At 68.2% G+C, this 57,656-nt stretch carries 49 protein-coding genes; 30 read left to right on the top strand and 19 right to left on the bottom strand.

The window, feature by feature from the left end; translation table 11 throughout:
• Positions 1–15: 15 nt before the first annotated feature.
• From CSC76_RS04680 to CSC76_RS04660, 5 genes are read left to right on the top strand one after another with little or no spacing between them, the layout of a single operon-like run.
• Positions 16–2,094, top strand: a complete 2,079-nt coding sequence (locus CSC76_RS04680) for a hypothetical protein (protein WP_162108878.1) — start codon at positions 16–18, stop codon at positions 2,092–2,094.
• Entirely contained in the window at positions 2,091–4,628 is a 2,538-nt protein-coding gene (locus CSC76_RS04675) for a hypothetical protein (RefSeq protein ID WP_162108877.1), read from the top strand. Before CSC76_RS04680 ends, CSC76_RS04675 begins: the two co-directional genes overlap by 4 nt.
• On the top strand, positions 4,625–5,533 hold the full coding sequence (locus CSC76_RS04670) for a hypothetical protein (protein WP_162108876.1): 909 nt from the start codon (positions 4,625–4,627) through the stop codon (positions 5,531–5,533). Before CSC76_RS04675 ends, CSC76_RS04670 begins: the two co-directional genes overlap by 4 nt.
• The gene (locus CSC76_RS04665; RefSeq protein WP_162108875.1) at positions 5,533–7,245 is read left to right on the top strand and encodes a hypothetical protein; all 1,713 of its coding nucleotides are present in this window, start codon (positions 5,533–5,535) and stop codon (positions 7,243–7,245) included. The genes CSC76_RS04670 and CSC76_RS04665 overlap by 1 nt, the downstream gene beginning before the upstream one ends.
• A gap of 51 nt (positions 7,246–7,296) precedes the next feature.
• Complete coding sequence (locus CSC76_RS04660) at positions 7,297–8,103, top strand: Rap1a/Tai family immunity protein (protein ID WP_162108874.1); 807 nt, start codon at positions 7,297–7,299, stop codon at positions 8,101–8,103.
• A gap of 366 nt (positions 8,104–8,469) precedes the next feature.
• Here CSC76_RS04660 and CSC76_RS04655 read toward each other — a convergent pair whose 3' ends face one another.
• Positions 8,470–9,024: a hypothetical protein gene (locus CSC76_RS04655; protein WP_162108873.1), complete on the bottom strand. Its 555-nt coding sequence runs from the start codon at positions 9,022–9,024 to the stop codon at positions 8,470–8,472.
• Positions 9,025–9,502: 478 nt separating this feature from the next.
• Between CSC76_RS04655 and CSC76_RS04650 the strand changes: the two genes are divergently transcribed.
• On the top strand, positions 9,503–9,703 hold the full coding sequence (locus CSC76_RS04650; protein ID WP_162108872.1) for a hypothetical protein: 201 nt from the start codon (positions 9,503–9,505) through the stop codon (positions 9,701–9,703).
• Between the two features lies 1 nt (position 9,704).
• Positions 9,705–10,652 carry an SOS response-associated peptidase family protein gene (locus CSC76_RS04645; protein WP_162108871.1) on the top strand — a complete coding sequence of 316 codons (948 nt, stop codon included), beginning with the start codon at positions 9,705–9,707 and terminating at the stop codon, positions 10,650–10,652.
• Between the two features lie 247 nt (positions 10,653–10,899).
• On the opposite strand, the gene CSC76_RS04640 is transcribed toward CSC76_RS04645, so the two are convergent.
• Positions 10,900–11,292 (bottom strand): hypothetical protein, encoded by a 393-nt coding sequence (locus CSC76_RS04640; protein ID WP_162108870.1) that lies wholly within the window; start codon positions 11,290–11,292, stop codon positions 10,900–10,902.
• A 387-nt stretch (positions 11,293–11,679) separates the two neighbouring features.
• Between CSC76_RS04640 and CSC76_RS04635 the strand changes: the two genes are divergently transcribed.
• The 5 genes from CSC76_RS04635 (at position 11,680) to CSC76_RS04615 (ending at position 16,535) form a co-directional block, all read left to right on the top strand.
• Complete coding sequence (locus CSC76_RS04635) at positions 11,680–12,378, top strand: hypothetical protein (RefSeq protein ID WP_162108869.1); 699 nt, start codon at positions 11,680–11,682, stop codon at positions 12,376–12,378.
• A 166-nt stretch (positions 12,379–12,544) separates the two neighbouring features.
• On the top strand, positions 12,545–13,195 hold the full coding sequence (locus CSC76_RS04630; RefSeq protein ID WP_162108868.1) for a DUF3348 family protein: 651 nt from the start codon (positions 12,545–12,547) through the stop codon (positions 13,193–13,195).
• Positions 13,196–13,211: 16 nt separating this feature from the next.
• Entirely contained in the window at positions 13,212–15,287 is a 2,076-nt protein-coding gene (locus CSC76_RS04625) for a DUF802 domain-containing protein (RefSeq protein ID WP_162108867.1), read from the top strand.
• A complete protein-coding gene (locus CSC76_RS04620; protein ID WP_162108866.1) occupies positions 15,284–15,931 on the top strand; it encodes an OmpA family protein in 648 nt (215 codons plus the stop codon). The genes CSC76_RS04625 and CSC76_RS04620 overlap by 4 nt, the downstream gene beginning before the upstream one ends.
• The gene (locus CSC76_RS04615; RefSeq protein ID WP_162108865.1) at positions 15,921–16,535 is read left to right on the top strand and encodes a DUF2894 domain-containing protein; all 615 of its coding nucleotides are present in this window, start codon (positions 15,921–15,923) and stop codon (positions 16,533–16,535) included. Before CSC76_RS04620 ends, CSC76_RS04615 begins: the two co-directional genes overlap by 11 nt.
• Positions 16,536–16,852: 317 nt before the next feature.
• On the opposite strand, the gene CSC76_RS04610 is transcribed toward CSC76_RS04615, so the two are convergent.
• Positions 16,853–18,127 carry an exo-beta-N-acetylmuramidase NamZ family protein gene (locus CSC76_RS04610; protein ID WP_162108864.1) on the bottom strand — a complete coding sequence of 425 codons (1,275 nt, stop codon included), beginning with the start codon at positions 18,125–18,127 and terminating at the stop codon, positions 16,853–16,855.
• A 138-nt stretch (positions 18,128–18,265) separates the two neighbouring features.
• On the opposite strand from CSC76_RS04610, the gene CSC76_RS04605 reads away from it, so the two are divergent.
• On the top strand, positions 18,266–20,335 hold the full coding sequence (locus CSC76_RS04605; RefSeq protein ID WP_162108863.1) for a hypothetical protein: 2,070 nt from the start codon (positions 18,266–18,268) through the stop codon (positions 20,333–20,335).
• A gap of 145 nt (positions 20,336–20,480) precedes the next feature.
• Here CSC76_RS04605 and CSC76_RS04600 read toward each other — a convergent pair whose 3' ends face one another.
• The 11 genes from CSC76_RS04600 to CSC76_RS04550 form a co-directional block, all read right to left on the bottom strand.
• Positions 20,481–22,844 (bottom strand): Tex family protein, encoded by a 2,364-nt coding sequence (locus CSC76_RS04600; RefSeq protein ID WP_162108862.1) that lies wholly within the window; start codon positions 22,842–22,844, stop codon positions 20,481–20,483.
• Positions 22,845–23,064: 220 nt separating this feature from the next.
• Positions 23,065–23,739, bottom strand: coding sequence for a YiaD family glycine zipper/OmpA-like lipoprotein (locus tag CSC76_RS04595; protein ID WP_162108861.1), 675 nt, complete (start codon positions 23,737–23,739; stop codon positions 23,065–23,067).
• A gap of 108 nt (positions 23,740–23,847) precedes the next feature.
• Positions 23,848–25,308, bottom strand: coding sequence for a WS/DGAT/MGAT family O-acyltransferase (locus CSC76_RS04590; protein WP_162108860.1), 1,461 nt, complete (start codon positions 25,306–25,308; stop codon positions 23,848–23,850).
• A gap of 59 nt (positions 25,309–25,367) precedes the next feature.
• Positions 25,368–26,786, bottom strand: coding sequence for a cryptochrome/photolyase family protein (locus CSC76_RS04585; RefSeq protein ID WP_162108859.1), 1,419 nt, complete (start codon positions 26,784–26,786; stop codon positions 25,368–25,370).
• Positions 26,787–26,814: 28 nt separating this feature from the next.
• Positions 26,815–28,002 (bottom strand): alanine racemase, encoded by a 1,188-nt coding sequence (gene alr / locus CSC76_RS04580; RefSeq protein WP_162108858.1) that lies wholly within the window; start codon positions 28,000–28,002, stop codon positions 26,815–26,817.
• 84 nt (positions 28,003–28,086) lie between these two features.
• On the bottom strand, positions 28,087–31,140 hold the full coding sequence (locus CSC76_RS04575; RefSeq protein ID WP_162108857.1) for a sensor histidine kinase: 3,054 nt from the start codon (positions 31,138–31,140) through the stop codon (positions 28,087–28,089).
• A 168-nt stretch (positions 31,141–31,308) separates the two neighbouring features.
• A complete protein-coding gene (locus CSC76_RS04570) occupies positions 31,309–32,709 on the bottom strand; it encodes a replicative DNA helicase (protein WP_162108856.1) in 1,401 nt (466 codons plus the stop codon).
• 202 nt (positions 32,710–32,911) lie between these two features.
• The gene (gene rplI, locus CSC76_RS04565) at positions 32,912–33,361 is read right to left on the bottom strand and encodes a 50S ribosomal protein L9 (RefSeq protein ID WP_162108855.1); all 450 of its coding nucleotides are present in this window, start codon (positions 33,359–33,361) and stop codon (positions 32,912–32,914) included.
• A gap of 99 nt (positions 33,362–33,460) precedes the next feature.
• Complete coding sequence (rpsR, locus tag CSC76_RS04560) at positions 33,461–33,691, bottom strand: 30S ribosomal protein S18 (protein ID WP_055942998.1); 231 nt, start codon at positions 33,689–33,691, stop codon at positions 33,461–33,463.
• A gap of 11 nt (positions 33,692–33,702) precedes the next feature.
• Complete coding sequence (rpsF, locus tag CSC76_RS04555; RefSeq protein WP_162108854.1) at positions 33,703–34,131, bottom strand: 30S ribosomal protein S6; 429 nt, start codon at positions 34,129–34,131, stop codon at positions 33,703–33,705.
• A 171-nt stretch (positions 34,132–34,302) separates the two neighbouring features.
• Positions 34,303–34,641, bottom strand: a complete 339-nt coding sequence (locus CSC76_RS04550) for a HesB/IscA family protein (protein ID WP_162108853.1) — start codon at positions 34,639–34,641, stop codon at positions 34,303–34,305.
• 112 nt (positions 34,642–34,753) lie between these two features.
• Between CSC76_RS04550 and asnS the strand changes: the two genes are divergently transcribed.
• The 17 genes from asnS (at position 34,754) to CSC76_RS04465 (ending at position 49,237) form a co-directional block, all read left to right on the top strand.
• On the top strand, positions 34,754–36,154 hold the full coding sequence (gene asnS, locus CSC76_RS04545) for an asparagine--tRNA ligase (RefSeq protein WP_162108852.1): 1,401 nt from the start codon (positions 34,754–34,756) through the stop codon (positions 36,152–36,154).
• The gene (locus tag CSC76_RS04540; protein WP_162108851.1) at positions 36,154–36,459 is read left to right on the top strand and encodes a hypothetical protein; all 306 of its coding nucleotides are present in this window, start codon (positions 36,154–36,156) and stop codon (positions 36,457–36,459) included. The genes asnS and CSC76_RS04540 overlap by 1 nt, the downstream gene beginning before the upstream one ends.
• The gene (locus CSC76_RS04535; RefSeq protein WP_162108850.1) at positions 36,456–36,764 is read left to right on the top strand and encodes a hypothetical protein; all 309 of its coding nucleotides are present in this window, start codon (positions 36,456–36,458) and stop codon (positions 36,762–36,764) included. The genes CSC76_RS04540 and CSC76_RS04535 overlap by 4 nt, the downstream gene beginning before the upstream one ends.
• 7 nt (positions 36,765–36,771) lie before the next feature.
• A complete protein-coding gene (locus CSC76_RS04530) occupies positions 36,772–37,416 on the top strand; it encodes an FMN-binding negative transcriptional regulator (RefSeq protein ID WP_162108849.1) in 645 nt (214 codons plus the stop codon).
• 107 nt (positions 37,417–37,523) lie between these two features.
• Entirely contained in the window at positions 37,524–38,312 is a 789-nt protein-coding gene (locus CSC76_RS04525; protein ID WP_162108848.1) for an SDR family oxidoreductase, read from the top strand.
• A 43-nt stretch (positions 38,313–38,355) separates the two neighbouring features.
• Complete coding sequence (locus CSC76_RS04520) at positions 38,356–39,777, top strand: aldehyde dehydrogenase (protein ID WP_162108847.1); 1,422 nt, start codon at positions 38,356–38,358, stop codon at positions 39,775–39,777.
• A gap of 15 nt (positions 39,778–39,792) precedes the next feature.
• Complete coding sequence (gene can, locus CSC76_RS04515) at positions 39,793–40,467, top strand: carbonate dehydratase (RefSeq protein WP_162108846.1); 675 nt, start codon at positions 39,793–39,795, stop codon at positions 40,465–40,467.
• Entirely contained in the window at positions 40,460–40,855 is a 396-nt protein-coding gene (locus tag CSC76_RS04510) for a RidA family protein (RefSeq protein ID WP_162108845.1), read from the top strand. Before can ends, CSC76_RS04510 begins: the two co-directional genes overlap by 8 nt.
• A gap of 1 nt (position 40,856) precedes the next feature.
• Positions 40,857–41,405, top strand: coding sequence for a 3-hydroxyanthranilate 3,4-dioxygenase (locus tag CSC76_RS04505; protein ID WP_162108844.1), 549 nt, complete (start codon positions 40,857–40,859; stop codon positions 41,403–41,405).
• A 44-nt stretch (positions 41,406–41,449) separates the two neighbouring features.
• Entirely contained in the window at positions 41,450–42,091 is a 642-nt protein-coding gene (locus tag CSC76_RS04500; RefSeq protein WP_162108843.1) for a nucleotidyltransferase domain-containing protein, read from the top strand.
• Positions 42,075–42,482, top strand: coding sequence for a hypothetical protein (locus CSC76_RS04495; protein WP_162108842.1), 408 nt, complete (start codon positions 42,075–42,077; stop codon positions 42,480–42,482). Before CSC76_RS04500 ends, CSC76_RS04495 begins: the two co-directional genes overlap by 17 nt.
• Positions 42,483–42,560: 78 nt before the next feature.
• The gene (locus CSC76_RS04490; protein WP_162108841.1) at positions 42,561–43,571 is read left to right on the top strand and encodes an amidohydrolase family protein; all 1,011 of its coding nucleotides are present in this window, start codon (positions 42,561–42,563) and stop codon (positions 43,569–43,571) included.
• Between the two features lie 163 nt (positions 43,572–43,734).
• Positions 43,735–45,009, top strand: coding sequence for a kynureninase (gene kynU, locus CSC76_RS04485; RefSeq protein ID WP_162108840.1), 1,275 nt, complete (start codon positions 43,735–43,737; stop codon positions 45,007–45,009).
• A 15-nt stretch (positions 45,010–45,024) separates the two neighbouring features.
• On the top strand, positions 45,025–46,395 hold the full coding sequence (locus CSC76_RS04480; RefSeq protein WP_162108839.1) for an FAD-dependent oxidoreductase: 1,371 nt from the start codon (positions 45,025–45,027) through the stop codon (positions 46,393–46,395).
• A gap of 99 nt (positions 46,396–46,494) precedes the next feature.
• The gene (sbcB, locus tag CSC76_RS04475; RefSeq protein ID WP_162108838.1) at positions 46,495–47,934 is read left to right on the top strand and encodes an exodeoxyribonuclease I; all 1,440 of its coding nucleotides are present in this window, start codon (positions 46,495–46,497) and stop codon (positions 47,932–47,934) included.
• A 57-nt stretch (positions 47,935–47,991) separates the two neighbouring features.
• A complete protein-coding gene (locus CSC76_RS04470) occupies positions 47,992–48,678 on the top strand; it encodes a DUF2461 domain-containing protein (protein WP_162108837.1) in 687 nt (228 codons plus the stop codon).
• Positions 48,679–48,694: 16 nt separating this feature from the next.
• The gene (locus CSC76_RS04465) at positions 48,695–49,237 is read left to right on the top strand and encodes a DUF2939 domain-containing protein (RefSeq protein WP_162108836.1); all 543 of its coding nucleotides are present in this window, start codon (positions 48,695–48,697) and stop codon (positions 49,235–49,237) included.
• Here CSC76_RS04465 and CSC76_RS04460 read toward each other — a convergent pair.
• The 5 genes from CSC76_RS04460 to CSC76_RS04440 form a co-directional block, all read right to left on the bottom strand.
• Positions 49,130–49,984: a hypothetical protein gene (locus CSC76_RS04460; RefSeq protein WP_162108835.1), complete on the bottom strand. Its 855-nt coding sequence runs from the start codon at positions 49,982–49,984 to the stop codon at positions 49,130–49,132. The genes CSC76_RS04465 and CSC76_RS04460 overlap by 108 nt on opposite strands.
• Positions 49,985–50,083: 99 nt before the next feature.
• Positions 50,084–50,995, bottom strand: a complete 912-nt coding sequence (locus CSC76_RS04455; RefSeq protein WP_162108834.1) for a 5'-nucleotidase — start codon at positions 50,993–50,995, stop codon at positions 50,084–50,086.
• Between the two features lie 39 nt (positions 50,996–51,034).
• On the bottom strand, positions 51,035–51,526 hold the full coding sequence (locus tag CSC76_RS04450; RefSeq protein ID WP_162108833.1) for a hypothetical protein: 492 nt from the start codon (positions 51,524–51,526) through the stop codon (positions 51,035–51,037).
• A 119-nt stretch (positions 51,527–51,645) separates the two neighbouring features.
• The gene (locus tag CSC76_RS04445; protein WP_162108832.1) at positions 51,646–52,413 is read right to left on the bottom strand and encodes an NAD kinase; all 768 of its coding nucleotides are present in this window, start codon (positions 52,411–52,413) and stop codon (positions 51,646–51,648) included.
• 156 nt (positions 52,414–52,569) lie between these two features.
• Entirely contained in the window at positions 52,570–57,639 is a 5,070-nt protein-coding gene (locus tag CSC76_RS04440; RefSeq protein WP_162108831.1) for an NAD-glutamate dehydrogenase, read from the bottom strand.
• Between the last annotated feature and the right edge of the window lie 17 nt (positions 57,640–57,656).

Here is a 57,656-nt window from a genome sequence, read left to right as displayed (position 1 = left end):
CGTAGGACCTGATCCATGCCCCGAATCTCGATGGGTGATTTCGCCCAAGCCACCGTAGTACCCCGCCCCGAGCGCTCTTCCGTCCAGTTCGGCGACGGCGGCAGCGGCCGCGCGCTCGACAACCTTGCCGGTTCGCTCGGACAGGTGGCCAACGACATTGCCAGGGTTGGCCAGCAGCAGCGCGAGCAGGAGGAAGGGCTCGCACGCGCGAAGGCCAGCAATGCGCTGCTCGACTACGAGCTGCAGGTCTCCACCAAGGTCGACGACATCCGGCAGCGGCTGCTCACCGGCGACCTGCAGCCCGGGGACTCGGAGTTCACCGCCACGCAGGAGATCGGCCAGATCGAACGGCCCAACGTGCGAGGCCTGGGCGAGATCGGCGCCGTGCAATTCGACGGCGCGTTCCAGCAGGCACAGCGGAAGGGCATTCTCCAGGTCCAGACCGCCGCGCGCACGGCAGAGCGTCAGCTCCGCAAGACTGAGGTGATCGGCGCGTTCGACCGAATGGACAAGCTGGCAGGCCTGCCCGATGCCGACATCGATCGGCTGACGACGCTCGCCGGAGCCATGTCCGAGCAGTGGCGCGAGGCTGGGCTGGACCCGAGCGAGTTCGAGAACAAGCGCCAGTCCTATGCCGACCGCTGGTGGGTACAGCACGCCTCCCGGCGCGAGATGCTGGCGCGCGATGACAGTGCGGCGCTGGATGCGTTGGCCGACGACCTGACCAAGGACGATGGCTACTACGCCACTCGGCTGGACGCCACGCAACGGAACATGCTGCTCAACCGGGTCCTGGTAGGCCGCGAACGACTCGACGCTCGCAGCGCCGTCGAGTCCAACAAGCGCGAGGCGGCCGCCAGTCGGGTGATCGAGCAGTACGAAAAGCAGGTGGCCACCGGCGTGCCGGCGCCGGCGGACGTCATGATCGGCTGGGCCAGCGCCGTCGCCGGAACGTCGCTCGAGGGTGAGTTCCAGCTGATCCAGCGCGGTGAGGTCGAGCTGCAGCAGGTGATGAAGCTGCCGCCGGTCGAGCAACGGTCGTACCTCCAGAAGCTGAAGGCCCAGCAGCAGACACAGGGCGCGACCGTCAGCGACCAGCTCCGCGCCGAGCGACTGGAGCGCGCGATCGAAACGCGCCTGAAGGCGCTGCGCGAATCACCGCTGGAGTTCCACGGCGCAACCACGGGTCAGGCCGTGCCGCCACTGAACCTCGGGCTCTTGGCGTCAGGCAACGCTGCCGGGCTCCGCGAACAGATCGAAGAGCGCCAGACGCTGCTGCGCGCGCAGCGTGCGCGCTACGGCGCCGAGGCCGGCATGTCTCCCTTCCTGCCGCAGGAGGCCTCCGCGCTGGCCGGCATGCTCGCCAAGGCGCCGCCCCAGCAGGCGGCCCAGGTCTTCGGCACGGAGCGCGACCTACTGGACGATCCGAAGGCCTACGAAGAAGCCATGCGCCAGATCGCGCCGGATGCGCCCCTGCGCGCCGAAGCGGGCCGGATCTATGCTCTGCAGCGGCCCGCAGGTTCACCGCCCGGCGGCATAACGGCAACGTCCCCCAACGGCCAGTACGGCGACGTCGCATTGACCATCCTGCGCGGCGAGACCCTGCTCAACCCGGGCAAGGACGACGGCAAGGCCAAGCCCGTGGCCATGCCGCCGCCGCAGGAGGTTCAACAGCACATCGCCAAGCAGCTGGGCACTGCATTCGCAGGACGTCCCGAGGAATACCGCCGCGCCGTCGACGCCGTGAATGCTTACTACGCGGCCAAGACGGCGGACGAAGGCGACGCGAACGGCAGGCTCAACACCGAGCGCATGAACACCGCGATCAAGGCCGGGATCGGCGAGCGCGTGGACATCGAAGGCCGTGGCGTAATTCCGCCATGGGGCATGCCGGCCGAGACCTTCCGCCAGCGCGCGGACCTGTACATCCAAGCCAGGCTGAAGGCCGCCGGCCGCAAAGACCCCGGCGACGTCTCGCTCGTGAACGTTCGTGGTGCGCCCGGGTCCTACGCGCTCGTGCGCGGGTTCGAGCCGCTCTACGACAACACCGACCCGCCGCAGCCGCTGGTGATCCGCGTGGGGGCCAAGCCGTGAAGCCGCTGCAGCCATACGATCCCGACGCGGCCGCGCTGCAGGCGGCGAGCGAGCAGTTCGACGAAATGGAGCTGGGGCCCTTCGACTACGCCGCCCCGCGGGGGCTGGCCGGCGTGGGCGAGTCGTTGAAGTCCCTGGCCCTGCCCTCCGCCCAAGGGGGACGCTTGGCGCTGTTCGTTGGCGCCCCTTTCGCTGGCGCGAGGGACGCGTACATGAACGACGCGGCGGCAGGATTCGCAGACCTGCGTCGACGGCAAGGCGAGCGCGATGTGCCGATTCCGGAGCGGCGCACCGACTCCCAGGACTGGTATTTCGAGAACGTCTACGAGGCGCTGGGCCAGCGGGCGGTCGACCACTGGACGCCGGACGTAAACGCCATGGGCAACACGGCCAAGGTCTTGAGTACCGTGAACGAGGTCGTCGGCTCGATCCCGACGATGGCAGGTCTACCCGGCCTGTTCCTGACGAACGCCGCCATTTCGCCCGCAGTCGACCTCACGCGGCAAGGGGTCGACACCAAGACCGCAGTCGCAGTGGGCGGCGTGAACTTCGCGGTCAATGCGGTCGGAATGAAAGTGCCGGCGGCCTGGGGCAACACGCTCACGCAACGCCTGGCCACCGGCGCGGGCTCGAACGTCGCCCTCGGCGCAGGCGCGGACGCCACCTCGTCCACGATTCTGGAGCAGCGCGGGTACGCCCAGGAAGCCGAGGGCTACGACGCAGCCGACCCTTACGCGCGGGGCCTGGACTTCCTCATGGGCGCAGCATTCGGGGCGAAGGCCCACGCGGACGCGCCGCGGCTGACGCCAGAGCAGCGCGATGCCGTGCTGGTCGCCAACAGCGCCGATCACATCCGTCGCGCCCCCCTGCCGGGGCAGCCGGTCGCCGCCGGCGCCGATGTTCGACATGAGACCGCATTCCGTACGGCGCTTGACCAGCTCAGCGCTGGCCAGCCGATCACGGTTGCCCAGTTGCTCCGGCCGGGAGACTTCGACCTGCGCGCCGACATTGCCGGCGGGCCGCAGAGCGCAACGAACTCGCCAGCCTCCTCGACTTCCCCCGGCGGCCAGGCATACGCGGAATTTCGCCGAGCGCTGGAATCCGGCGGACGCGCCGATGCTCGACCAGTCGATCCGAAGACCGGACGGCTGCTCTCGCAGGCATTCGGCATCGACCAGTTCACGCCGGCCACGTGGCGCAAGGTCGTCGCGGCAGCCAAGCCTGCGTGGGCGCAGGGCTTGTCCGATGCCGAGTTGCTGGCCGCGCGCGGCGATCAGGCGAAGTCCGGCGAGATGGTGGCGGCGCTGGATCGCCAGCATGCGGCAGCCCTGGAAGCCGCCGCCCTGCCCGTCGACCGTCACACCCTCTACGCGGCCCACCATTTCGGGATCAACAAGGCCAAGGCATTCGCGCGTGCCGCAGCCGATACGCCGATGGAGCTGATCGTCACGCGAGCCCAGCTGGAGGCGAACCCCTACCTGCGCGGCAAGACGAAGGCCCAGACCATCGCGAACTGGGATGCGCGCGCACGGAAGGCCGGCGTCGACCTGGACGCTCCGACGCCTCGCGAAAGTTCGCGGGTGGCTCGCGAGGATTCGCTAGACGCCATCGCGCCGCGCCCGACCTGGGCCGCAGGCGAAGCCGCAACGGTGATCGACACTCGGCTCAGCAACCTCGACGAGCTCTCGGCGAGCAATCGGCTATCCGACGCCGACCTGACCGCCCTACGCCGCGAGGATGCGCAGATCGTCGACACCCTGCGTACGTTCGAGCGGCGCCAGCGCGAGGGCATCATCCCGGCCGACCCGCGCGACCGGCTGAGCCCGGAACAGATGCAGACGCTGAGTGCACGCCGGGCGGAAATCCGCCAGGGCATCGAGGCGCACCGTGCAGCAGTCGGCTACGAGAACCAAGCGGCTCAGCTCCGCCAGCGACTGGACAAGATCGATCGCGATGCGGACCTGATCCGGCTGGCCGAAAAGCTCCAACAGTCGGCCGCAGCGGCACAGCGCCCTGTCCGACTCGACAGCGACTCGACGCGCCGTGCGGAGCTCCCCAGCGCCCAACCGGGCGAACGCCAAGATGGCAGCGCAGTACCAGCGCGCAGCGACGTTGCCGAGCTGATCCCCGGCGTTCGTGCACGTCGCGAGGCCGACGGTTTCAGGATCGAGATCGACGACGCGGTCCTGTCGCGTGTCGACAGCGCCCGCGCGGCGGACCTGACCAGCAGGGTGTTGGGCCGCGACGATGCCGCACGGGCTGTGCTGGAACTCGCCAGGCAGTCGGGCGTGACGCTTCCGGAAGGCAATGCAGCTCCGCGTGCGCCAGCGTCGACCAGCGAAGCAGCCCGCGAGCTTGCCGTGCAGAAGCCCGCCCTGCTGATCCCCACCGGGGCCGTCGACGCCGATGGTCGCCCCATCACGATGCGCGTGGCGGATGCGCTGGCCGAAGCCGAGGCCGAGGCAGCCAGCGCCCGCATCGAGATCGACGCCGTACACGCGGCAGCCAACTGTTTCCTGAGGAGCGGCGCATGAAGCCACAATGCATCCAGGCGGTCAACGCCGTCTACGGCCGCGAGGCCACCGCGGCAGAAGTCACCGCGATCGAACAGCGGCTCAGCCGCGCCATGCAGCAGCTGGCACGCGCTGACCGCACGGGCTGGCTGGCCAAGACCCAGGAGCAACGGATTGAGGAAGGGGCTGCAGCTGCTGCGCGAGAAATCGCGGCCGAGGCGCAGAAGAAGCTCCAGCGCCAAGCCTTGCAGATCACTCGGATCGGTGAGCTGCAGCAGACCATCGCCGACTTTCCCGGCTCCCCTCTGGACGCGCTCTCCCGGATCGTGGCGTTCCATGCCGACGCGCAAGGATCCATCCAGTCCGTGGAATCCCGCGCCAGCGCCATCCGCGACGACGCGCTGCGCCAGATGGTCGACACCCTGGAGGCGACGAACCCGCGCTTCTGGGGTCTGTTTGAAAACCCCGAGGGCGTGCGCGATCTGGTGATGGAGCTACACGGCGAGGCCAGCGGCAATCCGGTGGCCGCCAAGGGCGCCGAGCAGTTCAAGCAGATCGCCGAGGCCCTGCGTCAGCGCTACAACCGGGCCGGCGGCGACGTCGGCCAGCTCGATGACTGGGGCATGCCGCACCACCACTCGCAGGTGCGCGTCGCACGTGCAGGCCGTGAGGAATGGCTGAAAACCCTGACGCCCGTCGAGCGCGCGAAGGCGATCGCGCTGGATCGGCCACCGCCGAAAGAGTTCGCCCGCGACTACTGGGTCGGCAGCATCCTGCCGGCCGTCGACCGCTCGCGCTACCTGCGGCCTGACGGCGCGATGATGGACGACAACGAGGTCACCGAGCTGTTCCGCGGGATCTGGCTGACGATCGCCACCGGCGGTGTGAACAAGCTGGACCCGGCGCGTTCCGCGGGAACGGGATGATGGCCAACCGTGGCAGCGAGAGCCGCCAGGTTCACTTCCGGTCCGCGAAGGACTATCTGGACTACCAGAGCAACTTCGGCGAGCACACGCCTTACGAGACGCTCACCGGGCACATCGCCGGCATCGCGCGCGACATCGCCGCGGTGGAGACGTTCGGCCCGAACCCCGCGCACGCCTTCCGCCTGCTGCAGGATCAGGCTGTCGGCCGACTCGTGGATGCCGAGCCGGCGCGCAGCGGCGCGTACCTCAAGCAGGCACAGAAGGTTGAGGCGCTGTTCGACCACGTTACCGGACGGACGCTGCCGGTAGCCTCCGAGCGTCTGGCGCGCGCCTTCGACGCGATTCGGAACAACCTGGTGTCCACGAGGCTGGGCTCGGCCGTGCTCACGTCGATTACGGACGAGGGCACGATGATGCGGATGGCCTCCGTGAACAACCTGCCCCAGCTGCAGCTCTGGCGGAACGAGCTGGCCGCCATGAATCCGGCCAATGCGCAGGAGCGCCGTCTCGCGCAGCGAGCGGGCCTGGCGTTGAACACGCTGGTCAGTTCCCTCAACCGGTTCGGCAACGACGGGCTCGGGGCTGGGTTCTCATCCAAGATGGCAGGCGCCACGCTGCGCGCGTCGGGCCTGAACTACCTCACCGATGCGAGGCGCCGCGCGTGGGGCGTCACGATGATGGACGGCATCGGCTCGATCACCAGCCAGCACGCACGCCTGGCGGACCTGGACCCGGGCGATCACCGGATCCTGCTGTCCAAGGGCATCACCGAGACCGACTTCGCGGTGTGGAAGCGTGCGGAGCTGGAGGACTGGACCGGCGGGAACGACACCGTGCTCACGCCCGACGCGATCTATCGCATCCCGGACGAGAAGCTGTCCGATCTGGGCGACCCGGCAGCGCTGCGCGAGGAGGCGGTGACCAAGCTGCTCGGCGCCGTGCTCGAGGAAACGAACATGGCCGTCATCGAACCCGGCGCCCGGGAGCGTGCGCTCATGATGAGCGGCCTGCAGCGCGGCACATGGAAGGGTGAGCTGACGCGCTCGGGGTTCCTCTTCAAGTCCTTCCCTATCGCCATGATCCCCAAGCACTGGGCACGCGCGCTGAGCGAACCCACGCCGAACCGTCGCCTGTCGGCGATGCTGGCGCTGACCACGTCCACGACCCTGCTCGGCATGGTGGCGATGCAGGCCGCCCAGCTGCGCGACGGCAAGGATCCGCGCAACGTGCGCGAGTGGAAGACTTGGATGGGCGCCCTGCTCAAGGGTGGTGCCCTCTCGATCTACGGCGACTTCTTGTTCGCGGACGAAACCGAACACGGCCGCGGCGCCTTCGCCACGCTCCTGGGCCCGGTTGCGGGCCTGGCCGAGGAAACGGTCGCGCTCACCTGGGGCAACGCGCTGCAGGCCGCCAAGGGAGAAGAGACCGACTTCGGCGCGGAACTGGTCCGGTTCGCCAAGGGAAACACGCCCGGCCTGTCTGCCGCGATCAACCTCTGGTACACCCGGGCGGCGGTCGACCACCTGCTTATCCATGACCTGCAGGAGGCGGCCAGCCCAGGCTACCTGCGCCGCATGGAGAACCGGGCGCGCAACGAGTTCGGCACGGAATACTGGTGGGCCCCGGGCGGCAGCCCCTTGATGGACTCCGGCGAGACTTTCGGGCCGGAGCGCGCGCCGGATTTCGAGGCCGCGGTGACAGAACGGAATTGAATCGGCGCAGCGTTCGCAGGCCCTACACTCGTCGCGTCAGGAGGACCACCCATGCACCGGAAAGCCCTACTCGCACTAGCTCTCGCGATCGCCAGCCCCGCAGCCTTGGCCGAGATCCCGAAGCAGTTGCAGGTTTGCAAGGCCGATGACCACCGAGTGCGCGTCACTGAGTGGACGCCTAGGTTCAACGGAGCCGCGCTGCTCACCAAGCCAGTCGCCGAGGATGGCGACGTCGTCTACATGGAGTTCCTGTTGGACAGCGCTGACGCCGGTTGCGCCGGTGCGAAGCCCGATCACCTCTATTCCTTCGGCCATTCCTACGGAGAGGATGGGGGCGGGATCTCCATGAACCTGCGCGGGAACGTCCAATTCGCGAACGGCATGTGCTACTTCGCCGGCTTCTTCATGAACGAGACCGTCATGGGCTTGCACCAAGGTTGGACGGAGACCTACTTTCGGCCGCTGGACAAGGTGGATGTGCTGACGTCTGGTCGCTATTGCGCCTCGACAAGGGACAGCTCCGACGTGCAATCCGGTGCCCGCAAGGATGGAAGCTCGGAGGTGGCGGCCGGATTCACATCCAAAACATTGAGGGATCTGTGCGAGGGGATCAGCGACGGGGGCAAGCTACCACCGCAGCATCTGGCTTGCCTTGCGTATGTGCGCGGATTCACGGAAGGCTCAGAGCTGCAGGCAACACTGTCGAAGTCTGTTACCCCGAGTTGCAGCGGTCGCGCAACGACACCTGAAGTCGCCCGGGCGTACGTGCGATGGTATGACGAGTCCGATGCGGATCGACCTGTCTTTGCGGCCACAGCTCTGGCAACCGCGATGCTTGCGGCCTATCCCTGCCTGTAGCCTGGAGCGCGACCGTAGGATGCTGGCCTCGGGCATGCTGCTCGATCGCAACCTGTAACCTTTGCCCACAAATCGATCAGCGCCTCGCCGTCCGAATGCCGCGGCTGCGCCCCCTCGTTCTTCCACCCGCCGATCGTGCGTGGCGGCACATCGATCGCCTTCGACACTGCGAGGTCGGAGACGCCGTGCCTGGTCAGGTCAGCGAGTACGCGAAACCAGTCCACGGCGTGCGCGTTCCCAATGTTTCGGATCCTGAGCATCTTGTCCCTATGGCGACTTTTTGCGGTCCATGTTGAGGGTCAAATCCCACTCATGAGTGGGACTGAAAAAAATCCCACGTAAAGTAGAGAGGTGGGACGCGAGACGCTAAGGCTGAGCACAGATCTTGGTCAACACCGCAACCACGGGAGTGGCAGCTGCAAGCACCAACGGCAGCGCGTGCTCGGTGAAGTGCGGTGTGTGCACCACCACGTGCCACCACGACTTCAGCCTCCATGACAGTACGACAGGCCAAGAAACATCACGCTGATCGGTCACGACGGGAGCGTTTCGCACGTACTGCGTTTCCTCAAATCGCCACCCTCCTAGCCAGCCCTTCCGCACCAGTGAGACGGACCCCGATAGATCGTCCTTTGCCATGCCAATGTTGATTGCGTGGCGGCGTCCGTAAGTTTCAACCAGGTCGAAGATGGCCCGCGACAGATGTGGAGAGTCCGCTCGCCAGAACTGGTAGTAGCGGAGGAGGAAGTAGGCCCACACCACCCACATGCTGATCGCCAGCACACGAACATCTCCGATGATCAGGTCGGTGCCCAGAACGCCCACCTTCGCGACCTCGACCTTGGCCAGGTCGAAGATGATCAGCAGGCAGCTCATCGCCACCAGGTTGCGGCGCTGCCTAAGGATGTCGCCCTCTTCCATGTTCCCCTCGCTGCTCCCCAGGACGCCGCAAGCGTAGCGCGAACGTCAGTATGCCTTGGGGCTTTGGTCTTGCCGCTCAGAGGCGCGAGCTTCGTCGGCTCCTGCCGCGAGGATGTCGACTCGGTTCAGTCGGCGGCCGCACCTGGCCGTAAGGGTGGCCAGTGCCAACGTCGACCATCGCCTTCCGGATCCGCCGTTCCCACTTTCTCGCCCAGGCCGCCATGTAGCGACGGCAGGCGTTCTCGTCCCTGAGGAACTCGTATCGCGGCATCCCGCTCGGCGAAATGCACAGGCGCCACCGTGCCCCGGGCTCGCCGGTCGCTGCGGACGCATGGGCGATCAGCCGCCCGTCAAGGTAAAGGCCTGGCCCCCCAACGTATGGGCGAAACTCAAAGCCGGGCGGGATGGTGTGCATTTCGATAGGGTGCACAGCCGTACGTCACAGGGGCTGAGACGGGGGCACGGGTATAGTCGCCCCATGGACATCAAGTCGATCGCACAAGAGCGCCTGGGCGGACCCGAGTGGCAGAGATTCCTTGCCGCAGTCGAGGCCCTCCAGGAGGCAGACGCAGCCCTGTTCGAGGGGATCGCGGACCACGACGCCGAGGAGATTGAGCGGGCCGTCGTCGACGAACTGGCGCGCCGCGGCTACCTGGCCCACACCCGGGAGATCGGCTGACGTGTGCTACTCCGCCCAGATCAAGGCCGACTACAACAAGTTCGTCCGCCACCAGGGACCGGTCATGGACCTGGCCGCGTTCGCCCGGCTCTGGCTGCGCGAGAACGGGCTGGAGCGGAAGAAGATCCCCAAGGGTGTGATCGACACGATTGGCCCGCTCCTGCCGCCGGACGCGCGCGCGGCGATGGATGCGAGGTTCGCGGAAGACGAGGCCGCCTGGCAGGCCGAGATGTTCAAGCAGGCCAAGCGCAAGGCGGACAACGAGCGAAAGCTGCAGACGAAGGTCACGAAGGCAGCCAGCGAACACGTCCGCATCGCCACCAACAAGAGCGAGCAGCTCAAGGGCTGGATCACCGACCTCCGTCGGACGGAGCTGAAGGGGCGCGACTGGCAGTTCTTCCCGCAGTGGTGGGTGCCGGTCATCGTTCGTGACGGCGACGGCGACGGCTACGTGGTGCGGCCGATGCGCTACCAGCTGCGGCAACCCGGCACGCCGGCGTCGAGCGACTTCACCCGGACGGGCGAGATGAGTGGCACGTACAACGCCCGCCGGGACAACCTCGAGCGCTACTGGCGCCGGCAGTTCGGCTACACGCACGGCCTCATGGTGATCGAGGAGTTCTGGGAGAACGTCGACAAGCCTGGCGGCGGCAGCCAGCGCATCAAGTTCCGCCCCAAGACGGGCGAACCAATGCTGGTGGCCTGCCTGTGGGCCAACTGGACCGACCCCGCTGGCATCGAGCCGGACCTGCCCTGCTTCGCCGCCATCACCGACGAGCCGGAGCCCGAGGTCGCAGCCGCTGGCCACGACCGCACGATCATCAACATCAAGCCCGAGCACGTCGAAGCCTGGCTCAATCCGGATCCGGGCAACCTCGACGCGCTCTACGCCATCTTCGACGACAAGCAGCACCCGTACTACGAGCACCAGGTGGCGGTCGCCGCATGATCGTCGGACCGCGCCGAGCTCTCGCATTCCGTGTTCCGGGCGGCTCCTAGCGACAGGCGCGTGGCGGTAGTTCTGACGGTAACCCGCAACCTCGATACGCCAGAGTTTGCGCAGTTTCGACGTTTCGGGGCATTTTTCAGGGGAGCCCACCCCACCATTCAGCGAAAAGGCCGGGCCCGAAAGGGTCCGGCTTTTTCGTTTGGTTGATCGAACACGGACGGGGTCCGTCGGCATTGCGCTACAGGAATCAGCGTGTTTGCGGCGGACGGTACTGCATCTGGCTCTGCTGCTGTGGCTGAGCCTGCTGACTAGATGGCTGGTCGAGGTACTTCACAGCTTCAGCTTCGACAACAGTGTGGCGGTCGTTGTTCGAGCGACTACTGCGCACCACCACCGCGTCAGCACCGAGCTTCATACCGGCCTCGCGCAGCTGGGGGATGGCATCGCCGACGGTCGGATCGGTCCAGCCTGGCTTGTAGCGCTTGGCGGAAACCACACCTATGACCTCGTATGGTCTTGTCGGATAGCTGTAGAGAACTTGGACCACGCCGTTGGCTGGCGCCGTCGTCGCCACGCCAACCGGCCGGTTGTCATAGATCTGTGTGGTGCTGCAAGCCGCTAGCCCGGTCAAAGCAAGCATGATCACGAGTATCCGCATGAGAATCCCTCCCAAGTGTCGCCATGCTCAGTATGCCTTTGTAGGTGCAGCTGCTCACTTTCGGCCGACGGACGGAGATTTCCCCCTTAGCTAGCGTCCGTAATGCCCCCATTTATGGGTTCGCGCTCATATCCACGATGACAAGGTCGGGGGATTGGTTCTCGCAATCCGGGCCTGGGTAGGAAAGACAGCTGAGTGAGTGGCCATCTATACATTCAGCGATAGAGATCTTTCTGCATCATTAATACTCTCGGGTCGTTATGCCACCGGGTCAGAGTGGCTGGAGAATGCACACTATTGCCACCACATTGGGAACGTGAGGGTTTACCTTTCCCATGATTTCGACGCCGCCCGCACAAGGAATCAGGCATGTCACTGCTGGATGCACGCTTTTCCCGATCCGCACAACTAAACCAGGTCTGTGTCCGCATACTGGGAAAGAGGCCCTTAGAGTCGTTCTCTGACGCCCGGGATAGGCTGACAATCAAGGCCACTGACTATGTTGCCGAGTTGCACCGCAGTCAGCTTCTCCTGCTGACCGACAAGCATTATGGGTCCGCCGCGGCAATGATGCGGTTAGTCATGGAGGGAGCTCTGTCAGCCCTCTACATCCTGCACCTCAAGGATGAGGCCCACGCCATTCGACTCGAAGACGGCAAGACGTTCCTTCCGGGCGCCGGCAAGATGTTCGCTCGCTGCTCCAGGCTCCCAGTCATAGGGGCGAACATCGAAGTGATCGGTAAATCTCAGGGCCCATTCCACAAGTTCACGCATGGGGACATGCCGCAAATCAACCGGCGTCATTCGCCGGGCGACTGGACTAGCACGTTTGACGAGCGCGCGATCGCCACCTTTTCGATCATCGCGGACTTCGTGTTGCTGGGCGCGATGGACACCTACTCCCATGCGGTTGCTGACCCCGTGCTTCAGAAGGCCATCCGGGCAGTCCGCGATGAGAACGGTGCTGAGGCGCGAGCGTTCGGCATGCCTATTCCAGAGGACGACACTTTCAGCCCTCCACCCGTTCGCACAACTACAGGGAGCACGCCTCCGCCGCTTGCTGAGTAGATTCCGCGCAAACAGGACCTCTCGGGACCGAATTTCGATACTACCCACCCTAACGTTCAGCAAAAACGCCGAGCCCGAAAGCCTCTGGCCTTTCCGTTCGTCGGTTTCGTGAGACGGGTCATCCCGCAGCCCTTCCTGTAAAATCCCCGCTCTTTTGAGCCTCTGTGTGACCACTGTGCAGTACCGGACGCCCACGGCGGCCCCCGCCTTCGTCCGTCTCCTCGCCCGCCTGGGCGGGGCCGACCTGCCCGATGCCGGCCTGGTGCTGTCCGAGCGGCTGGGCCAATGGATCGACTGGAACCGTGCGGTCTCGCTGTCGCGTGCGCTCGATGGCGCCGTTGCGCCTGCGGCTGGCGCCGCGCCGGGTATCGACGCGCATGCCCAAGCCGTCGCCCGGGTCCGCACCTCGCTGACGGACGCGATCCAGCGTGGCGCCCCCGCCGACGCGGACGGCGACGACTTCGCGCCCTTCCGCCGCTACTGCCTGGAACGCCAGCGCGCCATGCTCACCGGCACCGGCCCCCTGCGCGGACGCCTGCGCGATGCCCTGGCTCAGCGCGGCGGCGACCTGGCCCGCCTGGCCGAGGTCGACGCCGTGATGGAAATGACCCTCAGCCCGCGCGAACAGACCCTGCTGGCCCACAGCCCCACCCTGCTCGGCCTGCACTTCGAACGCCTGCGCACCGCCGCGGACGGCAGCCCCGACAGCGCCTGGCGGGCGTTGTTTCGCCGCGACCTGCAGGACGCCCTGCTGGCCGAACTCGACCTGCGTTTCCACCCCATCGACGCGCTGCTCGCCGCGCTTCGTACCCCGTGATGCCTGGATGCCTTTGATGAAACAGCCCTTCTCCACCGCCCTCTTCCTCGCCGGCCTGGCCATCGTCGGCTGGATCGGCGTCGGCTACGTCGGCACGCACGCGCTGGGCGTGGTGGTCACCCTGGTGATCGGCGCGTGCTACGTGGCCGGTGCCGTGGAACTGCAGCGCTATCGCCAGGCCACCGCATCGCTCGCCTACGCGCTGGACGACACCGCGCCCGCGGGCAACGGCTTGCAGGCCTGGCTGGCACCGCTGCATCCCAGCCTGCGCCAAGCCGTGCGCCTGCGCGTGGAAGGCGAACGCGTCGCCCTGCCCGCCCCTTCGCTCACGTCGTACCTGGTCGGCCTGCTGGTGCTGCTGGGCATGCTGGGCACGCTGCTGGGCATGATGGTGACCCTGCGCGGCACCGGCCTGGCGCTGGAAGGCGCCACCGACATCGACGCGATCCGCGGCTCGCTGGCCGCGCCGGTCAAGGGGCTGGGCTTCGCTTTCGGCACCTCGATCGCGGGCGTGGCCGCGTCGGCCATCCTCGGCCTGTTGTCCGCCCTCAGCCGGCGCGAGCGCGTGCTGGTCGCGCAGCGGCTGGACGATGCGATCGCCACCTCGCTGCACGTGCATTCGCAGTCGTTCCAGCGTGAGGAATCCTTCCGCCTGCTGCAGCAGCAGGCCGCGCTGATGCCGGAACTGGTGGAACGCCTGCAGGCCATGGTCGCCGGCATCGAACGCCAGACCACCGACGCCGCCGCGCAACAAGCCGCGCGTCAGGAAAGCTTCCACGCCCGCACCGAAGCGGCCCAGGCCGAGCTCGCCTCCACGCTGGTCGCCACGATGCAGGCCGGCGTGGACAGCAGCGCACACGCGGTCGGCGCGGCGCTGCAACCCGTGGTGGAGGCCACGCTGGCAGGCGTGGCGCGCGAGGCCGGCGCCCTGCAGCAGACCGTCGGCACCGCCGTGCAGCAGCAGTTGGAGGCATTGACGGCCGGCTTCGGCACCGCAACCACGGCGGCGGCCGCGGCATGGCAGGCCGCCCTCGCCCGCCAGCAGGACGCCCACGACGCGCTGGTCGCGCGCCTGGAAGACCACGCCCAGCGCCAGGCGACCCAGTTCGACCAGCGCTCGCAGGCCTGGCTCGATGCGGCGGCCGGCCAGCTCGAACACACCGCGACCACGCTGGCGGAGGGCTGGACGCAGGCGCTCCGCCAGCAGGCCAGCACCGCCGACGGCATCGCCACGCGCCACGCGGACGCCCTGTCCGCGGCCGGCGCCGATTTCCGCACGCAGGCCACCGCCCTGGTCGACGCGGTCGACGCCTCGCATGCCTCGCTGCAGCGCACGCTGGCCGAACAGGACGATGCCCGCCTGGCCGCCTGGGCCGAGCAGTTGGCCACGATGAGCGCCACGCTGCGGGGCGACTGGGAGCGCACTGCCGCCGACGCCGCGCGCCTGCAGCAGGACATCTGCGACGCCCTGGCCCGCAGCGCGAACGACATCACCGCGCAGGCGCAGACGCATGCGCAGCAGACCATCGCCGAGATCTCGCAGCTGGTGCAGGTCGCCTCGGAAGCACCGCGCGCCGCGGCCGACGTGGTGGCCGAACTGCGCCAGAAGCTGTCCGACAGCATGGTGCGCGACACCGCCCTGCTGGAAGAACGCACCCAGATGATGGGCACGCTGCAGACGCTGCTGGATGCGGTGAACCACGCCTCCACCGAACAGCGGACCGCCATCGATGCGCTGGTGGCGACGTCCTCCGATCTGCTGGAGCGCGTGGGCACCCGCTTCACCGACCACGTGCAGGCCGAGACCGGCAAGCTGGAACACGTGGCCGCGCAGGTCGCCGCCGGCGCCACCGAGGTCGCCGGCCTGGGCGATGCGCTGGGCAGCGTGGTGGAACGCTTCGGCCAGACCAACGACGCGCTGCTGGAACGCCTGCAGGCTATCGAAGGCGCGCTGGAGCGCTCGCTGGTGCGCAGCGACGAACAATTGGCCTACTACGTGGCGCAGGCGCGCGAAGTCGTCGACCTCAGCCTCTCCGCACAGCGCCAGATCACCGTCGACCTGCAGCGCCTGGCCGGGGCCGACGCCGCATGAGCGTGGAGACCGGAGACGATGCCGACCTGGGCGCCCCCGTCTGGGCCAGCTTCGGCGACCTGATGTCGGTGCTGCTGGGCGCGTTCGTGCTGGTGCTGGTCGGCGTGATCGCCGTGCAGGCGCAGCTGGCCCAGCGCCTGGACGAGGAAACCCGCCGGCGCGAACAGGAAGCGCAGCAGCGCAAGGCACTGGAGGACGCGCTGGCCGCGCCGCTGGCCGAAGGCCGGGTGACGCTGGTGGACGGCCGCATCGGCATCCGCGGCAACGTGCTGTTCGCGCTGAACTCCGACCAGTTGCAGCCTGAGGGTCGCGACCTGCTGAAGAGCCTGGCCGCGCCGCTGGCGGGCTACCTGCGCTCGCGCGAGGAAATCCTGATGGTCAGCGGCTTCACCGACGACCGCCAGGTCAGCGGCAGCAACCGCCAGTTCGACGACAACTGGGACCTGTCCGCGCAGCGCGCCCTCACCGTCACCCGCACCCTGATCGCCGAAGGCGTGCCGTCCTCTTCGGTGTTCGCCGCCGCGTTCGGCGCCGAGCAGCCGGTGAGCGCCAACACCAGCGAGGAAGGCCGCGCGCGCAACCGGCGCGTCGAGATCGCGCCCATTCCCCGCCCCGCCAAGCGCCGCGGTGACGATGGACGGTGACGCGCTGCCGCCGCTGACGCAGTTGCAGGCGTGGCGCGCGCAGGGCCTGGACCGCGCGGCGCCGGCACGCTTCGACATCCTGCAGGCATTGGCCGCGCGGGTCGGCACGCACGAGGGCGAAGCCCGCCGCCTGCTGGAAGCGCGACTGGCTGGCCTGATGCGCGCCTATGCCGAAGGCCTGGCACGCAGCCCCACGCCCACCGCGCCCGCCCCGGCACGCGACAGCGGACTGCAGGGCCTGGTCGCCGCACTGCAGGCGCGCCACGGCGATGCCCCCGCGCCCGGTCCGTCGCCGGTGGCGCCGTCCGCGCTCACCGAGGCGCGAGAGGTCTGGGCGCAGGTGCGCACCGACAGCCAGTTGCGCGCGTCGCTGCACGATGTGCCTGCCGACGCCGGCCCGCTCAACTCCGGCATGCTGGTGCACCGCGCCCTGCACCTGATGCGCGCCGCGTCGCCGGGCTACCTGCAGCACTTCATCGCCTATGCCGACACGCTGTCGTCGCTGGAGCAGCTCCAGCAAGCGGTGGCGCCGCTGATCACGGCCACCGATACGCCGCGCCCCGCCAGGCGCGCACCGCGCAAACGGAAACCTGCCGCGACCTGACGCAAGAATTTCCGACCGTTGGCGTTGGCGTTGGCGTTGGTGTGGGAGCGACGTCAGTCGCAACAAGGCGTCACCGACAACCCGTCGCGACTGACGTCGCTCCCACGAGGCCTGTCGCGCCCCGATCCCACCGCGCAACCCGTTCCATGCGGACCACAACAGGCCATGCTGGCGCCTGTTTGAAGCTGTGGGAGCGACGTCAGTCGCGATAAGGCGTTACCGCGACCGCGCGGCACGTCTGTAGGAGCGGGCAATGGGCGAGAAGCTTTAACGCGTCATCACGACAGACGCCGCGCCCACGCCTTCGCCGGTCCAGCTCAGGGATACAGCAGATGCTGCCGGCGTAGTGCCTCGAACGCCGAAAGCCCCGGCTGCCAACGCGCTTCGATGGCCTCCAGCGTGTCACCGCGTTCGATGGCAGCACGCAGGTCGCCCACGCCCGCCAGCCGGTCGAAGAACGGCGGCTCACCGGGCAGGAAGGCGAAGTCCTCCGGGTGCTGGTCGTGCAAGGCCTTCAGCACGGCCAGGCCGGTGCGCACCGGGCGGAACGCATCGCGGTCGGTCACGTGCAGCTGCACGCCGGCGCAGGCCTGCCCGGCATGCTTGGAGAATGCCGGCGTGAACCACGTGGGCCGGAAGCGCACGCCCGGCAGGCCCATCGCGTTGAGTCGCGCGGCCAGGGCCGGCGCATCCACCCACGGCGCACCCACGGTCTCGAACGGGCGTGTGGTGCCGCGGCCCTCGGACACATTGGTGCCTTCCAGCAGCCCCATACCCGGATAGACCAGCGCGGTATCGGGTGTCGGCATGTTCGGCGACGGCGGCACCCACGGCAACGCGCCGCGCAATGGCTCGTCACCGCGGCGCAAGCCCTGCATCGTCACCACGTGCAGGTCGGCGCCGATGCCGAACGCCGTGTTGAACAGCGTGGCCAGTTCGCCCAGCGTCATGCCGTGGCGGATGGGAATGGGGAACTGGCCGACGAACGAGGCCAGCGCCGGGTCCAGCACCGGTCCTTCCACCCGCACGCCGCCCAGCGGATCGGGACGGTCGGCCACCACGACGGGAATGCCGGCGCGTTTCGCCGCGCGCATCACCCCGGCCAGCGTGTACGGATAGGTGTAGAAGCGCGTGCCCACGTCCTGGATGTCGAACACCAGCACGTCGATGCCATCGAGCATCGCGGGCGTGGGTTCGCGGTGTTCACCGTACAGGCTGTGCACGGGCAGGCCGGTGGCCGCATCGCGCGCGGAGGCGACGTGATCGCCGGCCTGCACGTCACCGCGCACGCCGTGTTCGGGACCGAACAGCGCGACCAGGGTGAAATCCGGATGCGCGGCGAAGCGGTCGACATCACTGCGCAGCTCGCTGTCCAGGCCGGTGGCATTGGTCACCAGCCCCACGCGCCTGCCGCGCAACAGGTCCAGACGCTGCTCCAGCAGCACCTCGATGCCCAGCTTCGGCGCCACGCCCGTGCAGTCGCAGCCCGGGGCAGCCACGCCGGAGGGCGCAAGGCCAAGACCCAGCAACAGCAGCAGTCCCAGACCCAGGGGGCGCAGTGCAGCATGCAGCGGACGGGGGAACCGGGGCATAGTGTCACGACCGTTTGCTATCGTTGTCATGACGATAGCAGCCTGCGTGCGGCGTCGGGCAGGCGAAAACGCTGCCGGACACGCCGCATTCTTCCGTTGTCAGTGGGGAACCCGATGTCCCGTATGGCGAAACGCATCATGCGCAGCATGTCCTTCCTTGTCATCGCCGGTGCCGCCCTGCCCCTCGGCGCGCAGCCCGTACCGAACCGCCTGGGCGTCACGCCGTCGGCGCAGTCCCGGGACTTCGTGGCGAACAAGCAGCAGTTCCAGCTGCACAGCCTGCTGACCGAGCAGCGTCATCCGCGCAGCTTCGACCTGAGCACGCGCATCGCCGCCGACACCGCCGACGGGCTGGCCGCGCTGCTGTCGGTGGATGAGGACATCTCGGCCGCGCTGCAGGGCGTCGCCGACGATCCCGCGCGGCTTGCAGCGCTGGAACACGCCAGCCGCGAGATCACCCGCGCCCTGCGCGACGGACACCGCCTGTATTTCTACGGCACCGGCTCCACCGGACGCCTGGCCGAGACGATCGAAAGCGGGCTGTGGCGCCCGTTCTGGCAGCGCACCGCGGCATCCCCCGCGATGGCGAAGATCGAGGCGCGCTTCCCCGGCCTGGGGGAACGCGTGCGCGGCGAGATCACCGGCGGCGACCGCGCGCTGATCGCCTCGCTGGAAGGCTTCGAGGACATTCCCGAGATCGGCCGCCTGCAACTGCAGGACAACGGCATCCGGCCGCAGGACCTGGTGTTCGCCGTCACCGAAGGCGGCGAGACCTCCGCGGTGATCGGCACGGCGCTGGCCGCGGCCGACCAGGCCGGCGCGGACGCACGCCGCACGTGGTTCGTCTACAACAACCCCGATGAGGTGCTGCGCCCGTTCGAACGCAGCCGCCGCGTGCTGGACGATGCGCGCATCACCAAGATCCCCTTGCCCACCGGGCCGCAGGCGATCACCGGCTCCACCCGCATGCAGGCCACCACCACCAGCCTGTACGTGCTGGGCGTGGTGCTGGAAGACGCGACGCGTGCGCTGCTGCGCGAGGTGCTGACCGGCGATGAACTGGCCGCGTTGGGCTTCAACGATGCCGGCATCGCCGAGCGCCTGCGCGGCTTCGCCGCGATCCAGCGCACGACCGCCGCGGCCGCGCAGAAACTGGCCGCGTGGACCGACCGCGAAGCCGCCAGTTATGCCGCCGGCCGCCACGCCACCTATCTGGCCACGCGGGCGCTGATGCCGGTGTTCGTCGACGTGACCGAGCGCGCGCCGACCTTCCGCCTCAGTCCTCTGGACCCCGTGGACGCGGCCGAGCGTCGCTCATGGATCCAGGTATGGACGCCGGCCGCCGATGGCGCACAGGCCTGGCAGGCCCTGCTGCACCGGCCTTTCCACGGCCTGGACAAGGCGCTGTACCTGCCGCCGTTCGAGAACGGCATCGACGACCCCTACCTGCGCGAAGCGGCGCTGCGTGGCCTGTCCAACGCTGGCGACGAACAGCAGGCGCTGTACGACCTGTCGTTCTCCGACGCCAACCTGCAGCGCAGCGGCCCGCAGGCCGGCGACACCGGCGCGCTGATCCTGCTGGGCGACGAAGCGCACGCCGATGCCAACCGCCGGTGGCTGCAGGCCTTCGCTGCCGCCGGTGCGGAGCCGGTGCTCGTGTCCGTCTCGGCGCGCCCCCTTGCCAGCGACGTGCTGGCCGACGTGGCCGCCCTGCCCCGGCCGGTGCCGGTGATCGCGGTGACGGTGCCGCAGCGTGATGCGTTCGAACTCAACCAGACGATCGCCCTGAAGATGCTGCTCAACGCGCATTCCACCGGCGTGATGGCCAAGCGCGGGCGCGTGGTCGGCAACACGATGACCAGCGTGCAGCCGGGCAACCTGAAACTGATCGGCCGCGCGACCTGGCTGATCCTCTCCCATGTGAATGCCGTCCTGGAGACGCCGGCGTGGCGCACGGCGCGCGGCAGCACCGCACCGCTGACCTACGCCGAGGCCAATGCGGTGCTGTTCGAGGCCATCGAGCAGCGCCGCAGCGCGCCGGGCGCGAGCGGCCTGCCGGAAGGGGAGCTGTCCGTGGTGGCCGTGCTGGACGCGCTCAAGGCCGACAGGTCCATCGACTGGAATGCCGCCGTCACGCAGCTGCGCGCTGGCGGACTGAGCCGCTACCTGGCACCCTACGCGACGGCGACCGGAGCTCCCGGCCGTTGATCCCCTGCGCCCCTGCGGGAGCGCGGCCCAAGTCGCGAACGCCCTGCCGAGGGCGGGCGTTCCCGAAGCAGCGCGCGAGCGCTTCTCTTGCAGTGCGATCGCGACTCACGTCGCTCCCACGTGTTCCCCTGAGCGCGGCGCCGGATCAGCCCTGGCCCTTCGCCCGGGCGAACGCCGCCGCCAGCGCATTGTCGGCCGGCGGCGCGCCGGTCTTCGCCGCTGCAGGACCACGGCGCTGATCGCGCGGGGTGCCGCGGTCGGGGCCGCGCGGCGGACGCGGATCGTTCGCCCGCGCGTCGCGCGGGGCCTGCGGCGCCGGCGCGTCGTCCAGGCGGCGCGTGAGGGCGATGCGCTTGCGGGCCACGTCCACTTCCAGCACCTTCACCTTGACGATGTCGCCGGCCTTCACCACCTCGCGCGGATCCTTCACGTAGCGGTCGGACAGCGCGGAGATGTGGATCAGGCCGTCCTGGTGCACGCCGATGTCGACGAAGGCGCCGAATGCGGCCACGTTGCTGACCACGCCCTCCAGGATCATGCCTTCGCGCAGGTCCTTGATGTCCTCCACGCCGTCGGCGAAGCGCGCGGCCTTGAACTCGGGGCGCGGATCGCGGCCGGGCTTCTCCAGTTCCTTCAGGATGTCGCGGATGGTCGGCACGCCGAACTTCTCGTCGGTGTACTGCTCGGCCTTCACGCTGCGCAGGAAGGCGGTGTCGCCGACGATCTGCTTCACCTGCCGGCCGCTGCCGGCCAGGATGCGCTCGACCACCGGATAGGCTTCCGGATGCACGGAGGAGGCATCCAGCGGTTCGTCGCCGTCGGCGATGCGCAGGAACCCGGCACACTGCTCGAAGGTCTTCTCGCCCAGGCGCGGCACGCCCAGCAGCGCCTTGCGCGTGCGGAACGCGCCGTGTTCGTCGCGGAAACGCACGATGTTCTCGGCCACCGTCGACGACAGGCCGGACACGCGCGTCAGCAGCGCGGCCGAGGCGGTATTCACGTCGACGCCGACGGCGTTCACGCAGTCCTCCACGCGTGCATCCAGCGCGCGCGCCAGGCGGAACTGGTCCACGTCGTGCTGGTACTGGCCCACGCCAATGGCCTTGGGTTCGATCTTCACCAGCTCCGCCAGCGGATCCTGCAGGCGGCGGGCGATGGAGACGGCGCCGCGGATGCTCACGTCGAGGTCGGGAAACTCCTTGGCCGCGAATTCCGAGGCCGAGTACACCGAGGCGCCGGCTTCGCTGACCACGATCTTCTGCATCTTCAGCTCGGGGGCGAGCTTGATCAGATCGCCGGCCAGCTTGTCGGTCTCGCGGCTGGCGGTGCCGTTGCCGATGGCGATCAGCTCCACGGCATGTTTCGCGCACAGCGCGCGCAGCACGTGCAGCGACGGGTCCCACTGGCGCTTGGGTTCGTGCGGATAGATGGTGGCGGTGTCGACCAGCTTGCCGGTGCGGTCGACCACGGCGACCTTCACCCCCGTGCGCAGGCCCGGGTCCAGGCCCAGCACGGCCTTCGGCCCGGCCGGTGCGGCCAGCAGCAGGTCCTTCAGGTTGTCGCCGAACACGGCGATGGCCTCGGCCTCGGCCTTCTCGCGGGCCTGGTTGAACAGGTCCAGCAGCAGGTGCATGTGCAGCTTGGCGCGCCAGGTCAGGCGGCAGGCATCCAGCAGCCACTTGTCGGCGGCGCGGCCCTGCGCTGAGACGCCGGCATGCTTGGCGACGCGGCCTTCGGCGGAAAGATGGCCGGCCTCGGCGTCCATGCCCGGGTCGAGGTCGAGCTGCAGGATCTCTTCGCGGCGCGCGCGGAACAGCGCGAGCAGGCGGTGCGAGGGAATCTTCGCCAGCGGTTCGGCGTGGTCGAAATAGTCGCGGTACTTGGCGCCTTCGTTCTCCTTGCCCTCGGCGACCTTGGCGCGGATCACGCCGACCTCGGTCATCCACTCGCGCAGTTCGCCGACCAGCGCGGCGTTCTCGCCCCAGCGTTCCATCAGGATGGCGCGTGCACCATCGAGCGCGGCCTTGGCATCGGCCACGCCCTTCTCGGCATCGACGTACGCGGCGGCGGCGGTTTCCGGTACCTGGGTGGGATCGGCCAGCAGGCCGTCGGCCAGCGGTTCGAGGCCGGCTTCGCGCGCGATCTGGGCGCGCGTGCGGCGCTTGGGCTTGTACGGCAGGTAAAGGTCTTCCAGGCGCGCCTTGCTGTCGGCGGCTTCGATCTCGGCCCGCAGTGCATCGGTCAGCTTGCCCTGCTCCTCGATGCTGGCGAGCACCGCGGCGCGGCGGTCCTCCAGTTCGCGCAGGTAGGTCAGGCGCGTTTCGAGGGTGCGCAGCTGGGTGTCGTCCAGGCCGCCGGTGACTTCCTTGCGGTAGCGAGCGATGAAGGGGACGGTGGCGCCTTCGTCGAGCAGCGCGATGGCGGCCTTGGCCTGCGCGGTCTGGGCGCCGATCTCGGCGGCGATGGTGGCGGCGATGTGCTGGGCGATCTGGGGATTGCGGTCTTGCATTGCGTCCGTACTGGAAAACCCGACGGATCGGGTGGGACCCGGATTGTGGCAACGGATGGCCGCGCGGGAAACGGGTTGACAGGAACGGGCAATGCGGGCTGAAGAACGCATACTTGCCGGCCATTGTTCCCGGGCCGGCAAGGCTCCAGGCATCGTTGGGGTCCCGGAACGAAGACGGGCCGCACAGGGCGGCCCGTCCGGACTGCAACGTGCGGCGTGCTTACGAACGCACCGGCAGCACGCGGATTTCGACGCGGCGGTTGAGGGCACGGCCGGCGTCGGTGTCATTGCTGGCGACCGGATAGCGCTTGCCCATGCCGACGATCTCGAAGCGCTCGCGCTGCAGGCCCTGGCCGATCAGGTAGTTGCCCACCGACGCGGCGCGCTGTTCGGACAGGCGCTGGTTCACCGCTTCGCTGCCGATGCTGTCGGTGTGACCGCTGACCTCCACGATGGTCTGGTTGTACTCGCGCAGGGTCGAGGCCACGTTGTTGAGGGCCGGATAGAACTGCGGCTTCAGTTCGGCCTTGCCGAAGTCGAAGGTGACGCCGTCCGGCAGGTTGAGCTTGATGACGTCGCCGTCGCGGCTGACATCGATGCCGGTGCCGGCGGTCTGGCGGCGCAGTTCGGCTTCCTGGCGATCCTGGTAGGCGCCGATGGAGCCGCCCGCCAGCCCGCCGATGCCCGCGCCCACGAGGGCGCGCTGGCGACGCTCGGTGGCGTCGCTGCCGCTGAGCAGGCCGGCCACGGCACCGATACCCGCGCCGATCAGGGCGCCGGTGCGGGTGCGGTTGGGATCATTGGGATCGTTGGTCTGGCCGGTATAGCTGGCGCAGCCGCCGAGCAGCGTCACGGTGAGCGCCGCGAGGGCGCCGGTCTTCAGCATCGCATTCATACATCCTCCTGGGCGGTGCGCGGAATGCACCGGAACGGGCGCAAGCCTACCCAGCAAAATGTTCACAACATGCGATTTGAGCCCTGTTCATTCAGGTAGCGTCGGGGATCACGCCATCAGCGCGACGGCCCCCGGCGCATCCAGCGTCCGCTCCCAATCGCCCATCAGCGCCAGGTACAGCAGCTTGTCGAACTCCGGACCGAAGCGCCGGATGACGGCATCCGGATCGGGGATCAGCTTGGCGTCGGCGATCAGGCCGAAATGCACGCGCCCGTTGTAGCTGAGGATGGACACGCCGATGCCGATGGAACCGGTCTGGGGCACCCAGAACATCATCTCGCGCACGCGGCTGCCGCCCATGTAGAGCGGCTGCTGCGGGCCCGGCACATTGGTCGCCACCGCAGTCGCCTTGCGCGAGAACAGCTCCAGTGCCACGCCCTGGACGGCCGCCGGCGCCATGCCAAGTGCGGCAAGAAGTCCAAATGCGACAATGGCTTGGCGAGAATTCTTCAGGTCACGCATGCAGTCGGCCACGCGCTCCAGGCGGCGGATCGGATTGTCCTCGCCCACCGGCAGGTCCAGGAACACCAGGCCGAAGTGGTTGCCCAGCTTGCGCGCGTGTTCCAGCGGGCGCAGGTTCACCGGCACCGTGGCGCGCAGGGTCACCCCTTCGAGCTGCTCGCCACGCTCCAGCATATAGCTGCGCAGTGCGCCGGCGGCCGCGGCCATCAGCACGTCGTTGACGGTGCAGTCGCAGGCGCGGCCGACCGCCTTCACGTCTTCCAGGTCCAGCGGCTCGGCCCAGGCCACGCGCTTGCTGACGCCCAGCTTGCCGCGCAGCAGCGTGGGTGGGTCGTCGGACAGGGACAGCGCGTGCAGCAGCTCGCGGCCGATCTCGCCGCCCTCCTTCGCCAGCATCGTGGCCAGCGTGGGGTCCTGCATCATCTCCATGCCCTTGCCCAGCATCTTTCCGCCGATCTGCACGTAGCGATCGATGGCGCCGACGCGGCGGACGACCTCGGCCCCGTCCTTTTTCAGCCACGCCGATCGGAGGTCCTTGCCGACCTCCGGCGTGCGACTGGTATCGGTCAGCGCCAGCAGCACCTGCACCAGCGCGATGCCATCGGCATAGCTGTGGTGGATGCGAGCCACCAGCGCGGAGCCGGCGCCGTAGCGTTCGATCAGGTGGAACTGCCACAGCGGCTTGGTCTTGTCCAAGGGCGTGGACGCCATCTGGCTGGTGAAGCGCTCCAGCGCCTTCTTCTCGGACTTCGGGTCGTGCCGTCCCGGCAGTGCGGACAGGCGCACGTGCCAGTCGAGGTCGAAGTCCGGATCGGTGACCCATGACGCGCCGGCCGGCGTATCCACCGCCTTCTGCAGGAAACGGGGATAGGCGAGGAAACGCTTCCTGATGACCTGCTTCAGCCGGTCGAGCGTCATCGGCTCGTCGAACATCAGCACGCCGGTGATCATCATCGGATTGGTCGGACGACACATCCGCAACCAGGCGGTATCCACCCGCGACATCGGCTCGCGACGCGGCCTTGCCTGCGCCTTCTTCGTGGCCATGCTTGCCCTCCTCTCCCGCGCCGAGTGAAGCATGCGGCGCGGAAAGGCGTCAACGCAGTTCAGTCGCCCGTCTTGCGATAGGCCGCCAGCGCACCCTCGCGCCCTTCTGCCAGGTCGACCAGCGGCCGACGCGGGTAGTCCGGGGCAATGCGTGACATCACATCGGGCTTCTCCCACGGCGCGAAACGCAGCGGGACCGGTACGGCCGCCAGTTCCGGCACCCAGTGCGCGATGTACGTACCTTTCGGGTCGAACTTCTCCGCCTGCGTCACCGGATTGAACACTCGGAAGTAGGGCGCGGCATCGGCACCGGTGCCGGCGGTCCACTGCCATCCCAACGTGTTGTTGGCCAGGTCGGCGTCCACCAGCGTGTCCCAGAACCAGCGCGCTCCCTGCAGCCAGTGGTAGCGCAGATGCTTGGTCAGGTAGCTGGCGACGATCATGCGCACCCGGTTGTGCATGTAGCCGGTGGCCCACAACTCGCGCAGGCCGGCGTCGACGATGGGGACGCCGGTGCGACCGCGCTGCCAGGCCTCGAGGGCCTTGGGGTCGACCTTCGCCCAGTCGAAATGCGCGAAGCGCGGGTTGAGGTTCTGCGTGGTGGTCTGCGGGAAGTGGTGCAGCAGGTGGTAGGCGAACTCGCGCCAGCCCAGCTCGCGGATGTAGCCGTCCATGTCGGCGCTGTTGGCGGCCGTGCGCGCGCGCTCCAGTTCGGCCGTGATCCGCCAGGGGGCGATTTCGCCGAAATGCAGGTGCGGCGACAGCCGCGAGGTGCCCGTGCGGTCGGGACGATCGCGGTCCGTGCGGTAGCCGTTGAGCGCGCCATCGATGAAGACCTCCAATGCCTCGCGCGCACCGGCCTCGCCCGGCGTCCAGACCTTCCAGAAGCCGGCATCCCAGCCCAGCGCCGGTGCCAGGCGCCAGGCATCGAGCGACTCGCCCGGCAACGCGCCTTCGAATGCGGGCAGCGCGCCGGGCGCATCCCACGTCGCCGGTGCGCGCCACTGCGCAAGCGCCGACCGCCAGAACGGCGTGAACACCTTGTACGGCCCACCTTGCTGCGTGGCGAGGTCCCAGGGTTCGAACAGCAGGCAGCCATTGCAACTTTCCACCTGCAGGCCCTGCTCACGAAGCCTCTTCTTCAGCGAGGCATCGCGCGGCTGGGTGGCAGGTTCGTACTTGCGGTTCCAGAACACCGCTACCGCACCGGTCTGCTCCACCAGCGCCTGCAGCGCAGGCGCACTGGGCCCCTCGCGCAGGAGCAGGCGCGACCCGCGTCCCCGCAGGTCCGCATCGAGCCCCGCCAGCGACCGGTGCAGCCACGCAAGGGAAGCGGCACCGGGGCTCCATTCGCCCTCTTCCTGCGGCGCATGCACGTAGACGGGAATGGGAGTGAATCCCTGGTCCAAGGCCGCGCGCAGGGCGGGATTGTCGTCCAGGCGCAGATCGTGGCGGAACCAGACAAGGGCGTTGGGCATGAGCGCAGCCTTCGGACGTCGTTGCCGATTACGCAGCCGGCCCGCCGCTGGATGCACCGCCGACGTATTCGCGGGGGATGCGCGCGTTGAGACCGGTCAAGATCTCGTAGGGAATCGTGCCCGCCGCATGCGCGACCGCTTCGCAGGAAATCGCGTCGTCGCCTTGCGCGCCGATCAGCACCACCTCGTCCTCGTTGTACGCGGTTCCGCCAGGGCCCAGATCGACCATGAACTGGTCCATGCACACCCGGCCGATGATGGGACGGCGCTGGCCGCGTACCAGCACTTCGCCGCGCGACGAAAGCGAACGCGGGTAACCGTCGCCGTATCCGATCGGCACGGTGACCACGCGCGTGTCCGCCGGCGCTGTCCAGGTAGCCCCGTAGCTGACCGTCCGACCGGCCTTCACCACCTTGAAGTAGACCACCTGCGACACCAGCGACAATGCCGGCTTCAGGGCCACCGTGGCGCGCGAGGCGGGGTCCGGCATCACGCCATACAGCGCGATGCCCGGACGGACCATGTCCAGGCAGGTGTCGGGGAAATGCAGCACGCCGCCGGAATTGGCCAGGTGACGCAGCGGCATGGGGGCGCCGATGCGGTCGAAGTGCCGACATGCATCGAGGAAGCGGTGTAGTTGTTCGTGCGTCATCGGCGAGGCCGGATCGTCCGAACAGGCGAGGTGCGAGTAGATGCCTTTCACGGTGCACCAGCGGGAGGCAACGGCCGCTTCGATCAAGGGCTCCGCATTCTCGCTGTGTACGCCGATCCGTTCCATGCCAGTGTCGACCTTCAGGTGGATCACCGCTTGGCGTCCCAGCGAGGCCGCCGCCTGTTCCACCTGGCGCAGCTTGGCGATCGAGGAGACGGTCACTTCGAGATCGCAGGCCAGGAACTGGCCGACCTGCGGCGCGTGGATGCCGCCCATCACCAGGATCGGCACCGTCACGCCCGCGCGCCGCAGCGCGATGCCCTCCTCCACCAGCGCCACGCCCAGCTGTCCGATGCCCTGCGCCTGCAGGTGGCGCGCGACCGGTACCAGCCCATGTCCGTAGGCATTGGCCTTGACGATGCCCATGACGGGCACACCGGCGTGCGCCTGCAGTGCGTGGAAATTGTGGCTCAGTGCGTCCAGGTCGACGCGGATGCGCGTGGGCCGGTCATTGGCTTCAGGGCGGAACGAAGCGGCGGCGTCGAAAGCATCGGATCCGTGCATGGCGCGATTGTAGCGGCGCGCGTGTGCTCTGCCGCGCCGGAAGGGGGGCGGAATGCTAGGTGAGCGGACTTCCGTCGCGCTGGCCTAAGCGCGGTGCCGCCCCATCCGGCGCCGCCACCAGGCGGTCCGCGGGCGATACGCCACGGCAGCCGGTACCTGCACCTCCACGCGGGTGCCCTCGCCGGGACCGGATGTGATGTCCAGGCGGGCGCCAATGCGGGCCGCGCGTTCGCGCATGCCCGCCAGACCCCAATGCCCCTCACGGCCTCCCCGGTCCAGCACGTCGGGATCGATGCCCCGGCCGTCGTCATGCACGCTGACCGCCAGGTAGGCGGCGTTCTGCTCGATGGCGATGCCGATATACCGGGCCCCTGCGTGGCGGCAGGCGTTGAGCATCGCCTCGCGTCCGATCTGCAGCAGTTCGTCCTGCACGATGGGGTCGATCGGCATCCGGTTTCCTTCCTCCGACACACGGATGGACAGCTCGGGACCGGCCTCCAGTTCGGCGGCCATCCTCGCGAACATGTCGGCGAGGCAGCCGCCGCGCGCGGTGGCGCGCAGATCGAGCACCCGGTCGCGCGCCTCCACCATCACGTCGTCGGCACGCTCCAGCACCGCGTCCAGCGCATCGCGCGCGGGGGCGCCCGGTCCCAGCGAACGGGCGACGGCGTGGAAGCGGAGGATCAGCCCCTGCACGCTCTGCAGCAGCGTATCGTGAAGCTCGCGGGCGATGCGCTCGCGTTCACGGTGGCGTTCCTGCAGGCGGTCGTGGATCTGCCTCGATACCCGTCGGAGGCGCAGCAGGTAGGCGACCCACAGCAGCGCGGCCGCTGCCGTCACGCAGGCTGCCGCGAACCAGGTGGTCTGGTAGTAGCGCGGCGCGATCGAGAACGCGATGCGCGCACCCGTCTCGTTCCAGACGCCGTCGTTGTTGGCGGCCAGCACGCGGAACACGTAGTCCCCGGGCCCCGGGTTGGTGTAGTAGGCCACCCGGCGCGTTCCGGCCTCCTGCCATTCCTGATCGTAGCCCTCCAGCCGGTAGCGGAAGCGCACCCGCTCCGGGATGGCCAGGCTCAAGGCGGCGTAGCCGATCTGCAGGTTGCGCGCGCCGGCGGGCAGGCGCAGCGGACCGGATTCCAGGCGATAGGGACGGCCATCGACCGACAGCGAATGGATGCTGACGGGTGGCGGCAACGGATTGCGCTGGATACGGTCCGGATCGATCGTGACCACGCCGCTGGTGGTGGCGAACCAGAGCCGGCCGTCGCCGGCCTGGAGCGCGGTCGGTATGGGACGGAACTGCGCGGGAACGCCGGGCAGCCCATCGAGGAAATCGAACAGATCGTAGGCGGCGGCCGAGGTGCCGGCGAACATCGCTTCGATGGATGCTGCCGGAATCCTGACGATCCCGCGCGCACCGTTCAGCCACAGGTCGCCGTTCGCTGTCTCCACGATGCCGGAAATGCCACGGAAGGGGCTGTCGGCCTGCGCGCGCAGCGTCTGGATACGGTCGCCGCGCATGCGTGCCAGTCCGCGCTCGCCTCCGATCCACAGGCCTGCGCGCCCCTGCTGCAGCGCACTCACGTTGCCCACATCGAGGCCTTGCGGAAGTCCGAAGACCTGCAGCCTGCCCTCGCGCATGGACGCGATCTGGTTGTGCGCGAAGCCCATCCACACACGGCCGTCTGCTCCGGGAAGCAGGGTCAACGGCGACGCCCCCTCGCGCGTGCCGGGCAGGTCGCGCAGGTGGGTCCAGCGGCCGTCCTGCAGGCGGTGGAGACCGGGTGTGTTCAGTGATACCCACACGGAGCCGTCGGAAGTGCGGGTGATGGCCTGCACGCCCGAGTAGCGGCTCACCGGCAGGGGAACGCCGGGAGCGAGCGTTCCGTCGCGCAAGGTCCAGATTCCCTTCGGACCGCCCAGCCACACCATGCCGGTCGGGTCCCGGTAGGCTGCCGTCAATGGCGGGGCCAGCGGCAGGGTTTCCTGCCGGCCTCCCTTCAATCGCAGCAGGGGACGGTTGCGGCTGCCCACGAGCACGGCCGCGCCCTCTTCCGCCACGATGGCGAAATCGTGCGCACCGTCAGGCAGCGGGGCCAGCACCACGTTCGCATGGCGGAACCGGTCCAGGCCGCGGCTGCTGCCTATCCAGAGCGTGCCTTCCCTGTCCTCCAGCAGCGGCAACGCATAGTCGGACGTCAGTCCCTCGCGCTGACGGAAGCCTTCGAACGGTGAGGCCGCCTCGCCGGTCCATCGGTAGAGCCCATCGCCCAGCGTAGTGGCCCAGAGCGCGCCATCCCGATCGAACAGCAGCCCGGCGGAGGCCAGCGGCAACGTCCGTGCGGGCGTCGGCCGGCCTGGCACGGGCAGCGCACGCACCGCGCCATCGGCTTCTGCGATCCAGATGGCGCCATCCGGTCCCTGGGCGATCTGGCTGATCCTGCCCACGCGCGCCTGCACGCGCTGGAACTGCGTGCCGCCGCGCGGCAGGTAGGCGACGCCCTGCTCGCTGGCCACCCACAACGTGCCTTCGGCATCGCCGAACACGGTTCGCGCCTGTCGGCCGGGATACTGCCAGCGCGGGCCCAGCGCATGCCATCGCCCGCCCTGCAGATAGACCAGCCCGGTGAACGTGGCGGCCCAGAGACGACCGTCCGCATCGCGGGCGAAGCTGAAGACGGTGCCGCTGGGCAGGCCCTGCGCTTGGCCGTAGTGGCTCAACCGCGACCCGTCGATATGGCTGACCGCACCGTAGCGGAAGCCGACCCACAGTCCTCCGTCGGGCGATGCATGCAGGGCGGAGACGCTGGTGGCGGGCAGCGCCTCGCCCGCCGGAGGTTCATAGCGTTCGAACTGCACGCCGTCGAAGCGGTACAGCCCGATCTGCGTGGCCAGCCAGAGATATCCGTCCGTCGTCTGCGCAAGCGCGGTGATCTGGCCCGGCGCGCCATCCTGGACCCGCCAGGCGGTGTGGTGGAGTTGGGCCAGCGGGCGTTGGACATCGAGTGCGGCCGCCGCTTGCACCAGTGCAAGCCACAACAGCACGACGAGTACGACCCGCCCGCCATGCAAACGCCCCATGCCTTCGCCCGACCGACTGGCCACCCGATTACCTGCCTCAAGTTCGTTGGCGGTCATGTCCCGCCGTTGTCGCCCGACCACGGCGAGTCCACTGGCGTCCTTGGCCACCGCCTGCGCCACCCCGCTTCCGATACCGCCCCCATGCCTGTCGGCATCCCCTGGGTGGGCGCGGCGCGCGCGTCGCCCAGCGTACTACGCCCCGCGCCTCGCGTTGGGGGCTGCGGCCTACTCGAATGCGCCGATGCTGTCGTGGCTCAGGTTGTCGAAGCGCGTGTACTCGCCGAAGAACCGCAGCTTGCACGAGCCGGTGGGACCCGAGCGCTGCTTGCCGATGATGATCTCGGCCAGGCCTTTGTCGGGCGAGGTTTCCTTGTTGTAGTAGTCGTCGCGGTAGATGAAGACGATCATGTCCGCGTCCTGCTCGATGGCGCCCGATTCGCGCAGGTCGGCCATCACCGGGCGCTTGTCGGTGCGCGTTTCCAGCGATCGGTTGAGCTGCGACAGCGCGATCACCGGCACGTTGAGTTCCTTCGCCAAGCCTTTCAGCGAGCGCGAGATCTCGGAAATCTCGGTGGCGCGGTTCTCGTTGTTGCCCGGCACGGACATCAGCTGCAGGTAGTCGATGACGATCAGGCCCAGGTCGTGCTCGCGCTTCAGCCGGCGCGCCTTTGAACGCAGCACGTCGGGCGACAGGCCGGGCGTGTCGTCGATGAAGACCTTGGCCTGGTCCTTCAGGATGCGGATCGCGCTGGTCACGCGGCTCCAGTCCTCGTCCTCCAGTTGGCCGGTACGCAGGCGGGTGGCGTTGATGCGGCCGACCGAGGAGATCAGGCGCATGGCCAGCTGGCCTGCCGACATTTCCATGGAGAAGACCGCCACGGCCTTCTTCGACTTGATGGCGGCGTACTCGGCGATGTTCAGCGCGAACGTGGTCTTGCCCATGGCCGGACGTGCGGCCAGGATCACCAGGTCGGTGGGCTGCAGGCCAGCGGTCATCATGTCGAATTCGGTGTAGCCCGTCGGCAGGCCGGTCACGGTGCCGCCGCTCTCCGAACGCACGCGCAGCACCTCGAAGGCGTCCTTCAGCGCATCGTTCATCGCCACGAAGTCGGTGCGGCCGCGCGCGCCCTGTTCGGCGATGGCGAACACCTTCTGCTCGGCGATCGCCAGCATCTCGTCGCTTTCCTTGCCCTCGGGCTGGAATGCGTCGTTGACGATTTCGGTGCCCACCTCGATCAGCTGGCGCATCACCGCCTTGTCGCGGACGATCTCGGCGTAGGCGGCGATATTGGCGGCGGACGGCGTGGTGCTGGCCAGTTCGACCAGATAGGCGCCGCCGGCGACCAGGTCCATGTGGCCCTGCGATTCGAACCACTCGCCCAGCGTCACCGCGTCGAACGGGCGGTTCTTCTCGGCCAGTTCCGCGATGGCGCGGTAGATCAGCTGGTGGTCGCGGCGATAGAAATCATTGGCCGTGAGCTTGTCGTTGATGCGGTCGTAGGCTTCCGGGGCCAGCATCAGGCCGCCGAGCACCGCCTGTTCCGCCTCGATCGAGTGCGGCGGCACGCGGAGTTGCTCGATGCGGGCGTCGTGAGGATCCTGGCGGAAACCGGTGCGTGCGGACATGGGCGGTACTAGCTCCTGCGGCGCATGCGGGGCGACGGCCGCACGGCCGGACATGGTAGGCAGTCCATGCCCTTGGGTGTTGCAGATAAGTGTGTGGATAACCGGTGGGCATCTCAGCGTCTGCGACGCAGCGGACCCACCAAACAGAACGGGCGCCTTGCGGCGCCCGTCTGTCGGCATCATGCAGCGATGCGCGGATCGATCAGGCTTCGGCCTGCACCACGACCTTCACGGTCGTCTGCACGTCGGCGTGCAGCTTCACGACGATCTCGTACTCACCGACGTTGCGCAGCGCACCTTCGCCCATGATGACCTCGCTCTTCTCGAGCGGCAGGCCGGCGGCGGTGAAGGCATCGGCGATGTCGCGCGGACCGACCGAACCGAACAGCTTGCCTTCGGTGGCGGCATTGGCGGTGATCGTGACGCTGGCGCCTTCCAGCTTGGCGGCGCGGCCTTCGGCCTCGTCATGCACGGCCTTGGCCTTGGCTTCGTACTCGGCGCGCTTGGCTTCGAACTCGGCCACGTTGGCGGCGGTCGCCGGCACGGCCTTGCCCTGCGGCACCAGGTAGTTGCGGCCGTAGCCCGGCTTGACGTTGACCTTGTCGCCCAGGACGCCCAGGTTGGTCACTTTCTGCAGAAGAATCAGTTCCATCGTATTGCTCCGTATTCGTTAGCAGGCTGGAGGCCTGCAGCGATTGGCTGTCCGAATGACAGTAGGAAGAAGAACCTCCCCGTGCGGGGAGGCCCTGGATTACACGTCGTGGTTGTCCGTGTACGGGATCAGCGCCAGGAAACGGGCGCGCTTGACCGCGGTGGACAGCTGGCGCTGGTAACGGGACTTGGTGCCGGTGACGCGGCTCGGCACGATCTTGCCGTTCTCGGTCAGGTACTGGCGCAGGGTGTTGAGATCCTTGTAGTCGATCTCTTTCACGCCTTCGGCGGTGAACTTGCAGAACTTGCGGCGACGGAAGAACTTGGACATGGGTGGTCTCCTCAGGCGGCTTCGGCGTTGTCGGATTCGGTCGAAGCGGCATTGCCGACCTCGCCTTCCTCGTCGTCACGGCGACGACGCTCGCCACGCTCGGGCTTGTCGCCCTTCTCGTCCTTGTTCTTCATGATCAGGGACTGCTCGGTGTCCGGGCCATCGCGCTTGATGACCAGGTTGCGCAGCACCGCATCGTTGAAACGGAAGCTTTCGACCAGCTCGTTCAGCACGGCCTGGTCGGCCTCGATGTTGAGCAGCACGTAGTGGGCCTTCACCAGGTTCTGGATCGGGTACGCCAGCTGGCGGCGGCCCCAGTCTTCCAGACGGTGGATCTTGCCGTTGCCGCCTTCGATCAGCGCCTTGTAGCGCTCGATCATGGCCGGCACCTGCTCGCTCTGGTCCGGATGGACCAGGAACACGACTTCATAGTGACGCATCGTTTTTACCTTTCGGATGTGGGCCCGGCGGGATATCCCGCGGGCGGAACAGCCCCCCGGACGCCCGGAACGGACGCGGTGGGGCAAGGACCCGGCCGCCTGTCAGCGGTCGGAAGCAGGAAAGTATGGCAGGTCAGTCACTTAGGGGCAAGTCCTGCCCCTGGACATCGCTCAGGCGGCGTCCGCCGAGGTGGTGAAGCTCTCGCCGCAACCGCATTCGGCCGCCGCGTTGGGGTTGCGGAAGGTGAAGGTCTCGGACAGGCCCTGCTTGGCGAAATCGATCTCCGTGCCATCCACCAGCGGCAGGCTGGTCGCGTCCACGTAGATCTTCACTCCGTCGAACTCGAATACCGTGTCGCCCGCGCGCTCGTCGCGCGCCAGGTCGGCCACGTGTCCCCAACCGGAGCAGCCGGTACGGGTCACGCCGAACCGCAGGCCCAGGGCGCCCGGCGTCTGCGCGACGAAACGCTGCACACGTTCGAGGGCGACGGGGGTAAGGGTGATGGCCATGGGCTGCTCCTGTGCGACACCGGGAATTATAGCCGCGGGCGCACCGTCGGCCGTGCGGCTCTTGCTAAACTCCGCGTTCCATAAATATGTCTGTTACCGAAGGATTCAAGCCATGACGGTGGTGAGCGTCGAACATGCGCTGGCGGGCAAGCTCCCGGCCGGCGGCGAGGTCACGGTGCGCGGCTGGGTGCGCACGCGGCGCGATTCCAAGGCGGGCCTGTCCTTCGTCAACGTCAGCGACGGCTCGTGCTTCGCGCCGATCCAGGTGGTGGCCCCCGATTCGCTGCCCAACTACGAATCCGAGATCAAGCACCTGACCACCGGGTGTTCGGTCATCGCCACCGGCACGCTGGTGGCCTCCCAGGGCCAGGGCCAGAGTTTCGAGATCCAGGCGTCGTCGATCGAGGTGGTCGGCTGGGTCGAGGACCCGCTCACCTACCCCATGCAGCCCAAACAGCACTCGCTGGAGTACCTGCGCGAGTTCGCCCACCTGCGTCCGCGCACCAACCTGTTCGGCGCGGTCACCCGCATCCGCCACTGCCTGGCGCAGGCGGTGCACCGCTTCTTCCATGAGCGCGGCTTCTACTGGATCAGCACCCCGATCATCACGACCTCCGACGCCGAGGGCGCCGGGCAGATGTTCCGCGTCTCCACGCTGGACCTGGCCAACCTGCCGCGCAACGGCAAGGGCGAGGTCGACTTCTCGCGCGACTTCTTCGGCAAGGAGACCTTCCTGACCGTGTCCGGCCAGCTGAACGTCGAGGCCTACTGCCTCAGCCTCAGCAAGGTCTATACCTTCGGCCCGACCTTCCGCGCGGAGAACAGCAACACCACGCGCCACCTGGCCGAGTTCTGGATGATCGAACCCGAGATCGCATTCGCCGACCTGCCAGCCGACGCCGACCTGGCCGAGGACTTCCTGAAATACCTGTTCCGCACGGTGCTGTCGGAGCGCGCGGACGCCATGGCCTTCATCGCCGAGCGCGTGCAGAAGGACGCGATCACCCGGCTGGAGTCGTTCATCAACGCGCCGTTCGAGCGGATCGACTACACCGACGCGATCGACCTGCTGCAGAAGTCGGGCAAGAAGTTCGACTTCCCGGTCGAATGGGGCCTGGACCTGCAGACCGAGCACGAGCGCTGGCTGACCGAAGAGCACGTCGGCCGCCCGGTGGTGGTGATGAACTACCCCGAGCACATCAAGGCCTTCTACATGCGCCTGAACGATGACGGCCGCACCGTTGCCGCGATGGACGTGCTGGCACCGGGCATCGGCGAGATCATCGGCGGCAGCCAGCGCGAGGAGCGTCTGGACGTGCTGGATGCGCGTATGGCCCAGTTCGGCCTGGATCCGGCGCACTACCAGTGGTACCGCGACTTCCGCCGCTACGGCGGCGTGCCGCACGCCGGCTTCGGCCTGGGCTTCGAACGGCTGGTGGTCTACGTCTGCGGACTGTCCAACATCCGCGACGCGATCGCCTACCCGCGCGCACCCGGCAACGCGGAGTTCTGATGCTCCTGTTCTTCGCGCTCTGCTTCGTCGGCGTGGCCATCGCGGGCTTCTGCGCCTTCGTCATCTTCTGGCCATTGACGCTGGTGCACGTCCGCGACCGCCATGCCGCCCTGGGCGCGCAATGGGGCGAAGGCGCATTCCTCAAGCCTGTCGCCCTGCGCTGGCTGCTGTCGGGCGATTACCGCCGCATCCCGGACACCTCGTTGTCAGGGCTGGCGACACCGGCACGCATCTCGCTGTGCGTGATCTTCTTCGGGCTGGCGATGGCGGGCCTGTTGGCGCTGTGGGCGGAGGCCTTCGCATGACCCCGTTTCTCCGTGAGGACTGGTACCTGGCTTCGCTCGGCCGCACGCTGATCTGGGCGCGCCTGCGCGTACTGGAAGCCGGTACCGCCGAAGTACTGGACAGCGACGGTAATACCCTGCCCTACGACAGCGAGGACAGCGCCCGCGCAGCGTTGTTCGATGCCGAGTTCGTCGCCTTCGACGGCCTGGACGAGGACGACGCCATGGCACGCGGCTTCTCGCTGGCCGGCGTGCAGCCGCCGCAGGGCGACGACGATGCCGCGCTGGTGCCGCTGATGGTGCAGTCGCTCGGCGCCCGCGCCTGACCCGACGATGTACACGCCGCGCGCGTTTGCAGAAACCGACCTGACCGGACTCGACCGGCTCATCGAGCGCGACGCCTTTGTCACCCTAGTCACCGTGGCCGATGGACTGCCTTTTGTCAGCCATCTGCCCGTGCTGTATGCGCGCGACGGCGACCGGATCGTGATCGAAGGGCATTGGGCCCGGCCGAATCCGCAGGCGCGCCACGCGGGGCCCGCAATGGTGATCGTGCATGGTCCGCACGCTTACCTGTCGCCGGGCTGGTACGCGGACAAGGAAGAGGCGGCCCGTGTGCCGACCTGGAACTACGCCGTCGCCCATCTGCACGGCACGCTGGAGAGTCCCGAGGACACCGATCGACTGGCTTCGATCGTGGATCGCCTGAGCCAGGCGAACGAGGCCCGCGTCGGCAACGACTGGCGCTTCGAACACGACCGCGACGATCATGTCCGTCAGCTGCGCGGGATCATCGGCTTCCGCTTCACCGTCGACCGCGTCGAGCTGAAGTTCAAGCTCAGCCAGAACCATCCGGTCGCCAATGTCGAGGGGGCCGCCGCCGCGCTGTACCGGCTCGGCGGCGAAGACAACGTGGCGGTCGCCGACCTCATGCGCGAGCGCCTGGCCCCTCGGGCAGACGACATGGGCGCGGCGTAAGTCGCGAAGCGGTATCCCGGCCCCGCGCCTGGAGGGAGGGAGATCATCGCGACTCACGTCGCTCCCACAAGGCTACACTCGCTTCAGTTCCGTCCTGGACCTTCCGCATGGACCTCAACCTCACCGGCCGGCATGCCCTCGTCTGCGGCGCCTCCGAAGGCATCGGCCGCGCCGCCGCCCATGAACTGGCGCTGCTGGGCGCCAGCGTCACGCTGCTGGCGCGTCGCGCCGATGTACTGGCGGAGGTGATGGCCGCCCTGCCCCGTACCCCCGGCGAACAGCACCATGACGGCATCGCCGTCGATGTCGCCGACGCCGCGCCACTGCAGGCCAAGGTGTCGGCACTCGCCGCAGACCGCCCGATTCACATCCTCGTCAACAATACCGGCGGCCCACCCGGCGGGCGCGCCCTCGACGCCGTTGCCGACGATTACCTGGCCGCCTTCCACCGCCACCTGCTCGCCAACCAGTTGCTTGCGCAGTTGACGGTACCCGGCATGCGAGCCGCCGGCTGGGGCCGCATCATCAACGTGGTCTCCACTTCGGTGAAGGAACCCATCGCCAACCTCGGCGTCTCCAACACGATCCGTGGCGCCGTCGCCAGCTGGGCCAAGACGCTATCGAAGGAACTGGGGGCCTACGGCATCACCGTCAACAACGTGCTGCCCGGTTACACGCGTACCGGGCGCCTGGAGCAGATCCTGCGCGACCGCGTGCAGGCCACCGGCAAGGACGAAGCCGCCGTCAGCGCGGCGATGCTGGCCTCGGTGCCCGCAGGGCGCTTCGCGGAGGCCCATGAGGTGGCGGCGGCGATCGCCTTCCTCGCCACGCCCGCCGCAGGCTATGTCAACGGGGTCAGCCTGGCCGTCGACGGCGGCCGCATGCAGTCCATCTGACCCCACCCGGAAGGGGCTTGCCAGCCGGGTTAAGCTAGTGGGCATGGAACGCTACGGCCACTTCATCGATGGCGAACCGCGCCCCGCAGGCGCCTGGCGTCCCGTCTTCGAGCCGGCGTCGGCCGAGGTCTACGCCGAGGTCGCCGATGGCGGCGAGACCGAGGTGCTGGAGGCCGTCGAGGCCGCGGAAGCGGCCTTTCCGTCGTGGGCCGCACTGGCGCCCAGCGCCCGCGCCCGCTGGCTGGAACGGCTGGCCGACGCGCTGGAGGCCAGGCTGGCGCTTTTCGCGGCGGCGGAGTCGCGCGATGCCGGCAAGCCGCTGGCGCTGGCGCGCGACATCGAGATTCCCAGGGCGGTCGCCAACCTGCGCTTCTTCGCGCATGCGGCCACGCAGTTCGCCAGCGAATCGCACCACGGCGAGGCCGGGCTCAATTACACGCTGCGCGGACCGCTGGGCGTGGTGGCCGCGATATCGCCGTGGAACCTGCCGCTCTACCTGTTAACCTGGAAAATCGCGCCCGCGCTGGCCGCCGGCAACACCGTGGTGGCCAAACCGTCCGAGATCACACCCGCCACTGCGACGATGCTGGGCACGCTGGCGGCCGAGATCGGCCTGCCGCGTGGCGTACTGAACATCGTGCACGGCAGCGGGCCGGCCGTGGGCGAACCGCTGGTGCTGCATCCGGCCGTCAAGGCCGTGTCGTTCACCGGCAGCACCGCGGTGGGCCGGCGCATCGCCGGACTGGCCGGGCCGCAGCTGAAGAAGGTCTCGCTGGAACTGGGCGGCAAGAACGCCACGCTGGTGTTCGCCAACAGCGACTGGCGCGCCCACCTGGACACCCTGCTCCGCTCCGCCTTCCAGAACGCCGGCCAGATCTGCCTGTGTGGCTCGCGCCTGCTGGTGCAGCAGGCGATCCATGACGAATTCCGAGAAGCCCTGATCGATCGCGCCGGCGCGCTGCAGACCGGACCGCTGGACGGGCCGGCCACCCGGCTGGGCGCGATGGTGTCGCAGGCGCACTTCGAGAAGGTGCTCGGCTGCATCGCCCGTGCCCGCGTCGAAGGCGGGCGCGTGCTGACCGGCGGGCACGCGCTGGACCGGCCCGGCTGGTTCATCGCGCCCACGGTGATCGAAGGGTTGGGCCCGCAGGCCGCCACCAACCGCGAGGAGATCTTCGGTCCGGTGGTGACGCTGCAGTCCTTCGAGGACGAAGCGCACGCGCTGTCGCTGGCCAATGCCGGCGACTATGGACTGGCGGCGACCGTCTGGACGCGCGACCTGGACCGCGCCCACCGCCTGGCCGCGCAGCTGCGCGCCGGCGTCGTCTGGATCAACACCTGGATGACCCGCGACCTGCGCCCGCCGTTCGGCGGCACGGGCGCGTCCGGCCTGGGCCGCGAGGGCGGCCTGGAGGCCATGCGGTTCTTCACCGAACCCAAGAACGTCTGCATCGCATTGCGCTGAGGAAGAACCCAACGAATGAGCGAACTTTCCGAACTCGAGAAACTGCTGCAGAACAACCGCGACTGGGCCGACCGCATCAAGCAGGAAGACCCGGGCTTCTTCAAGCGGCTGTCGCAGCAGCAGTCCCCCCGCTACCTGTGGATCGGCTGCTCCGATTCGCGCGTACCGGCCAACCAGATCCTCGGGCTGGACCCCGGCGAGGTCTTCGTCCATCGCAACATCGCCAACGTGATGTCGCATGGCGACCTCAACGCGCTGTCGGTGATCCAGTTCGCCGTCGACATCCTGAAGGTCGAACACATCCTGCTGGTCGGTCACTACGGCTGCGGCGGCGTGCATGCGGCCATGACCGGCCTGCGCGTGGGCCTGGCCGACAACTGGCTGCGCCATGTGGCCGATGTGGCGATGAAGCACGCGGACCTGCTGGGGCAGGTCGATACCGAATCCCTGCGGCACGCGCGCCTGTGCGAGCTGAATGTGATCGAGCAGGTCTTCAACGTCTGCCAGACCACTGTCGTGCAGGATGCGTGGGCGCGTGGACAGCCGCTGGCGGTCCATGGCTGGGTCTACAGCCTGTTCGATGGGCGCGTGCGCGAGCTGGGCATGGACGTGGCCGCACAGGACGAACTGCAGCCGGCCTACCAGCGTGCCCTCGCCTCGGTGCCGCCCAAGGGCAAGCGCGATGAATGAAGGCGTGCAGGCCGCCGCCGCGCCCAGGCCGGTCGGCCGCTACCCGCATGCTCGGCGGGTAGGCGACCTGCTGTTCCTTTCGGGCATCGGCCCGCGCGATCCGGCCACCGACGCCATCCCTCCCGGCATCGAGGCGCAGGCGCGCGCGGTGTTCGCCAATGTCCGGTCCGTGCTGGAGGCCAGCGGCGCCCACTGGGATGACCTGGTGGACGTCACCGTGTACCTGACCGACATGGAGGGCGACTTCGGCGGTTACAACCGGGGGTGGGCCGAGTATTTTCCGGATGCCGCCAGTGCGCCCTGCCGCACGACCTTGGGCATCACGGCCCTGCCCACGCCCATCTCCATCGAACTCAAGTGCGTCGCGCACGTGCCGGAGCGCCGCTGACATGCTGCCGAACCCGCTCAACCTGCAGGCCTGGATCGAGGAACACCGCCATCTGCTGAAGCCGCCCGTCGGCAACAAGTGCATCTACGACGGGGATTTCATCGTGATGGTGGTGGGCGGCCCCAACCAGCGCACGGACTACCATTACGAAGAAGGCCCGGAGTGGTTCTACCAGCTGGAGGGCGAGATGGTGCTGCGCATCCAGGAGGATGGCGCCCCGCGCGACATCCCGCTCCGCGCCGGGGAAATCTTCCTGCTGCCCCCGCGCGTGCCGCATTCGCCGCAGCGGATGCCGGGCTCGGTCGGACTGGTGATCGAACGCAAACGCCTGCCGCACGAGGACGATGGCCTGCTCTGGTTCTGCGAGCGCTGCAACCACAAGGTGTACGAGGAATACTTCCACCTCAGCGACATCGAACAGGACTTCTTCCGCGTGTTCGAAGCCTTCTACCGCAACGACGACCTGCGCACCTGCAAGGCCTGCGGCCACCTGAACCCCCGGCCGAGCCGTTACGAGATGCAGGCGGACTCGCAGGCCGACATCACCTGAGCTTGCACTTACCCAATCTGGGCATTATCGTGCCCGATATGGGCATGAACGACTCCCTCCGTCCCGGGAAGGTCAGCGAGGCCGCGGCGCGTTATGCCGCGGCCAGCCTGTCCGGGGCGCTGTTCACCACCACCCAGCAACGCGTCCTGGCCTGCCTGTTCGGCGAGTCAGGGCGCAGCTATGCGGTCAATGAGCTCATCCAGGCCACGGGCGCCGGCAGCGGCGCCGTCCAGCGCGAGCTGGCCCGTCTGGCCGGCAGCGGCCTGCTGACCGTCGAGCATGTCGGTAACCAGAAGCGCTATCGCGCCAACCCCGACGCCCCGATCCACGATGAACTCGTCTCCATCGTCCGCAAGACCTTCGGCCTGGCCGAGCCGTTGCGCGAAGCGCTGGCACCGCTGTCCGACCGCATCCATGCCGCGTTCCTGTACGGTTCGATCGCCAAGGGCAGCGACACCGCCCGCAGCGACATCGATCTGATGGTGATTGCGGACGACCTGGCTTACGCCGAGATCATGCTGGCACTGCATCCCGTCGCGGAACGGCTGGGCCGGCCGATCAATCCCACCGTATACGCGCGCGACGGGTTGCGCAGCCGCCTGGATGCCGGCAACAGCTTCGTCGGCCGCGTACTGCAACAGCCGCGGCAATGGTTGACCGGAGGCGAAGATGCCCTCGCCGCTTGAGAAGCTGGCCGCCCACAGCGGCCCGCTCAGCCCGGAGCCACCCGACAAGAAGGAAACCGCCGGCCTGCTCCGCTCGGGACTCGCACGCCTGGCCGACGCCCACAACGAGGCGCTGTCGCTGGAGAGCCGCTTCGACCTGGCATACAACGCCGCGCACGCGATGAGCCTGGCGGCGCTACGCCGCGCGGGCTTCCGCGCCCGCCACCGCTACATCGTATTCCAGGTGCTGCCGCATACCCTGGGCTTGGGCCCAGAGGTGTGGCGCGTCCTAGCCAAGGCGCACGACCTGCGCAACCTGGCCGAGTACGAGGGCCACGTGGACGTCGACCGACGCCTGGTCAACGATCTGATCGCCGCCTGCGAGCGCGTGTCCGACGCGCTGGAACGATGACGGCGAACGCGATTTCAGTGATGGTCGCGTTCGGCACTGCAGCGCGAATTCCGGGCACGTCCCCCCTACAATCCCACGATGCTGAAGATCGACACTCATGCGCATTTCCTGCCCCGCGACTGGCCCGACCTGGCCGCCAAGTATGGGGACGTGCGCTTTCCGGTGATCCACCACGGCGACGACGGCCGCCACCGCATCTACAAGGACGGCAAGTTCTTCCGCGAAATCTGGCCCAAGACCTGGGACCCGGAAGAGCGCATCGCCGATTACGCCCGCTTCGGCGTGCAGGTGCAGGTCATCAGCACCGTGCCGGTGATGTTCAGCTATTGGGCCAAGCCGCATCACGCACTGGAACTGCACCAGGCGCTCAACGACCATACCGCCGCCGCCTGCCGCGACTACCCGCGCCACTATGCCGGCATCGGCACGGTGCCCCTGCAGTCGCCGCGCCTGGCCGTGCAGGAGCTGGAGCGCTGCATGGACCAGTTGGGCCTGCAGGGCGTGCAGATCGGCAGCCATGTCAACGACTGGAACCTGGATGCGCCCGAGCTGTTCGAGTTCTTCCAGGCGGCGAGCGAGCTGGGGGCGGCCATCCTGGTGCATCCCTGGGACATGATGGGCGCGACGTCGATGCCCAAGTACTGGCTGCCGTGGCTGGTCGGCATGCCGGCGGAGCAGTCGCGCGCGGCCTGCTGCCTGATCTTCGGCGGCGTACTGGAGCGCCTGCCCGAATTGAAGGTCTGCTTCGCCCACGGCGGCGGCAGCTTCCCGTACACCATTGGCCGCATCGAGCATGGCTTCAACATGCGCCCGGACCTGGTGGCCACCGACAACCCCCGCAACCCGCGCGACTACCTGGGCCGCGTGTACTTCGACTCCTGGGTCGCCGATCCGCGCGCACTGCGCTACCTGCTGGACACCGTCGGCCACGAGCGCGTGATGCTGGGCACCGACTATCCGTTCCCGCTGGGCGAACAGGAACCCGGGGCGGGCATCGCGGCTCTGGGCCTGGACGACACGCAGCAGGCACGCCTCTATCACGGTACGGCGCTGGAATGGCTGGGCCTGCCGGTGTCGAGGTTCCTATGATGGCGCTGTCTGTAGGAGCGACGTCAGTCGCGACCGTGTGGCAGGACATCGCGACGACTTTCACTTTTTCCGCGGGAAATCGGCCAATCCGATGCCATTGCTACCGACACACTCTGGTCGCGACTGACGTCGCTCCTACAACTTACCGACCCTATCCAACCCGATGACCGACCCGCTGTCCCGTACCCACATCATCGCGCTCGACGCCGCCGACCCGCTGCGGCCGCTCCGCAACGACTTCCTGATTCCGCGCCACAAGCACAATGACCAGATCTATTTCTGCGGCAACTCGCTGGGCCTGCAACCCAAGGGTGCCCGCGGCTACGTCAACGAAGTGCTGGACAAGTGGGCGAACGAGGCCGTCGAGGGCCACTTCACCGGCAGCGCGCAATGGATGACCTACCACGAACTGGTACGCGAGCCCCTGGCGCGACTGGTCGGCGCGCAGCCGTTGGAAGTGGTCGCGATGAACACGCTGACCGCCAACCTGCACCTGATGATGGTGAGCTTCTACCGGCCTACCACGGAGCGGCCGGCCATCCTGATGGAAGCCGGGGCGTTTCCCTCCGACCGGCATGCGATGGAGTCCCAGATCCGCTTCCACGGCTTCGATCCTGCGACGGACCTGATCGAAGTGGAGCCGGACCAACAGGACGGCACGTTCTCGATGGCCGCCATCGAGCGTGCCATCGCCGAACACGGCCCGCGCCTGGCGCTGGTGCTGTGGCCCGGCATCCAGTACCGCACCGGCCAGGCGTTCGACCTGGCGGAGATCGCGCGGCTCGGCCATGCGCAGGGTGCCGTGGTCGGCGTCGACCTGGCGCACGCGGTGGGCAACCTGCCGTTGCGGCTGCACGACAGCGGGGTGGATTTCGCGGTGTGGTGCCACTACAAGTACCTCAACTCCGGACCGGGCGCCGTCGCCGGCTGCTTCGTGCATGCGCGGCACGCGGAGACGGACCGTCCGCGTTTCGCGGGCTGGTGGGGTCATGAAAAGAACTCCCGTTTCCGCATGGGGCCCGAGTTCGTGCCCACGCCGGGCGCCGAAGGGTGGCAGCTGAGCAATCCGCCGATCCTGGGACTGGCCCCCCTGCGCGCTTCACTGGAGCTGTTCGACAAGGCCGGCGGCATGGAGGCGGTGCGCACCAAGTCGCTGAAGCTGACCGGCCTGCTGGAGGCCCTGATCCGGGCACGCCTAGCCGATGTGCTGCAGATCGTCACACCCGCCGATCCGGCACAGCGCGGCGCGCAGTTGTCGCTGCGCGTCGCGGGCGGGCGCGACCGCGGGCGCGAGCTGTTCGAGTACCTGATGTCCGTGGGCGTGGTCGGCGACTGGCGCGAGCCGGACGTGATCCGCATTTCCCCTGCCCCGCTGTACAACCGCTACATGGATGTCCACCGCTTCGTCGAGGAAGTCGAGACGTGGCGGGGGTTCTGACCCGGAGGAAACATCGTGGGCACTGACGCTCGGCGACACATCACTATCATCGGGGCTGGCCTGGCCGGCGCCCTGCTGGCCACGCTGATGGCGCGTGCGGGCTGGCGTGTCGACGTGCATGAGAAGCGCGGCGACCCGCGCGTGAAGGGCTACGAGGGCGGCCGCTCCATCAACCTGGCCCTGGCCGAACGTGGCCGCCATGCGCTGCGCATGGCCGATGCCGATACCGCCGTGATGCGCCAAGCCGTGATGATGCGCGGACGCATGGTCCACGCGCTGGACGGCCGCCAGCAGCTGCAACGCTACGGACGCGACGATTCCGAGGTGATCTGGTCCATCCATCGGGGCGACCTGAACATCACGCTGCTGGATCTGGCCGAACAGGCCGGCGCGCGCCTGCATTTCCACCACCGGCTGGAAGGCGTCGATTTCGATGCCCATGTCGCGCGCTTCGTCGATGACCGAGATGGCCGTCGCATCGAATGCACCTTCTCCGCGCTGGTCGGTGCCGATGGCGCCGGCTCCTCGCTGCGTGCGGCGATGCAGGCACGCGAGGACCTGGGCGAGCGGACCGAGTTCCTCGACCACGCCTACAAGGAACTGGAAATCCCGCCCGCCGCGGATGGCGGTTTCATCATGGAGCCCCATGCGCTGCACATCTGGCCGCGCGGCCACTACATGTGCATCGCCCTGCCCAACGACGAACGCACCTTCACCGTCACCCTGTTCCTGCCGAACGAGGGCGACCCCAGCTTCGCCAGCGTGCGCACCGGGGCGGAGGCGAAGGCGCTGTTCCTGCGCGACTTTCCCGACGCCGTGCCGCTGATCCCCGAGTTGGAACAGGATTGGGAAGCCAACCCGGTCGGACTGCTCGCCACGCTGTATCTGGACCGGTGGCATCTCAGCGGCCAGGCCGTGCTGCTGGGGGACGCGGCCCACGCGATGGTGCCGTTCCACGGCCAGGGCATGAACTGTGCGTTCGAGGACTGCGTGGCCCTGGCACGCCACCTTCAGGCCACCGACGACCTGGCCACCGCTTTCGCTGCGTTCGAAGCCGAGCGCAAGCCCGATGCGCTGGCCATCCAGCAGATGGCGCTGGAGAACTACGTCGAGATGCGCGACAAGGTGGACGACCAGGGCTTCCTGCTGCAGCGCGAACTGGAACTGGCCCTGCAGCAGCGCCACCCCGGCCGCTTCGTCCCCCATTACACGATGGTCAGTTTCATGCGCATTCCGTATTCCCTGGCCAGGCACCGCAGCGAGCTGCAGCGCGACCTGCTGGTTCGCCACACGCAAGGGCGCGCGACGCTGGAGGGGCTGGACTGGACCGCGGTGGACGCGGATGTCGTGGCCACCCTGCCCCCGCTGGAGGACATTCCGGGATGAGCACAGGCATCGCCCTCGGCAGGCATGCCGTTCTTGCAGCGATTTCCATGCGGGTCGCGCAGCACACCATGTCCACGAACCGCTGAAGGCAGGCCCGCGATGGCTGGAAGCTTCCTGTTCTACGACCTGGAGACCTTCGGCGCCGATCCGCGGCGCAGTCGCATCGCCCAGTTCGCCGCGGTGCGCACCACGCCGGCGCTGGACGTGATGGAGGAGCCGCTCAGCTTCTTCGTGCAGCCGGCGGACGACCTGCTGCCCTCGCCCATCGCCACCCTGATCACCGGCATCACGCCTCAGCGGGCGCTGCACGAAGGCGTGAACGAAGCCGAGGCCTTTGCGCGCATCGCCGACGAGATGGGGCGCCCCGAGACCTGCACCCTCGGCTACAACAGCCTGCGCTTCGACGACGAATTCATCCGCCACGGGCTGTTCCGCAACTTCCACGAACCCTACGAGCGCGAGTGGCGCGGCGGCAACTCGCGCTGGGACCTGCTGGACGTGATGCGGCTGATGCATGCGCTGCGGCCCGACGGGATCGTCTGGCCGCGGCGGGAGGACGGCGCCACCTCGTTCCGGCTCGAACACCTGGCGCTGGCCAACCGGGTCCGCGACGGCGATGCCCACGAAGCGCTGTCTGACGTGTTCGCCACCATCGGCCTGGCCCGGCTGATGCGTCAGGCGCAGCCGCGCCTGTGGGATTACGCGCTGCAGCTGCGCGACAAGCGCTTCGCCGCGCGCCTGCTGGATACCACCGCGATGCTGCCGGTCCTGCATGTTTCACAGCGCTACCCCGCCAGCCGGCTGTGCGCGGCGCCGGTGCTGCCGCTGGCGCGTCATCCGCGGATCGACAACCGCGTGGTGGTGTTCGACCTGGACAGCGACCCGGCACCGCTGCTGACGATGGCACCCGCCGACATCGCCGACCGGCTGTACACCCCGGCGGCCGATCTGCCGGAGGGTGAACAGCGCGTGCCGCTGAAGGAAGTGCACCTGAACCGGTCCCCCGCCCTGGCGGCGTGGTCGCACCTGCGGCCGGCCGACATGGACCGCCTGGGCATCGATCCGTCGCGCTGCGAGCGCCACGCCACGATGCTGCGCCAGGCCGGCCCCGCCCTGGCGGAGAAGGTGCGCCAGGTGTTCGCGGGCGAACGCATAAGCCCCCCCGGCGACGTGGACGCCTCGCTGTACGACGGCTTCCTGGGCGATGCGGACAAGCGGCGCTTCACCGACGTGCGCACCACGCCGCCTGCCCTGCTCGGCCAGCGCGATTTCGGGTTCCGCGATGCGCGCCTGCCGGAATTGCTGTTCCGCTACCGGGCACGCAACTGGCCCGGTACGCTCGCGCCGGAAGAGCGGGAACGTTGGGATGCCTACCGTCGCGACCGCCTTGCAGCGGGCAGCAACCTGTCGGAGTACAGCTTCGAGAGCTTCGATGCCGAACTGTCGGCCTTGCGCGCCAGCCACGGGGGCGATGCCGGGCGGCTGGCCCTGCTGGACAAGCTGCAGCAGTGGCGCCAGGAGCTGGAAGCGGGCCTCTAGCGCACATCGAGGACAATCCTGTCGGTCATTTGACGCCGGCCTGACTACAATCGGCACATGGCCACCTACTTCTCGGATGCCAGCTTCAAGTTCCTGCGCGGACTGGCCCGCCACAACGACAAGACCTGGTTCAACGCCCACAAGGCGCAGTACGAAGACCATGTACGCCAGCCGTTCCTTCGCCTGCTGACCGACCTGCAGCCCGACCTCGCCGCGGTCAGCCTGCACTTCCGCTCGGACCCGAAGACCGTCGGCGGCTCGCTGTTCCGCATCTATCGCGACGCCCGTTTCTCCAACGACAAATCGCCGTACAAGTCGTGGCAGGGCGCACGCCTGTTCCACGAGCGCCACAAACAGGTGCCCGCGCCGTCGTTCTACCTGCACCTGCAGCCGGGGGAGTGCTTCGTCGGTGCCGGCCTGTGGCATCCGGAACCCGACACGCAGCGCCGGGTCAGGCAGTTCATCCTGGACAATCCGGGAAGCTGGAAGAAGGCCGCGCACGATACATCCTTCCGTCGGCGCTTCGAGTTCGAGGAAAGCGAAAAGCTGGTGCGGCCGCCGCGCGGATTTCCCACCGACTTCGAGTTCATCGAGGATCTGAAACACCGCAACTTCGTGTTCTGGCGTTCGCTCGACGATGCCACGATGACCGGGCCGCGCCTGCGGCATACCGTGGCGGGTGACCTCAAGGCACTGGGGCCGTTCGTGGACTACCTGTGCGCCGCACTGGACCTGGAGTTCTGAACCGGAGGCCCTGCCCATGAAGAAGCCGCTCGTGATCGGCCTGCTGCTCGCCGCGATCGTCGCCCTGGCCAGCTACGTCGCGGCCGGTCCTTACCTGGCCCTCCACGGCATCCGCACCGCACTGGCCGAGCAGGACACCGCCAGGCTGGAGCGGCACGTGGATTTTCCCGCACTGCGCGTCAACCTGCGCGCACAGGTGGAGGACCATCTCGCGCGCCAGGCCGGGCCGTACGTCTCGTCCAGCCTGTTCGGCGCAGCCGCGCTATCCCTGGCCAACCAGGTCCTTGGTCGGGGGGTGGATACGCTGGTCACGCCGATGGGTATCGCCGCCCTGTTGCAGGGGCGGGCGACCTGGAAGCGCGCAGTCGGCGAGACGGTCGGCGGCGACACCTATGCGCCCGCCGTGCCGGCCGAGCCCCTGAAGCCCGCCGAGCACCACTACGAGTCCCTGTCACGCTTCACCGCCACGGTGCAGGACGGGGATGGCGACCCGATCGTCTTCGTGATCACGCGCCAGGGGCTGCGCTGGCGTCTGACCGATATCCGCCTGCCCCTCTGATCCGCCCCATGAAGGCCTGCCAGTCGCTCGCGGAGCCCGTGCCCACGCGGCTCGTGCATCCGGCAGCGCCAAGCGGAACAGATCGGCGATCGTGTGCACGTCGTCGAGCAAGGCATCACGTGCGAGTGCCTCGGCCTCGTCCCGGGGCTCGGTGTCGTGCCAAAGCACCGCCAGCAGACTGATCTTCTTTTCGTAGGCATCAACCGGCGTTGCACCGCTGACGCGCTCGATCCGGCGGGTCCAACTGCTTTGCCAGTAGAAGTCGCGCTGGTCGGCGAAATGCTCGCAGCGCGGCAGAAAGTACGGTGGCCCGTCGGCGACTTCCAGCACGTCCAGCCCTTCGGTGATCGTGAAGGCGTAGACGCGTTCGCCATCGTGGGCGAAGCGGGTTTCGGGTATCAGTTGGAACCGGTCCGCGTCGGCCTCAGGCACCCAGGCTCCCCTGCAGTAAAGCCGAGTGCCGACACGCGCGTAATGCGGCGACAGCACCTCGAACGCATCAAGTGCCTCACGCGGCACGCGCATCACCCGGATCTTGTTGGGCAGCCAGTAGCTGACGTAGTGCAGTCTTCGCCCATCGTCCACGTACGCCCAGAAATCCGGCCCTTCACCGCCCTGCTTCAACACGCGGCTGCGGGCGGCAGGCAGTTCCAGGTCGTAGACCTTCTCTTCCAGGATCCGTTGGCTGCCCCATTCCCTCCGCCGGTGCAGCAGATGCAGGCGGCCTTCGCGTTCTTCCAGGCACACGACGCATTCTCCCCGAGACTCCGCGCGGCTGCGGAGTGGCTTTCGCCTATACCTATCGAGGCACCCCCCCGCGCCCGGACAGGCGCATCGGGATAGGCATCACGGATTGGCAATCCCATGCGGTACGTGGCCAGCGGCGACGTGATGGCGCGCACTGTCTATGTTGTGCTGCGAGTCGTCGAAGAAGATATCCGCCCCGAAGGCTTCCAGGAACGGCCCCTTGTGGCGGCCGCCCAGGAACAGCGCTTCGTCCAGGCGCACACCCCACTCGCGCAGCGTGCGGATGACCCGCTCGTGCGCGGGCGCCGAGCGCGCGGTGACCAGCGCCGTGCGGATCGGCGAACGTTCATCGGCCGGGAACACCTGCTGCAGCTGGTGCAGCGCCGACAGGAAGTTGCGGAAGGGACCACCGGACAACGGCTCGCGCGCACGCGCCTGCTCGTGCTTGCCGAAAGCCTCCACGCCCTGTTCGCGCGAGATGCGTTCGCTCTCGTCGCCGAAGATCACCGCGTCGCCATCGAAGGCGATGCGCAGCTGGTGCTCGTGGCGTTGCTGCTGGGGCGCACTGGCTGGCAGGATCGTCGCCGCGGCGATGCCATGTTCCAGCGAGCGGCGTACGGATTCGGGGTTCGCCGACAGGAACAGATCGGTGCCGAACGGCTTCACGTAGGGCCAGGTGGGTTCGCCGGCCGTGAACGTGGCGCGCACGATGCCCAGGCCGTAGTGCTGGATGGAATTGAAGATGCGCAGCCCGGTATCGGCCGAGTTGCGCGACAGCAGGATCACCTCCACCCGCGGCGTATCGGGCGGCGCGCCGGCGTTCAGTGCCAGCAGTTTGCGCACCACCGGGAACGCGATGCCGGGCGCCAGCACGTCGTCCTCGTGCGTGCGCTGGTAGTCGCTGTAGGCCTGCACACCCTCGCGCTCGTACAGGGCGTGGCTCTCTTCCAGGTCGAACAGCGCACGCGAGGTGACCGCGACGGTAAGCAGGCGGGGAGGGGTGTCGGCCATGCGCACAGTATCCGTCATCCGCGCGCCCTGCGTGAGACGCTAGCTCCCCGGCGGCGCCGCAATGCGCAACTGGGCTGGCGGTCCGCGCCGGTTATCAGGCGTCACCGCACGCACTTCCACCACCAGGTCGATCGGCTGCTGCTGCGCCGGTGGCCCGTCCTGCCAGAGGAAGACGAACTCGCTGCGCCGCCCGTCCACGCGACCGGTCACCGGGGCCTTCGGGAAGATGGACAGCCTGTCCTCGCCCCCTACCACGCGGAACTCGAAGCCCAGCTCACGCAGTTTGTAGTCTGTGCCCCGCGGCCACTCCACGCTCATCGTCAGCAGGCCGCTGGCGTCACAGGACGCCCGGCCATTGATGCCGCGCGTCAGGCTGACCATCTCCAGCGCCGGCGCGCGCAGGGCATCGCCCGCCTCCGCTGACGGAACGGCGGCGACGGCGAACGGCGCCGTGCCGGTGGACAGGTTGCAGGCCGCTGCATCGGCCACGATCAGACAGGCGAAGATCGCCAACGTGCATGTCAACTGCATCTGAACCCCTCCCCGGGTGGATGCGAACCGGACCGCTACGCGGCGCTGGATAACACGCGCCGGCAAAGGGCGGCAAGCCGCAGTGCGGCGGAATCGCGCTGTCCCGGAGACATTGCGACTCAGGTCATGAATTGCTCGCTGAGAATGCGCTCTTCGAGGTTGTGTTCGCGATCGAACAGCAGGGTGACCATGCGGTCGCGGGATTCGCGGATGGTCACTTCCACCACATCACGCACCTCGTGCGAATCGGCGGTGGCACTGACCGGCCGCTTGTAGGGGTCGAGCACACGGAAGCGGACTTCGGTGTCGGCCTTGAGGATGGCGCCCCGCCAGCGGCGCGGACGGAACGGCGCGATCGGCGTCAGCGCGATGGTGTTCGACCCGAGTGGAAGGATCGGCCCATGGGCGGAGAAGTTGTATGCGGTACTGCCGGCCGGCGTGGCGGTCAGCACGCCATCGCAGATCAGTTCGTCCAGCCGCGTCTCACCGTTGAGGTCGATACGGATGTGCGCGGCCTGGCGGGTCTGGCGCAGCAGCGACACCTCGTTGTACGCGAGCGACGAGATCGATGTACCGGATTCAGTCATCGCCGTCATTTCCAGCGGGCGCAGCTTGGCAGGTTCCGCCGCGGCGATACGCTCGATCAGTCCGTCGGGCCGGTACTGGTTCATCAGGAAACCGACGGTACCCAGCTTCATCCCGAACACCGGCCTGCCCAGCGCGCCATGCCGGTGCAGCGTCTGCAGCATGAAACCATCGCCACCGAGCGCGCACAGGACATCGGCCTGGTCGGGCGCATGCGCGCCATGCTCGGCCTGCAGCACGGCCAATGCCTGCTGCGCCTCCGGCGTGGGGCTGGCGAGGAAGGCGATGCGGGGTGTGGTCATCCGTGGCTCCATCGTCGGGCCTGCACAGCGTACATAAAAAAACGTCGGGAGCGCTTTCTGACGACGCGTCGCGTGGGCCCACCGGGTGGCTGCCATGAAGGGCGGCCACAAAAAAGGCGGCCCGAAGGCCGCCTTGTCGACACATGCAGGCGATGCTCAGCCCTGCGAGGCCAGCTGCCCCAGGCGCTGCACCGCCACCGATGCGGTCGGGTAGTCCAGCGTCTTCTGCGCCGCCAGCTCGTCGAGCATGTTCAGCGTGAAGCGCAAGCCCGCATCGTCGCGGCCCAGCCAAGCCCTGACCTTCGCGTCGGCGTTGCCGCCCGGCAGCGACAGCACCTGGTTGGTCAGGGTGCGCTGGTGGGCGGCCAGTTCGTCGCGCAAGACGCCTCGCGCCACCGCATGCCAGCGGCCATCCACCTTCAGGGCCTCGATCTGGTCCTGCAGCCAGGGCAGGTGCAGCGCCTCGCCCAGGCGGTAGTGGACCTTCGATACCTCGACCGGCTTGAGCTTGCGCGCACGCGCCAGCTCGATGATGTCGCAGGACGGCTCCAGATACGGCAGCGCCGCGATCTGGCCGGCCAGCCCAGCAGGCAGGCCCTTGTCCTTCCACGCCTGCAGGCTGGCGTTGTACGCCGGGCGCAGCGAGTCGGGCAGCACGCCATCGGCCGCGCGGATCTCGTTGAAGCCATCGTGGTAGCGCTCCACCGCCGTGGCGATAGCGGGGATCGGACCCTGCCGGGTCAGCAGCCAGCGGGTGAAGTTGCGCTGCACCTGCCAGATGACCTGCAAAGCGTCGATCTGCACCGACTCCGGCACCTTGCCGTCCAGCGCGTCGATCTGGTTCCACAGCGCCCGCGCATCCAGCGTCTCGCGGGGGATGGTGAACGCCTGGGCCACTTCCGCCGGCGAACGGCCCGTGTCTTCCTGCATGCGCAGCAGGAACGTGGCGCCCATCCGGTTGATGGTGGTGTTGGTGACCGCCGTGGCGATGATCTCGCGCTTCAGGCGGTGCTTCTCCATCTCCGTGGCGTACTTCTTCTGCAGCGGCTGCGGGAAGTAGCGCTGCAGCTCCTTGGACAGGTACGGATCCTCGGGGATATCGGATTCCAGCAGCTGCTGGAACGCGACCAGCTTGGAGTACGACAGCAGCACCGACAGCTCCGGCCGCGTCAGCCCCTGCCCGCGCGCCTTGCGCTCGGCCAGCTCGGCGTCGGATGGCAGGAACTCGATCTGGCGGTCCAGCAGGCCCTGCGATTCCAGGGTCTGGATGAAGTGCTGCTTGGAACCCAGGCGCGACACGCTCATGCGCTCCATCAGGCTGATGGCCTGGTTCTGGCGGTAGTTGTCCCACAGCACCAGGTCGGCCACTTCGCCGGTCATGTCCGCCAGCAGCTTGTTGCGGGCGTCCATCGACAGCTTCTTCGCCTGCACCACGCCGTTGAGCAGGATCTTGATGTTCACCTCATGGTCGGAGGTGTCCACGCCGGCGGAGTTGTCGATGAAGTCGGTATTGAGCAGCACGCCGTGCTGCGCGGCCTCGATGCGGCCCAGCTGGGTCAGGCCCAGGTTGCCGCCCTCGCCCACCACCTTGCAGCGCAGGTCGCGGCCGTCGACGCGCAGGCCGTTGTTGGCGCGGTCGCCGACGTCGGCGTGCGTCTCGTTGCTGGCCTTCACGTACGTGCCGATGCCGCCGTTCCACAGCAGATCCACCGGCGCCTTCAGGATGGCGCTCATCAGCTCGTTGGGCGTCATGGACTTCACGCCGTCGGCGATGCCGAGCGCGGCCCGCACTTCCGGCGTGATGTCGATGGACTTGGCGCTGCGCGGATGGATGCCGCCGCCCTTGGAGATCAGCTTGGCGTCGTAGTCCGCCCAGCTGGAGCGCGGCACCTTGAACATGCGGGCGCGTTCCTTGAACGACCTGGCCGCATCCGGGTTTGGATCCAGGAAGATATGGCGGTGATCGAACGCCGCGACCAGACGGATGTGCTCCGACAGCAGCATACCGTTGCCGAACACGTCGCCGGACATGTCGCCGATGCCCACGCAGGTGAAGTCCTGCGTCTGCGAATCGCGGCCGAGCGCGCGGAAGTGGCGCTTGACCGATTCCCAGGCTCCGCGGGCGGTGATGCCCATGCCCTTGTGGTCGTAGCCCACCGACCCGCCGGACGCGAAGGCGTCGCCCATCCAGAAGCCGTGCGCAAGGGCCAGGCCGTTGGCGATGTCGGAGAACGTGGCCGTGCCCTTGTCGGCCGCGACCACCAGGTACGGGTCGTCCTGGTCGTGGCGCACCACGTCCACGGGCGGCACGATCCTGTTGCCCACGATGTTGTCGGTGATGTCCAGCAGACCCTGGATGAACAGCTTGTAGCAGGCGATGCCTTCAGCCAGCACCGCATCGCGGTCGCCGCCCACCGGCGGACGCTTGACGAAGAAGCCGCCCTTCGCACCGACCGGGACGATGACGGTGTTCTTCACCATCTGGGCCTTCACCAGGCCCAGCACCTCGGTGCGGAAATCCTCGCGTCGATCGGACCAGCGCAGGCCGCCACGGGCCACCGGACCAAAGCGCAGGTGCACGCCTTCCACGCGCGGGCCGTACACGAAGATCTCGCGGTACGGACGCGGCTTGGGCAGGTCCGGCACCTTGGCCGAATCGAACTTGAAACTGATCGTGTGGGCCGGCTGGCCGTCCTTGCCGCGCTGGTAGAAGCTGGTGCGCAGCGTGGCTTCGATCGCGCCCATGAAACCGCGCAGGATGCGGTCGTCGTCCAGGCTGGACACGCGGTCCATCAGCTTCAGCAGCGCCCTGTGCGCGGCTTCGATCTGCTGCTCGCGCTTGCCGCCACGGGCTTCGACCAGGGCCGCCAGCGTCTTGGCGGCCGCCTCGTCGTCGCCCGCCAGCGCCTTCAGCTGCTCGGCGAAGCGGTCCTGGCCTTCCTTGATCTGGGCCTTGCTCTCGCTGCCGGTCGCCGGATCGAAACGGGCCTCGAACAGCTCCACCAGCAGGCGGGCCAACAGGGGATAGCGGTTGAGCGTTTCTTCCACGTAGCTCTGCGAGAACGGCACGCCGGTCTGCAGCAAATACTTGCAGTAGCCGCGCAGCAGCGCGACCTGGCGCCAGGCCAGCCCGGCGCCCAGCACCAGCTTGTTGAAGCCGTCGTTCTCCGCGTCGCCGCGCCAGATGCGCGCGAAGGCCTCCTCGAACGCAGGCGCCAGGCGCTCGACATCGAATGCGCCGTTGACCGGTTCGACCTCGAACTCCTGGATGTAGCGCGCACCCTGTGCGGTCTCCAGGCGGAACGGATGCTCGGAGATCACGCGCAGGCCCATGTTCTCCATCAGCGGCAGCGCGTCGGACAGGGGGATGTCGGTTTCCTGCCGGTACAGGTTCAGGCGCAGGCGACCCTGCCCCGGACGCTTGCGGCGCGACTCATGCAGGCTCAGGCGCAGGTCGTCCTTGCCGGTCAGCGCGGCCAGGTGCTCGACGTCGCGCGCGGCGCCTTCCGGCGACACCACTTCGATGTAGCCCGCCGGCAGGGCACGGCCATAGCCACCGGCCAGCAGCAGGCCCTTGGATTCGCCATGGCGGGAGATCAGGGTTTCGCGCAGGTCGTCCTGCCAGTTGCGCAGCAGGTGGGCGATGTCGCCTTCCAGCGCCGAGGTGTCGACCTCGACCTGCTCGCCCGCCTTCGGACGGATGGTGATGTGCAGCTGCGCCAGCGGCGATTCGCCCAACAGTACGCTGCTGTCGACGTACTCTCCCCGCATGGCGTCCTTCAGCAGCGACTCGATGCGCAGGCGCACGTCGGTATTGAAGCGTTCGCGCGGGATGTAGACCAGCGCCGAATAGAAACGGCCGTAACGGTCGCGGCGCAGGAACAGCTTGCTGCGCACGCGCTCCTGCAGGCCCAGGATGCCCATCGCCGTGCGGTAGAGCTCCTCATCGCTGGACTGGAACAGTTCCTCGCGCGGGAGGGTTTCCAGGATGTGGCGCAGGGCCTTGCCGCTGTGGCCGCTCGGCGACAGCCCGGACTTTTGCATCACGTATTCGTGGCGCTCGCGCACCAGCGGGATCTCCCACGGGCGGCGGTTGTAGGCGCTGGAGGTGTACAGGCCGATGAAACGCTGCTCGGCGATCGGGTTGCCCTTGGCGTCGAACTCGAGCACGCCGATGTAGTCCATGTTGCCCGGGCGGTGCACGGTGGAACGGCGGTTGGTCTTGGTGAGGATCAGCGCGTCCACCGAGCCGCCCTGCGGCAGGTAGTGCGCGGCCAGCGTCTTGATGTTGCGCGGCGGCGTGGTGTCGCCCTCGCGCAGCAGGCCCAGGCCGCTGTCCTCGACGGCCGCCAGGATTCCCGTGCCCTTCTCCACGCGGTACTCGCGGTAGCCGAAGAACGTGAAGTGATCGGCGGCAGCCCAGCGCAGGAACTCCTGCGCCTCGCGACGCCCTTCGTCATCGGCCGGCATGCGGCGGGTGGCCATGTCGTCGGCCAGGGCCAGCATCTTCTCGCGCATGGCGGACCAGTCGCGCACGATGGCACGCACTTCGTCCAGCACGCTGCGGATGCGCTTCTCGACCTGCGCCATCTCCTCCGGCGGCAGGCGGTCGATCTCGAGCAGCATCAGCGACTCGTGCTTGCCCTCGCCCACGGCAGTGACCTTGCCCGCCCGGTCGCGGGTGAAACGCACCAGCGGATGTCCCAGCACGTGCACACCCACGCCCATCTCGGCCAGCGCCATGCTCACCGAATCGACCAGGAAGGGCATGTCGTCGTTGACGATCTGCAGCACCGTGTGCGGCGAATCCCAGCCGTGCGACTTCTGCGTGGCGTTGAACACGCGCACGTTCGCCGCACCCGGCTTGCGAAGGCGCGCGAACGCCAGCATGTCCGTGGCGATGGCGGCCCAGCCCTCGGCGCCGTGGTGCGGGTACTCGTCTTCCTCCATGCGCTTGTAGAAGGCTTCGGCGAAGGTCCTCGCCTCCGCCTGGGCGCTGGCGCCGGAAATGCGCTTGCGGATCGCGTCCAGGATCGGGGCCAGCGTGAACGCTTCCGCCGTCGAGGCCACCCCTGCCTTGCCCTTCGCGGCCTTCGCCGCCTGCACCGGTCGGGCGGCCACCTTCTTGGTGGGCGTCGCCTTCGGGGTCACCGCCTGGGTGGCCTGGGAGGCTTCCGGTTTGGACGTCTGTTTCGAGGCTTTCTTCGGGCTGCGTGCAGCGTTCATGCAGAGAGTGGCTCAAC

It is taken from the genome of Pseudoxanthomonas mexicana, assembly GCF_010093385.1.
GTDB lineage: Bacteria > Pseudomonadota > Gammaproteobacteria > Xanthomonadales > Xanthomonadaceae > Pseudoxanthomonas_A > Pseudoxanthomonas_A mexicana.
The sequence above is the reverse complement of the archived record's forward strand: the minus strand, read 5'-3'. Positions and strand labels throughout refer to the sequence as shown.

Bases quoted from the DNA above. Each gene is read 5' to 3' on its own strand.
- CSC76_RS04610 (WP_162108864.1), bottom strand. From the start codon at position 18,127: ATGCCCCGGTTCCCCCGTCCGCTGCATGCTGCACTGCGCCCCCTGGGT.
- CSC76_RS04655 (WP_162108873.1), bottom strand. From the start codon at position 9,024: ATGGAAGAGGGCGACATCCTTAGGCAGCGCCGCAACCTGGTGGCGATG.
- sbcB (WP_162108838.1), top strand. From the start codon at position 46,495: ATGGCTGGAAGCTTCCTGTTCTACGACCTGGAGACCTTCGGCGCCGAT.
- CSC76_RS04660 (WP_162108874.1), top strand. From the start codon at position 7,297: ATGCACCGGAAAGCCCTACTCGCACTAGCTCTCGCGATCGCCAGCCCC.
- CSC76_RS04605 (WP_162108863.1), top strand. From the start codon at position 18,266: ATGCGCAGCATGTCCTTCCTTGTCATCGCCGGTGCCGCCCTGCCCCTC.
- CSC76_RS04595 (WP_162108861.1), bottom strand. From the start codon at position 23,739: ATGAATGCGATGCTGAAGACCGGCGCCCTCGCGGCGCTCACCGTGACG.
- CSC76_RS04600 (WP_162108862.1), bottom strand. From the start codon at position 22,844: ATGCAAGACCGCAATCCCCAGATCGCCCAGCACATCGCCGCCACCATC.
- CSC76_RS04465 (WP_162108836.1), top strand. From the start codon at position 48,695: ATGAAGAAGCCGCTCGTGATCGGCCTGCTGCTCGCCGCGATCGTCGCC.
- CSC76_RS04495 (WP_162108842.1), top strand. From the start codon at position 42,075: ATGCCCTCGCCGCTTGAGAAGCTGGCCGCCCACAGCGGCCCGCTCAGC.
- rpsF (WP_162108854.1), bottom strand. From the start codon at position 34,131: ATGCGTCACTATGAAGTCGTGTTCCTGGTCCATCCGGACCAGAGCGAG.
- CSC76_RS04520 (WP_162108847.1), top strand. From the start codon at position 38,356: ATGGAACGCTACGGCCACTTCATCGATGGCGAACCGCGCCCCGCAGGC.
- CSC76_RS04625 (WP_162108867.1), top strand. From the start codon at position 13,212: ATGAAACAGCCCTTCTCCACCGCCCTCTTCCTCGCCGGCCTGGCCATC.
- CSC76_RS04635 (WP_162108869.1), top strand. From the start codon at position 11,680: ATGTCACTGCTGGATGCACGCTTTTCCCGATCCGCACAACTAAACCAG.
- CSC76_RS04670 (WP_162108876.1), top strand. From the start codon at position 4,625: ATGAAGCCACAATGCATCCAGGCGGTCAACGCCGTCTACGGCCGCGAG.
- rpsR (WP_055942998.1), bottom strand. From the start codon at position 33,691: ATGTCCAAGTTCTTCCGTCGCCGCAAGTTCTGCAAGTTCACCGCCGAA.
- CSC76_RS04525 (WP_162108848.1), top strand. From the start codon at position 37,524: ATGGACCTCAACCTCACCGGCCGGCATGCCCTCGTCTGCGGCGCCTCC.
- CSC76_RS04570 (WP_162108856.1), bottom strand. From the start codon at position 32,709: ATGTCCGCACGCACCGGTTTCCGCCAGGATCCTCACGACGCCCGCATC.
- CSC76_RS04490 (WP_162108841.1), top strand. From the start codon at position 42,561: ATGCTGAAGATCGACACTCATGCGCATTTCCTGCCCCGCGACTGGCCC.
- CSC76_RS04510 (WP_162108845.1), top strand. From the start codon at position 40,460: ATGAATGAAGGCGTGCAGGCCGCCGCCGCGCCCAGGCCGGTCGGCCGC.
- can (WP_162108846.1), top strand. From the start codon at position 39,793: ATGAGCGAACTTTCCGAACTCGAGAAACTGCTGCAGAACAACCGCGAC.
- CSC76_RS04680 (WP_162108878.1), top strand. From the start codon at position 16: ATGCCCCGAATCTCGATGGGTGATTTCGCCCAAGCCACCGTAGTACCC.
- CSC76_RS04575 (WP_162108857.1), bottom strand. From the start codon at position 31,140: ATGACCGCCAACGAACTTGAGGCAGGTAATCGGGTGGCCAGTCGGTCG.
- CSC76_RS04650 (WP_162108872.1), top strand. From the start codon at position 9,503: ATGGACATCAAGTCGATCGCACAAGAGCGCCTGGGCGGACCCGAGTGG.
- CSC76_RS04615 (WP_162108865.1), top strand. From the start codon at position 15,921: ATGGACGGTGACGCGCTGCCGCCGCTGACGCAGTTGCAGGCGTGGCGC.
- rplI (WP_162108855.1), bottom strand. From the start codon at position 33,361: ATGGAACTGATTCTTCTGCAGAAAGTGACCAACCTGGGCGTCCTGGGC.
- CSC76_RS04445 (WP_162108832.1), bottom strand. From the start codon at position 52,413: ATGACCACACCCCGCATCGCCTTCCTCGCCAGCCCCACGCCGGAGGCG.
- CSC76_RS04585 (WP_162108859.1), bottom strand. From the start codon at position 26,786: ATGCCCAACGCCCTTGTCTGGTTCCGCCACGATCTGCGCCTGGACGAC.
- CSC76_RS04620 (WP_162108866.1), top strand. From the start codon at position 15,284: ATGAGCGTGGAGACCGGAGACGATGCCGACCTGGGCGCCCCCGTCTGG.
- CSC76_RS04535 (WP_162108850.1), top strand. From the start codon at position 36,456: ATGACCCCGTTTCTCCGTGAGGACTGGTACCTGGCTTCGCTCGGCCGC.
- CSC76_RS04590 (WP_162108860.1), bottom strand. From the start codon at position 25,308: ATGGCCACGAAGAAGGCGCAGGCAAGGCCGCGTCGCGAGCCGATGTCG.
- CSC76_RS04640 (WP_162108870.1), bottom strand. From the start codon at position 11,292: ATGCTTGCTTTGACCGGGCTAGCGGCTTGCAGCACCACACAGATCTAT.
- asnS (WP_162108852.1), top strand. From the start codon at position 34,754: ATGACGGTGGTGAGCGTCGAACATGCGCTGGCGGGCAAGCTCCCGGCC.
- CSC76_RS04530 (WP_162108849.1), top strand. From the start codon at position 36,772: ATGTACACGCCGCGCGCGTTTGCAGAAACCGACCTGACCGGACTCGAC.
- CSC76_RS04665 (WP_162108875.1), top strand. From the start codon at position 5,533: ATGGCCAACCGTGGCAGCGAGAGCCGCCAGGTTCACTTCCGGTCCGCG.
- CSC76_RS04500 (WP_162108843.1), top strand. From the start codon at position 41,450: ATGAACGACTCCCTCCGTCCCGGGAAGGTCAGCGAGGCCGCGGCGCGT.
- CSC76_RS04470 (WP_162108837.1), top strand. From the start codon at position 47,992: ATGGCCACCTACTTCTCGGATGCCAGCTTCAAGTTCCTGCGCGGACTG.
- CSC76_RS04450 (WP_162108833.1), bottom strand. From the start codon at position 51,526: ATGCAGTTGACATGCACGTTGGCGATCTTCGCCTGTCTGATCGTGGCC.
- alr (WP_162108858.1), bottom strand. From the start codon at position 28,002: ATGCACGGATCCGATGCTTTCGACGCCGCCGCTTCGTTCCGCCCTGAA.
- CSC76_RS04455 (WP_162108834.1), bottom strand. From the start codon at position 50,995: ATGGCCGACACCCCTCCCCGCCTGCTTACCGTCGCGGTCACCTCGCGT.
- CSC76_RS04540 (WP_162108851.1), top strand. From the start codon at position 36,154: ATGCTCCTGTTCTTCGCGCTCTGCTTCGTCGGCGTGGCCATCGCGGGC.
- CSC76_RS04550 (WP_162108853.1), bottom strand. From the start codon at position 34,641: ATGGCCATCACCCTTACCCCCGTCGCCCTCGAACGTGTGCAGCGTTTC.
- kynU (WP_162108840.1), top strand. From the start codon at position 43,735: ATGACCGACCCGCTGTCCCGTACCCACATCATCGCGCTCGACGCCGCC.
- CSC76_RS04505 (WP_162108844.1), top strand. From the start codon at position 40,857: ATGCTGCCGAACCCGCTCAACCTGCAGGCCTGGATCGAGGAACACCGC.
- CSC76_RS04440 (WP_162108831.1), bottom strand. From the start codon at position 57,639: ATGAACGCTGCACGCAGCCCGAAGAAAGCCTCGAAACAGACGTCCAAA.